A 57,671-nucleotide genomic window follows, 5' to 3' on the forward strand; every position below is an offset into this window, starting at 1 on the left:
CGCACTGGCGATATCTTTTCCATCGTCGAGTTCCGGATACCCTTGCTTTGCCGCGTACGCCGCTGCGGCCGCACCGCCGGCGAAGGCGATGTGCGGACCGAAGATCGGCCCGAAGCCGATCGCACCGGTGATCTCTTCGCCGCCACCGGCGAACGCTGCCGCCTCACCGGCGATGACCATGAAGCCGGTGAAGACGAACGCCGGCAGGGCACCGATCGCCGCACCGAAGGCCCCGCCGGCCAGGGCGGCCATCCAGAACACCGGATCGCCCAACGCGGTCTCGAGTACCATCTATTCGCTCCCTCCGTCGCGAGCCCAGTCGAGCGACCGGTCGACCGCAGTCTGCCAGCGGGCGTACTGCTCGTCGGCCTGATCGCTGTCCATTTTCGGATCGAACTCGCGGTCGATCTGCCAGTTGTCGCGCAGGCTGTCGACGTCGCTCCAGTAGCCGACGGCCAGCCCGGCTGCGTACGCCGAACCGAGTGCCGTGGTCTCGTCGACGACCGGGCGGACGATCTCCGAGCCGATGATGTCGGACTGAAGCTGACAGAGGTAGTTGTTCTTGACCGCGCCGCCGTCGACCTTCAGGCTCGTCATGTCGATCCCCGAATCGGCCTCCATCGCTTCGGCGACGTCGCGCGTCTGGTAGGCGATCGACTCGAGGGTCGCTCGGACGATGTGCTCTTTGCGCGTGCCACGAGTCATCCCGACGATGGTCCCGCGTGCGCGCTGGTCCCAGTGGGGGGCACCGAGGCCCGTGAACGCGGGGACGACGTAGACGCCGTCGGTCGAGTCGACGCTCCGGGCGAGTTCGGCCGTCTCCGCCGGATCGTCGATCAGCGTCAGATCCTCGAGCCACTCGATCGCGGCGCCGGTGATGAAGATCGATCCTTCGAGGGCGTACTGGACGTCTTCGCCCGACTTCTGGAAGCCGATTGTCGTCAGCAGCCCGTGGTCGCTCTCGACAGCCTCGTTGCCGGTGTTCATCAGGAAGAACGAGCCCGTCCCGTAGGTGTTCTTCGCGTCGCCGGCGTCGAAACAGGTCTGACCGAACAGGGCCGCCTGCTGATCACCGAGCGCGCCCGCGACGGGGACCTCAGCCTCGAGGAAGCCCTCCGGGTCGGTCGTGCCGTAAGTCTCGTCGTCGCTCGAGGGGCGAACCTCCGGGAGCATCGCTTCGGGTACGTTGAACTCGTCGAGGAGTTCGTCGTCCCACTCGAGGTCGTGGATGTTGTACAACATCGTGCGCGAGGCGTTCGTGACCTCGGTGATGTGGTTGCCCGTGAGGTTGTAGATCAGCCACGTGTCGATCGTGCCGAACAGGACCTCGCCTTTCGCCGCGCGGTCCTGGATATCCTCGGGCCGCGAGCGCTCGAGTTTGATCGGATCGGCGTTGTCGAGCAGCCACTCCGCTTTCGTCGCGGAGAAGTAGGCGTCGGCCTCGAGACCGGTCTTCTCACGGATGGTGCCGACCAGCCCGTCCTCCTCGAGTTCCTCGACGCGGTCGGTCGTTCGACGATCCTGCCAGACGATGGCGTTGTGGACCGGGCGGCCGGAGTCGGCGTCCCACAGCAGCGTCGTTTCGCGCTGGTTGGTCACGCCGATGGCCTCGAGTTGGTCGGGGCTGATGCCCGCCTGCCCGAGCGCCTGCGTGATGACGCTTTTCGTATTCTCCCAGATCTCCATCGGGTCGTGTTCGACCCATCCGGGTTCCGGGTAAATCTGTTCGTGTTTTTCGTATGCGTTCGCGACGACCTGCCCACCGTGATCGAACACGATGAAGCGCGTCCCAGTCGTCCCTTGATCTACCGCACCGACGTAGGTATTATCTGTCACTGGTAGTCACCCCTTGTGCTGTCCACGCGAGTTTACTGGTGGTCGCGTGATACTGGTAAACAATATCCACTATCATCATAAATGTTACTGCAAACATAATATTGTATTCATAATAATAGCATCATACCCCGGGTTTCGTTATTCGTACGAGACACTATGACCCAGCAATAAGCCGATAATCGCGATTTTCGGTCATCGCCATTCCGTACGCCATGATAACATTCACCAATCTCTGACAGTTGTTACGGGCGTTAGCCGACCGTCGATAAAATAAAGAGTAGGGGGGCCTAGTGTACGAACGAAGGGATGGCAGACCACACCGAGGTTCTCGTTCTCGGAGGCGGATCGACGGGCTGTGGTATCGCCAGGGATCTGGCGATGCGCGGGCTCGACGTCACCCTCGTCGAACGAGGAAACCTCACAGACGGGACGACTGGCCGCATGCACGGTCTCTTACACAGCGGCGGCCGATACGCCGTGTCGGATCAGGCCAGTGCGACCGAGTGTATCGAAGAGAACGAGATCCTCCGGGATATCGCGGGCCACTGCGTCGAGCTGACCGGCGGCCTGTTCGTCCAGCGTCCGGAGGACTCGGACGATTACTTCCGGGAGAAACTCGAGGGCTGTCGCGACTGCGGAATCCCCGCGCGCGTCCTCTCGGGTCGGGAAGCCCGCGAGGTCGAACCCTATCTCGCGAAAGACGTCAAACGTGCGATCGAGGTCCCCGACGGCGCGGTCGATCCGTTCCGACTCTGCGTCGCGAACGCGCTCGATGCGGAGAACCACGGCGCGCGCGTCGAGACCCACGCCGAAGTGGTGGACCTGCTGCGCGACGGCGACGACATCTACGGCGTCGAGGTGCGCCACGAATCGGGACCGGGTAAACGGACGCACAACGCCGCCGGAACGACCGAGGAGATCACCGCCGAGTACGTCGTCAACGCAACGGGCGCGTGGGCGGGCCAGATCGGCGCGATGGCCGACCTCGAGGTCGAGGTTCGCCCCTCCAAGGGCGTCATGACGATCATGAACGTCCGGCAGGTCGACACCGTGATCAACCGCTGCAAGCCGAAAGGTGACGCCGACATCATCGTCCCGCACGAGACGACGGCGATCCTGGGGACGACGGACGAGGAGGTGTCGGATCCGGACGACTACCCCGAGGAGCGGTGGGAGGTCGACCAGATGATCGACACCCTCTCGGAGCTCGTCCCGATCCTCGAGGAAGCGAGAACGATCCGCTCGTTCTGGGGCGTTCGACCGCTGTACGAGCCGCCAGGAACCGGCACGCAGGACCCGACGGACATCACGCGAGACTTCTTCCTGCTCGATCACGACGACCGCGACGGCGTCTCGGGAATGTCCAGCATCGTCGGCGGGAAGTTCACGACCTACCGCGCGATGGCCGAGGAAATTTCGGACCACGTCTGCGACAAGTTAGGCGTGAACGCCTCCTGTGCGACGGCCGACGAGCCGTTGCCCGGCAGCGAGAATATCGAAACGCTCGAGGCCGGAATGGACGACTTCGGCCTCAGATCGCCGGTCGCCCGTCGGAGCAAACAGCGACTTGGCAGTCGGGCGAGCAACGTTCTGAACACGAACGAAGCGAACCCCGTCATCTGCCAGTGTGAGGGCGTGACGCGCGCGGAAGTTCAGGATGCCATCTGCCAGTCGGGCTCGGACCTGAACGCGGTCCGTATCCGAACCCGGGCCTCGATGGGCAACTGTCAGGGGGGCTTTTGCTGTGCGAACATGGCCAACGAGCTCCACCCCGAGTACGACGAGGCGACGGTCCGCGCGTCGCTCGACGAACTCTTTCAGGAGCGCTGGAAGGGCGAACGACACGCCCTCTGGGGCGAACAGCTCTCGCAGGCGATGCTCAACTACGCCCTGCACGCGACGACGATGAACCGGGATCGGGATCCGGCGAACGCGGACGATCCGGACGCGCTCGAGTACGACGCGTTCGATACCGGTCGACCGACAGCGGAGCCGCGCACAGACGGCGGCCGCGGAGGGCCTCGAGAGCGAGACGGTTGCCGAGGTGACCGCTGAGATGGCCATCGAGGACGACGTCCTCGTCATCGGCGGCGGACTCGCCGGCGCGACGGCCGCACTCGCGGCCGCGGAACGGGACGCCCGGGTCCGACTCGTCACGTACAAACAGAGCACGCTGCGCCACGCGAGCGGCTTGATCGATATTTTGGGCTACACGCCCGACGGCGAGGGACCGCTCGTCGATCCCTACGAAGCACTCGAGGCCCTCCCCGAAGGTCACCCTTACGAGCGCGTCGGCAGCGAGGCCGTCCGCGAGGCGATCGCCTTTTTCGACGAGATTGCGGGCGACGCGTACGCGGGGTCGCACACGGACGCGAACGCGCTCGTCCCGACCCACGGCGGCACCGTCAAGCCGACCGCGCGGTACCCCGTTTCGACGGCCGACGGATTAGCGAGCGACGCTCGAGACACCTTGCTCGTCGGCTTCGAGACGCTGACGGATTTCGAAGCGCCGCTCGCAGCGGAGCACCTCGCAGCCGCCGGCGCGCCGTTTTCGGCCCGCGGCGTCACCGTCTCGTTTCCCGGCATCGTTCGGGACGACGCGAAGGTGACCCGGTACGCCCACCTGCTCGATCACGACGAGACAGTGACGGCGGGCGACGGCGAGACCGGCGCTCGCGAGGCGCTCGCGGCGACTGTCCGCGAGCACCTCGAGGACGAATCTCGCGTCGGCTTCCCCGCAATTTTGGGCGACGAGCACGCCGACGAAGTACGAGCCGACCTCGCGGACGCACTCGGCGTCGATGTCTTCGAGGTCCCGATGGGTCCCCCGAGTCTGCCGGGAATGCGACTCGAGGACCTGTTGTACGACGCGCTCGAGGACGCGGGCGTCCGAATGGCGTCCGGCGTGCCGGTAATCGGATACGAGACCGAGAGCGGGGCGGGCGAGGAGGATCGTATCGACCACGTTGTCGTCGACCGACACGGCGCCGAAATCCCCTACCGCGCGGAGCAGTACGTCCTCGCGACGGGTGGACTGGTCGGGAAAGGCGTCCGCTCCGAGCGCGAGCGGGTGTTCGAACCGATCTTCGAGTGTCACGTCCCTCACGCCGAAGACCGCTACGACTGGTTCGTCGACGACGTCTTCGGAGAGCAGCCGTACGCGCGTTTCGGTCTGCCAGCCGACCGCGAGTTACGGCCGCTCGATGCCGCCGACGAGCCGGAGTTTTCGAACCTGCGCGCGGCCGGCACCGTACTTGGCGGGTACGATTTCGCGGCCGAGAAATCCGGTGCCGGCGTCTCACTCGCGACGGGCTACGTCGCGGGGACGCGAGCCGGCGAGGAGGGTGGCAAATGACCGACTCGAGCGACCGTTCCGACAGCGACCGACAGACTGTGGTGATCTCGACTTCATGAGCGACGCAGAACAACCGACCGACGACCACGTACCGGGCGACGACGAGTTCGAACCGATCCAGGTCTTTCCGGAGGCCGAGGAGATGGACCTCCGACCGGGCGCGGACAACTGCTACAAGTGCTCGACCTGCGACACCAACTGTCCCGTCGCGGAGGTCGACGACGAGTTCCCCGGACCGAAGTTCCAGGGCCCCGAGCAGTGGCGACTCAAACGACAGGACGACCACGACATCGACGACTCGGTGATGAAGTGTTCGAACTGCATGCGCTGTGACAGCGCCTGTCCCTCCGAGGTGCCCCTCTCGCAGATGCACAACACCGCACGCGGGGAGTACGTCGAGGAGAACATGAACAAACTCTCCCGCGAGTATCTCCGAAACCGAATTCTCGCGAACTACCGCCGTCTCGCCCCGGTCGCGGCGATGTTCCCCCGCACCGCAAACTTCGTGATGGGACTCTCCGTGACGAAGTGGCTGGGCGAGAAGACGCTGGGAATCACGAGCGAGCGGGAGTTCCCCGAGTTCGCCACGGAAACCTTTCGTAAATGGTGGAGCAAACGCGGCGGTGCCAAGGTCGAAAACCCCGACAAGCGCATCGCCTACTTCCACGGCTGCTACTCGAACTACAACACCCCCGAAGTCGGCAAGGCGCTGGTTCGGGTCTACGAACACTTCGGCTACGAGGTCATGGTCCCCGATCAGTCCTGTTCGGGGACGCCGATGTTCGCCAACGGCATGCTCGAGGACGCCCGCCGGGCCGCCGAGACGAACGTCAGCGAACTCGGGGCCGCACTCGAGGACGGCGCGGACATCATCGCCTCCTGTAGTTCCTGTTCGATGTCGCTCCGACAGGAGTACCCCGAACTGTTCGACTTCGAGGGAACGGACGACGTCGCCGAGAACACCTGGGACGCCATCGAGTATCTGCGGGTCCACGAGGATCTCGAGGCCGAACTCGAAGGTTCCTCCGTCGAGGGAGAGGATTTCGCCTATCACGCACCGTGTCATTCACGTAACCAGGGCCTCGATGGGCAGACGATAGAAGTGGTAGACGCAATCGACGGCATCGACGCACACGACGTCGGCGACTCCTGTTCGGGAATCTCCGGCACCTACGGCTGGAAGGAAGAGAACTACGAGACCTCGATGAAGATCGGCGAGGAAATGTTCGACCACATGGAGGAAGCGGAAGCCGAGACCGGGCTCACGGAGTGTCCGACCTGCTCGATGCAGATGGGCCACGGCACCGGCTACGAGATCAGACACACGCTCGAGGTGCTCGAGGCAGCCCTCCTCGGAACGGCGCTCGAATCGGCTCAGGGATCACGGGAGACATAGGGATGGATCTGGAGGAACGCATCGCCCGACGACGATCAGCGAGACAGGGACGGTCGGTCGTCGTCGACCGAAACCATCTCAGCCCGGTCGTCCACCGGCCGGATCCGGTGGGTCGCGGCCCCGTCCTGGAGCAGTTACTCGACGTGCTCGAGCCGGTGTTCGACGGCGAGTTGCCGTCGCCGATCTCGGTGGTCGGCCCGGCGGGATCGGGAACCTCGGCCATCGTCATCGCGCTGTTCGACGCGCTGAACGAGCGACTCAGCGAGTCGACGCGAGCGATCGGCACGACGACGCGTGCGGGGAGCACCGACCCGGTGACGTGGTTCGTCTACGTCGACGCGCGACGCGTCGAGAGCGCCTTCGCCTTCTATCGGGCGGTTCTGTCGATCGTTTCGACGGAACCCGTCCCGGAGAGCGGCGTCGGCACCGACGAGTTGCGCGAACGACTGAGCAAACGAGTCGCTCGACCGGACCGCCACGCAGTCGTCGCGATCGACCACCACGACGAACCCGAGACGCTCTCCTACGGTCGCGTTTGCGAACTGCTCGAACCGGTAGCCGACAGCGTGTCGACCGTCGCCGTCGGACAACGCGTCCCCGACGACTGGTCGGACGACAATCCCACCGTTCCCGTACCGACGTACCGCCACCACGAACTCGTCGACGTAATCACCGACCGCGCCTCGACGGGGCTCGCCGCCGGCGTGCTCGACCACGAACCCATTCGCGAGGTCGCGATGTGGGCCGACGGCAACGCCCACGACGCGCTCGCGGCGCTGTTCGGGGCCGCCGTCCTCGCGACCGAGGATGGCAGCGAACGCATCGAGACCGCACACCTCGAGACGGCTCGAGCCGACGTCCCCGACGACGGCGTCCACCTGGATCGCGTGCTCGCACTGTCGGAAACACGACAGCGAGTCCTGCTCGATCTCGTCGCCGTCGACTCGGCTGATCGCCCCATCCGCGAGGTCGCGGCGGAGATCGCCGACCGCTCCTCGCTGACCGCGGGGACGGTCAAACGGTTTCTCTACGAACTCGCGGACCGAGGCGTCATCGAACGGGTTCCCCTCCCTGCAAACGGGAGCGGGCGGCGACCCAGTTCCGTCGTCCCGCGATTTCCGACGATCGCGTTCCGGGCGCTAGGGCCGGCCAGAGACGACGGAGACGTCGACGGGAACGACGACGAGAGTGTGGCCAGCGAGTTCGGTGACGAAACGCGCTGACTCGAGTCGGAACTCGAGATCGTCGGTATACCGGTCGACGAGCAGGACGCAACCCCGCGCCGACGGCGACGATGGCGACCGACGGTGTCCGCGTCGAGCACGGATGATAACGCTCCGCCGGTGAGCAGTCCACCCGAGGCGATGTCGGCCACCCTATCGAAAAACGCTTGAGAGAGGCGTCGTGAGGCTCCCGCATCGATCGAGAGGATTCTAGACGGGAACGGAAATCGCTCGTACTTTCGCAGGCTTCTACATCATCTCGCAGGCCCCTCCATCAGCCAGTGGCTCCGGCCGAACGATGCCACGGCTCTCGGCGAGCGGGTCGGGGAGAAAATCACTCGAACGTTTCCGAACGAACCGTCGTTAGCGCGACGAGAGACGATTACTCGTCTTCAGTCTCGGCGCCGTTCTCGTCCCCCGCAGCTTCGTCTTCATCACCGTCTCCGGCGTCACCGTTTTCATCGTCGGCGTCACCGTTCTCGTCATCGGCATCGCCGTTCTCGTCCTCGTCACCTTCGTCCGGGTCCTCGAGTTCGACCTGCTCGAGGTCGACGGTGACGGAGTCACCCTGGACGACTGCGGTCTCGGGGACCTCGATCTGTCCTTCGAACCCGCCTTCACCCGGTTCGCCGACGGTCACGTCGTACTCGCCGTCGAGCGCCTCGACGCTGCTGTTCGTGTAGCCGTCGTCGACGCCCAGTTCGTCGTTCGTGGCGTAGGGGACGGTCAGCTCGAAGCTGCCGTCGTCCGCGACGTCGGCCGTCTGTTCGTAAGTGAACGTGCGGCCGGATTCGGTCTCGAGTTCGACTTCGGCCGTCACCGTCGCGTCGTCCGCGAGCACGTTCTCCTCGTCGTCGACCTGTCCGGTGATCGTCGCCCCTTCGACGCGTTCGTAGGTTTTGACCGTCGAGACGACCTCGGCGTCCCACATCGGGGCCCCGCCGATACCCTGGTAGACCTCGTCGTTTGCGCGGGCCTCCTCGAGTTCGGCGGCGTACGTCTCGGCGACCTCACTCCAACCCGTGTCGATGCCGAGTCGCGAGAATTCGAGGGAGTAGTGCGGCCTGATACTCTGGCCGATCTGCATCGCCCCGACGAACGCGTAGTCGTCGTTCTCGTGGACCAACCGGTAGTGTTCCATCCCGTCCGCGTCGTCGTGATACAGCGAGGCAATCGTCGTGTTGTCGTAGTTCTCGTTCGGCGCCGGGAGCCCCTGCTCGTCGCCGCCGACCTGGTAGTCGTTCGTGCCGTAGTAGTGGTCGTAATCGGGACCAGTCCACTGGGTGATCGGGCTGAACTTCCCGCCGGCCATCTCGTGATCGATCATCACGTACCGCATCTCCTCGTGGGTCGCGTCTTCGGCCATGGACTCGAGTTCCGCGTCCGTCTGATCACTGGGCGATTCGCCTGCGGCGATCGCATCGAGAATCAGTTCGGCGCGTTCCTCCGAGTCAGCGGTCAGGTACGCCGACGAGGAGACGGCGTTCTGCTGGAACGGGTTCGAGTGCGGGATGCGTTCGGCTTGCGTCGTTATCAGGTGGCCGTAGTCCCACCAGGACATCACGCCGTAGGCGCCTTCGGGGTACTCGTACCCGTTGTCGGGATCGTACGTGCCGTAGTAGTCAAGTTCGTCGGCGTTGTCCGCACCGCCCCAGTTACCCGGTTCGGGTGTGTTCTCCCCGAGCCAGTGGTTCGCTTCCTGCCAGGTCATCGCGCCACCGGACGGACCGGTGTTTTGTCCGCGCTCCCACGTCGTCGTGTTGTCGGCCGCCATCGGCGGCAGCAGCGGCGCGAACAGGAGGACGACGACCAGCAAGAGGACGATAACCTGGTACGTCTCGATCCCGCGAAGTGAGTCGAGTCCCGGCCGAATATCGAGGTCGAAGAGACGAATCACGTCCGCGACGAAAACGGCGTTGACGACCGCCACTGCGATGGCGAGGTAGTACATGAAGCGGACCTGCGTCGCGGCCATGCTGATCATGAACAGCGCCCAGACGACGATCAGCGTGTACTCGGCACGGAGTTCGCGGCCGAGGAACGGCCGCGCCACGAGGAGCGCGAGGCCCGCGAGCATCGTGTAGAAGGCCGCACCGAACTCGTCGAAGGTGCGACCGGTGAAGTCGTCCGGCGGCTGGGCTTCCGAGATGGTGAGCGCCCCCGTGCTCGGATTGAGCGGAAGCAGTCGGCCGGTCACGTTACCGACCAGGGTACTGTACAGTTCGGGTATCGCGAGCCACATGACGAGCAGCGAGGCGCCGATAATGCCGACGATCGCGACGGGGTAGTACCGGCGATCGAGACCGCGCGCGTTCCAGGTTCGCGCGAGCCAGGCCATAAAGAGGCAGCCGCCGGCCACGAGGAGCGCGGTCAGCGGTTGGACGTAGCCGAAACTCGAGACGCTGAACCCGGGGTCTTCGATCAAAACCGTCGAAACGACCGCGGTCACGCCGAGACTGATTGCACCGACGAAGGCGACGTGATCCGGGGAGATGCCGCGGAGGTAGTCGAGAGAGAGTTGGACGACGAAGAAGACGCCGAAGATGCCGATCAGGACGACGGCCGACGGCCACACCCAGATGTAGAACGAGAGTGCGAGTCCGGCCAGGACGCTGTAGATCGCGGGCTCGCGAAGCGCGTCGCGGTCCCGATCGACGACCAGTTCGTAGATCGGCTGCTCTCGTTCGGCCACGCGAACGGCGACCATCATCGCGAGGACGGCGATCGCCATGAACAGCACCTCACCGACGTGGTGGTCGAGTTGACCCACGAGCGATCGCGAGAAGAACGAACCGGACGACAATGCGAGAACGACTATCGAGACGATTCCGCCGATCGTCCCGCCGAGCCGACGTCCAATGTAGAATACGGGGATCGCGACCAGCGCGGCCATCGCCGGAATCGAGAGCAATGCGACGGTGTACAGGGTTTCCGGCGACGGATCACCGAGTCCGACGATCATCGCGACGGTGACGATGAGTTGATCGAAGAGCGTGCCGAACTGACCGACCTGATTCCCGTCCGGGAACCCCGTCCAGACCTCGTACGGCATCGTGCGCGGGTAGTTCTCTCTCGTCCACTGTATCGTTCGCCAGTGGTACCAGGAGTCGACGCCCGCCAGCGCCGGCGTTCCGTCGTCGGTGACGAACCGATCGTACGATTGGGTTCGCACCCAGAACATAAACAGCATCACCGCCCCGATGATCGGGAGGTGATACCAGTCGGCCCACGACTCGAGGACGGACGAGGGCGTCTCGTCCCCTTCCTCGACGTGTTCGGTATCCGTACTCATTAGGTTCCACCAGTGCCAAGCCAAGAATAAGCCTTGTCATCTGTTCGCCATCGTTTTCGTGTACCGATCGACGACAGTCACCGAGCGATAGTCGTTTTATCCACAACACTGACGGCGGAAGCGATGGTATGTTCGGTCGATGGACGTCTCGGTCGTACTCTGCACGTACTCCCTCGATTCGTACGACGATTTCCGCGAAGCCGCGACGAGTGTCCTCGAGCAGACGTACGACGAGGTCGAACTCGTCGTCGTCGTCGACGGCGTCGAGGCCGTCTACGAGCGCGTGCTCGAGGACTTCGGCGGGCGCGACGACGTCGTCGTCCACTGTAACGACGAGAACCGGGGGCTGCTGGCGAGTCGCAACCGCGGCGTCGAACTCGCAAGCGGCGACGTGGTGGCGTTTCTCGACGACGACGCCGTCGCCGACGAGGCGTGGCTCGAGTCGCTCGTCGAGGCGTACGACGAGGAGAACGCGATCGCGGCGGGCGGAAAGATGACGCCGCGATGGATCGCCGGAGAGCCCGAATTCCTTCCCGAAGAGTTCTACTGGCTCGTCGGGGTGACCCACCGCGGCTTCGCCGACGGGGAAGGAGAGGTGCGGAACACGTTCGGCTCAAACATCTCCTTCCGTCGCGATGTGTTCCGAAACCTCGACGGTTTCGATACGGCCATCGGCGGTCGGAAAGGCGACAAAAACTTGCAGGGGGGAGAGACCGAACTGTGTGCGCGGATGCAACGCGAGTACGGTCGCGGCGTCTGGTACGTCCCCGACGCCGCGGTCGAGCACAAGGTCTTCGAGTACCGAACGGACCCGACGTGGCTGCTCGAGCGCGCGTTCTGGCAGGGCTACTCGAAGCGGGCGATGGAGACGCTCGTGCCGAACTCGAGCGACGAGGAGAGTGAGTTTCTCGGGAAACTCCTCTTCGAGTCGGTTCCCCACCGAACCCGCGGCCTCGTGACCGCCCCGCACGCGGGACGGGCGACGCAGTTGCTCGCACTGTTCGTCTTCACCGCCGTCGTCGGATTCGGTTACCTGTACGGACTCGCCCGGTACCGATGAGCGGCGCGAACGTCCCGCCGTCGGTGCTCTGGCTTACCCCCGACAAACCGGCTGACATCAGCGTCGGCCGCCAGCGGATCGCCGATCACCTCTCGAGCGAGGGCGTCGACGTCACCGTCCGCGGAACGACGCCGAAGACGGTGTTGCGATCGCTACGGGAGCGCGAGCGGTACGACGTCGTCGTCGGGACGACGCGCGCGGGCGCCATCGCCGGCGCGTTCCTGAAACTCGCGACCGGAACGCCGCTGGTCGTCGACCACGTCGATCCGATCAGGCAGTTCGAGGAGACCAATCCGCGCTGGCTCGCCGAAATCGTCCGCCGCCTCGAGAACGCGGCGTTCCGCGTCGCGGACCACGTCCTGTACGTCTACGCCGAGGAACGAGCGCGCGTCGATCGCCTCGCGTCCGCGACGAAGACGGATCTCGGCGTCGAGTTCGATCGGTTCGCGACTCCCTCGCCGGAGGCGCTCTCGAGGGCCGAGTCGTCGCTCGACGCGGACGGCGCGGAGCGCGTCGCGATCTACGTGGGCGGACTCGAGCCGATCTACCGCATCCGGGAACTGCTCGCCGCAGCGACGGCACTCGAGGACGACGGGTGGACGCTCGTCGTCCTCGGCGCGGGGTCGCTCTCGGACCTCGTCGAGCGAACGGCGGCGTCCCGCGGGAACGTGATCTTTCCCGGGACGGTCCCGCACGAGGACGTGCCGGGGTATCTCCGCGCCGCCGACGTCGGCGTCTGTCTGGTCGACGATCCGCACACGCTGAAGGTCCTCGAGTACGGGGCGGCGGGACTGCCGACCGTGCAGGTTCGCGGCCGCGCCGAGGACCGGTTCGACGGACTCGTCGAGTTCTGCGAGCCGACGCCGGAGGGTATCGCTCGCGCCGTCGAGCGCGCGGCGGGGACGGACCCGGACCCGCTCCGGTCGTTCGCTCGGGGCTTCGACTGGGCGGAGATCGCCGAAACGTATAAGAAAACCATCACAATCGTGAAATGATGCGACATTGCAGTTGTCCCCATGGACGATATCCTGTTCGTGACCGTCGACTCCCTCCGCGCGGATCACGTCGGCTGGCACGACTACGCTCGGGACACGACGCCGAATCTGGACGACCTCGCAGATCGCGGACATACCTGTACTAACGCGTTCGCCCACGCCTGCAGCACTCGTCCCTCGTTCCCGTCGATCCTCACGTCGTCGTACGCGCTCATGTACGGCGGCTACGAGCGGATCTCCGAGGACCGAACGCTGCTATCGGAAGCGTTCGACGACGCCGGCTACCGGACGGCCGGGTTTCACTCGAACCTGTACCTGAGCGCCGATTTCGGGTACGACCGCGGGTTCGACGAGTTCTACGACTCGAAGACGGACCCGTCGGCGACCGCGCGGCTTCGACAGTTCGTCAAGGACCAACTGGACTCGGAGGGCCTGCTCTATCAGACGCTCGCGCAGGCGTTCGAGACCGCCGAGCAAACCGCCGGCGTGAACGTCGGCTCGGCGTACGTCAGCGCCGACGAGATTACGGACCGCGCGCTGGAGTGGGTCGAGTCGGTCGAAAACGACGGTCCGCGATTCTTGTGGGTCCACTACATGGACGTCCACCACCCCTACGTCCCCCCCGAGCGCCATCAGCGCGCCTTTCGAGACGAACCGATCGGCGACCGGCGGGCGATCAAACTGCGCCGGAAGATGATCGAGTCGCCCGACGAGGTCACCCGGGACGAACTCGAGGACATCGTCGACCTCTACGACGCGGAGATCCGGTTCACCGACGAGCAGATCGGTCGCCTGGTCGAGACCGTCCGGGACTCGTGGGATGGCGCCACGGTGACGGTCACGGCCGACCACGGCGAGGAGTTCCTCGACCACGGCCAGTTCAGCCACTACGCGACGTTTTACGACGAGGTGCTCCACGTCCCGCTGCTGTACGACGACGGCTCCGGCGACGGCGGGGAGCACGACGACCTCGTCGGCCTCCTCGACGTCGCGCCGACGCTCGTCGACGGCGCGGGGCTCGAGCAGCCGTCGACCTTCCGCGGGGAGAGTCTGCACGCGCTGTTCGACGGCGACGGGTGGTCCCGTGAGCACGTCGTCGGCGACTGGGAGAACACGAATTCGGGAGAGCGACGCTTCTCCTACCGCGACCGCGAGTGGAAGTACATCCGCACCGGTGGCGGTGAGGAACTGTACGACCTGACGGCCGATCCCGACGAACGGGAAACCCTCGTCGACGCCGAACCCGAGGCCCTCGAGCACGCGCGGGCCGTGATCGACGAGCACGAACGGGCGGTCGAGGAGACCGCGACGGACCTCGGCGAGGTCGAGATGCAAGCGGAGGTCAAAGAACGACTGCGCGACCTCGGCTATCAGGAGTGAGATGACCGACCGAACGCCGCTCGTGAGCGTCGTCGTTCCGACGTACGACCGGCCCGAGCGGCTGGTCCGGTCCCTCGAGAGCGTGGCCGAACAGACCTACGAGGCCCTCGAGATCGTCGTCGTCGACGACGGATCGGAGATCCCAGCGGAAGCGGCCGTCGAGCCGCTGCGCGAGGAGTTCCCGTACGAGATAGTCGTTATCAGACACGACGAAAACCGCGGGGCGAACGCGGCGAGAAATACGGGCATCCGCGAAGCGTCGGGCGACTTCCTCGCGTTTCTCGACGACGACGACGAGTGGGCGCCGTCGAAGGTGTCCCGGCAGGTGGGGGCGTTTCGGCGATCGCCCGCCGACGTCGGACTGGTCTACACCGCGCTCCGACTCGTCGACGACGACGGAGCGGTGGTTCGGACGACCGACGCGTCCGCCGCCGGGGACGTGACGCGAACGCTCCTCCGCCGGAACGCGATCGGCTCGTTCTCCTGCGTGATGGTCCGGGCCGCGGCGGCCGAAGACGCCGGTCCCCTCGACGAGGCGTTCCCGACCTGGCAGGATCTCGACTGGTACATTCGGATCGCCGAGCGCTGGCGCGTTCGGCCCATTTCCGAACCGCTCGTTACGAACCACGCGGGGGGTCACGACCGGATCACCGACGACCTCGAGTCGCTGGTCGAGGAGACCTACCCGCGGTTCGTCCGGAAACACCGGCCTCGAGCGGCGGCGTACGGCCGCCTGTTCGAGCGCGAGATGCTCGGCTGGGCCGCGTTCCGGGTCGGCGCGTGGTACGCGCTCCCCGCGGGGGAGTACGAGACGGCGCGTCGGTTTCTCCGACGAGCCGTAGCGCTGTATCCCATGGAGCCGCAGTTCCTCCTTTACGCCGCGATCGCTGCCGGCGGTGCACCGGCGCAATCGGCGTTCGAGCGCGCGAAACGATCGATCCGCCGCGGTCGGTCGTGATCTCGCCTGGGGCCGCCGTTCCCGTCCGTCTCGTCGGTCGTTTCGGATGCGGCCGTAACCCGATAGGGGCACGATACCGGATTAGGAATAATAACTTGACAATGCATCGGGGTCGGTTAAGCCGCGCGGAGTCGTAGATCGATGGTATGCGACAGGTAGGCGCAGTTCTCTCCGTATCGTTGTCCGCGCTCGAGCAGGTGTCGTCGTTCGGTCGCATCGCGTTCGTACCCGCACTCACGGCGGTTTCGACGCGCACTGACCAGTACAGCGGCGCTGAAATGCGGCAACGATGACCGACGAGCCCGGCGGTCCTCCGAACGGCGTGGCCAGCGACGGTGGACGGGTCGAAAGCGAAGTGGCGACGGTCGAGACGAACGATTCCCCGTACCCGACGGACGATCCGATACTGGCCCGCATCGGCGGAACCCCGCTCATCGAGTATCCCGAACCGACGGACGGCGGGGGCATCTCGCTCAAACTCGAGTCCGACAACCCCACCGGGTCGATGAAAGACCGCCTCGCGCTCGGGATCGTTCGCGAACTGGAAGCCGACGGCCGATTGACGGACGGCGACGTCGTAGTCGAGGCGTCGTCGGGCAATACCGCCGGCGCGATCTCGCTGGTGACGAATCGACTCGGCTACGACGGCGTGTTGACCGTCCCGGCCGGAACGAGTTCGCAGAAGATCGGCTACGTTCGATCGTTCGGAAGCGAAATCGTCGAGTGCCCGAACGTCGACGCGGACGACGAGCGGCACTATCGGAAGACGGCGGAGCGGATCGCTGCGGAGCGGGACGGGATCTGGATCGACCAGTATTCGAACCAGTTGAACCCGACCGTTCACTACGAGTGGACCGGCCCCGAACTGTGGGACCAGGCGCCGAATGGACTGACCCACGTCGTCTGTCCGATGGGGACCGGCGGGACGGCCTCCGGCATCGCCAAGTTCGTGAAAGAGCGGAAGCCGGACGTGCGCGTCGTCGGCGTCGACGCGGAGAATTCGAACATCTCAACCGCATTTTACGGAACCGATTCCGAGGCGTACGACACCGAGGTCGAGGGACTCGGGAAGGATCACGAACTCCCGACGATGTGGTTCGAGTACGTCGACGAGGTGCGAAGCGTCGGCGACGAACGGGCGTTCGTTCAGGCTCGGCGCGCCGCCGCCGAGTGCGGGGTCCTCGTCGGCGGTTCGTCCGGTGCCGCCATCGCCGTCGCACGAGACGTCGCGAGCGAGCGGCCGGACGCGAACGTCGTCGCGATCGGCTGTGACAGCGGCGATCAGTACTTCGACACCCTCTTCGACGATTCGTGGATGCGAGAGCGCGGCTATCGAACGGACTACCGCTGATCGATTCGGGCGATTCTCTCAGAGTCGAACGCTCCAGTACGCTTTTCTCGCTCTCCGGACAACGACGAACCCATGGTCGGCATCTGCGGGGTTCTGGGCGATCCACAGCACGATATCGACGCGATCGCATCCACTATCGAATGGGGTGTCGACGAGGAAGCAGCGGATTACCGGAACGACGATGCTCGAGTACATCTCTCGGTCCACCGGGAAACCGACGCACAGCAGCCCGCGACGGCTCGAGGAACGGGGGGATCGGAGCAGTTGCTCTGGATCTGGGGCGACGTCATCGGATTCGAGGACTCGACGGGGTACGCGCCGAGAGGAGACCGCGAGAGGGCCGACGCGACCTACTGTGCGGAGTTGTTGGCCGAACACGGACCGTCGTTCGTCGACGGCTTGAACAGCGAGTTCGCCGGCCTGATACTCGACCGCGACCGATCGGAGGCGACGCTGTTCACGGACCGACTCAGCGCTCGCCCGATCTACTTCACGGAGTCACTCGACGGCCGCGTCCTGTTTTCGACGAACCTGAACACCGTTCTGGCGCATCCTGATTTTCGCACCGCCGTCGACGACGAACTCATGTCGGAGTACCTCAAACTCGAGCGCGCGTTCGGCGTTTGTACGCCGTTCGAGGGCGTGTCGCAGCTCCATCCCGGATCGAAACTCACCGTCGACCTCGAGAGCGGCGAAACCTCCCTCGAAACATACTGGGTCCCCAGATACCGACCGGCGGACAAGTCGTACGACGCGTTCGTCGAGGAGTTCGAGTCGATCATCCGGAACAGCGTCGACGAGCGCCGGGAGCCGTCGGCCGAGGAGGGACTGTTCATCAGCGGCGGGAGCGACTCGAGGCTCCTCCTATCGCTGTTCGAGGACCGCGACGTGACGGGGTACCACCTGAACGACTCGATGAACAGGGAGGCGGAGATCGCGCGGAAGGTGTGTGAAACCGTCGGCGTCGAGTTCAGATTTCTCCGGCGCGAACCGGACTATCTGACGGATGTCCTGGAGCGCGTGGCGGACTCCCACGTGTTCTCGTCGTTCTTCGATCAGGCTCACTTCGCGGGGTTCGAAGACGAACTCACGGCCGACGTCGACGCCGTGTTCGCCGGCCACACGGCCGACACCGTACTCGAGGGGTTTTACATGCCGACGCTGGAGGTTCCCGTCCCCCGCCTCGGGTGGACGATCCCGCTGCCGATCCTCGATCCGGTCGAGGACGTCGACTCCTACGCCGAGCACATCGTCCGCAACTACCAGTACCACCGCGGGCCGTCGACGAACCAGCAACCGGCGTACGTGACGCTCGAAAAGAGCCCGATCGAGGTGTTGCGCGACCGCATGACGGAATCGGACGGAACCATCGTTCACCACGGCGTGACGTATCCGTCCCTCGAGGCGCTCACGCACGCCGGCGGCTTCTACCCGGTGACGAACAACAAGGCGTATCTCATGTACTACGTCACGAACCAGATGCTGCCGACGCACTATCCGTTTCTGGACAATCGCGTGATCGAGTTCTCGCTGTCCGTTCCCCACCGCCATCACGTCCGCCGGAGCGTCGTCAACCGCGCACTCACGGCTCGAAACCGGAAGCTGGCGGAGATTCCGAAATCGAGCGTCGGCCTCCCGTTGACCTATCCGAGGACGGTGTACAGCGCCGCGCGGCTGTGGCGGAGTTTCAGCGGCAAGTTCGGATCCGACTCCGATTCCGGGAGCGGAAGCCGTTCGTGGAGCGACGGCGATCGCGTGCTACGAGAGACCGACATCGCCGAAACGCACCTGCTGACGCCGGAGAACCCCGACCGCTGTCCGGCGATCGTCGACTGGGAGACGGTCGAAGACCTGCACCGGCGCCACCTCGCGGGCGAGAACAACTACTTCGACCTGTACGGCGTCCTCTCGCTCTGTAACTCGTATCCGGCTCGGAACGGGCTGTTTTCGCCCTGAAAGCCGTCGGCGTCGGTCCGCGCGACGGCGCGCCGTGCGATCGACCCGACGAACCGCTCGACTCTCGCTGTGTGCGAGAGCAGTGACCAGTATAATGTGTCTCTCCGTCGTACCGGAGGAAAAGATGTGCGCCATGCACGAACGAGCGGAAACGCTGCTGTCCTCGCTCTACGCGGGACCGGTTCGGCGCCTCTCCGAACGGGCCGGTCTCCACCCGTTCGTCTTCGGGATCCACCGTCGAATCCAGACGGGCACGAAGATGATCGATCATCGTCGCACTCCGAACCCGTACCCCGTCGACGTCGCCGGCCGAACGGTTCGATTCGACGTGTCGACCCTCGCGGAGTACAACCGCGTCTCGAGTTTCCTCGAGGAGGAGGCGCTCATCGACGAGATCGTCGCGGAAGTGCGAGCCGACGACGTCTACTGGGACGTCGGTGCGAATATCGGGACGCACGCGTTGCTGCCGGCGGCGGCGAACCCGGAGGCCAGCGTCGTCGCCGTCGAACCCCACCACCGGAATATCGCGAAACTCATCCGGAACAAGACCCTGAACGACCTCGAGAACGTCACGATCCTCCCGGTCGCGTTGAGCGACCGGAACGGGACGGCCGCGCTGCACGGCGAGGAGGACCGGCCCGGATACGGGTCGTTCTCGCTGGTGGACACGTCGGCGGAGACGGTCGCAGACGTGCCCGTCCGGCCGGGAGACGACGTGATCGAAGACGGCGTCCCGACGCCGTCGGTCGTGAAGATCGACGTCGAGGGCGGCGAGCTCGCGGTTCTCGACGGCCTGGAGGGAACGTTGTCCTCGAGCGCGGTACGGACCGTGTTCTGCGAGGTCCATCAACAGGAAGGCGTCAGCGAGGATGCCGTCGAACGCCGATTTCGGGAGTTCGGATACGACGTAAGTCGCATCGCGGAGCGCGGACCGATGGTGTTTCTGCGAGCGGACCGTGACTAGGATTCGACGGCGGTTTTTCGCGAGTCCCCGTCTGACGATAGCCGTTCGCGCCGGGACCAGCATATGAAGTTAGGCCAGATTTCGTTCATCAACTTCGCGTCCCAGATCGCGTCGTCGATATTCGGCTTTCTCGCGACGATCTACCTCGCACGGACGCTCGGCGCGGGCGTGTTGGGCACGTACTTCCTCGTCGTGGCGATCGTGATCTGGCTGAAAGTGATCCTGTTCGGCGGCGTCCAGTCGGCGCTGACGAAACGTCTGAGCGAAGGCGGGGAGAGCGGGGCGTACGTCACCGCCGGAATCGGGCTGTTCCTCGGGGTTTATGCGGTGTTGCTCGTCGGGCTGTACCTCGCGCGGGACCTCGTCACCGCCTACATCGGCCAGCCCGTGGCGCTCCCGATCGCCGTCGTCCTCCTCGGATCGCTGTTGCTCATGTTCGTCTCGGGCGCGCTCCAGGGACAGCACCGCGTCCACATCTCCGGCGCGCTCACCCCGGTGGACACGTTCTCGCGGAGCGCACTCCAGATCGGCGTCGTCGTCCTCGGCTTCGGGCTGTACGGGCTCCTCGCCGGCTACGCGCTCGCGGCCGCCATCGCGGGGGTCGTGGGGGCGTTCTTCGTCACCTGGACGGTAGACCTCCCCAGTCGCCGCCACCTGTCGAGTCTGTTCGACTACGCCCGGTACTCGTGGCTCGGGCGGCTGAGTTCGCGCACGTTCTCGTCGATGGACACGCTCGTCCTCGGCGTGTTCGTCGCGCCCGAACTCATCGGCGTCTACGAGATCTCCTGGAACCTCGCGTCGCTGCTCGCGGTCTTCAGCCTCGCGATACAGCAGACGCTGTTTCCCGAGATCAGTAGCGTCGCCGAGGACGACGAACACGACCGGATCGCGAGCCTGCTGGACGACGCGTTCGCGTACGCCGGCCTGTTTCTCATCCCCGGACTGGTCGGCAGCGCGCTCATCGGGGATTTCGTCCTCCGGATCTACGGTCCCGAGTTCGGCGTCGGCCACGCCGTGCTCGTGATACTCGTCGGCTCGCGGCTCGCCTACGCGTACGGCGAGCAGTTCCTCAATGCCCTCAACGGACTCGACAGACCCGATCTCTCGTTCCGAATCAACGCGATCTTTTTCGTCACGAACATCACCCTCAACGTCGCGCTCGTCTCCGTCTACGGCTGGATGGGCGCCGCCGTCGCGACCGCGGTCTCCGCGCTGGTAACGCTGGTGATCGGCTATCGCGTTCTCGATCGGTTCATTGCGGTCTCGTTCCCGTACCGGGAGGTCGGGACGCAGGTGCTCGCCGCGGTACCGATGGCCGCCGTCGTCGGCGCCGGACGCCTCTTTCTCGAGCCGAGCGAGCTGGCGGCCGTCGCGCTGGTCGCCGTCGGCGCGGCGACGTACTTCGCGGCGCTGTTCCTCCTGTCGGGTCGCTTCCGGACGACGGTGGTGCGCAACCTGCCGACGGGGTACGGCGGCTCGTAGCGCTCGGAGATCGACCGGCGCCACCGCGATCGGTCATCTCGAGGGACGCGTCTCGAGGCTCTCGTACTCCCAGATCAGATCGAAGTATCGCTTCATTCCCGCGACGAACGAGCCGTTCTGCGTGATCGCGGCCTGGCGGCGGTGGTCGGGAACGTCGGTCTCCTCGACGAGGAAGATGGCCTTCCCGGAGTCGTACTCCATGCTCGGATCGACGAACGTCCCGCGCCACGGGAGGAGTTCCTCGCTGAATCGGTACTCGATCTCGGGGAAGTCGACCGCGAGACGGTCGACGACGTCCGCCTGCACGGCGGCTTTCTCCCGCGGAAGCTTACGCGGTTCGAGAAAGAGCACTGAAACGGAGACGTCGTCCTCGAGCGCGCCGGTCACGGCCGGTTCGACGTCGTCGAAGTACGCGAAGCTGTTCGTGATGACGAAGATCTCCTCCGACGCGTTCCGGTAGAGCTGCCGGGTTTCCGTCTCGCTCGGAGTTCCCACGTCGACCACGTGAAACAGGTCGGCCGTCGGCGTCACGTCCTCGTCCGCCCGCTCGTACAGCGGGCCGAACTCCGCTATGAACTCCTCGCGAAGATCCTCGATCTCGGTACAGTAATCCTCGTATCGCTGTCGTCGGTTCTCTTTCGCTCGCTCGAGAATCTCCTCGGGCGATTTCGGCTGGTACTGCTTCGGTCGACCGGGGATCACCTCGATGAAGCCGTAATCGGCTATCGAGTCGAGGACGCCGTACACCCGCGCCTGCGGGATGTCCGTCGCCTCGGCGATATCCGGTGCCGTCGTCCGACCGGCGCTCAGTAAGTGGGCGAGCGCCGTAGCCTCGTACTCCTTCAGGTTCAGTCGCTGGAGCAGTTCCGTCGAACCGGTTCGCGGACCCATTGTCGTTCGATTGGCTGCGGACGACCGTAAATCCGAGTGGTCGCACGGCTCGAGTCGTTCCGAAACGGTCCGCTGCTCGACTACGCGCGCCGGCGCAGTAGCTCCCGTACCGACTCCTCGACCGTGTGACGCGCCTCCCACTCGAGTTCGTCGTTCGCCCTCGAGGTGTCGACCGAGAACTCCTCGACCAGCGTCTCGGCGCTCCGGGGGTTCTCGACGAGTTCGACGTCGACCGTCTCGCCGAGTTCCTCGCGCGCGAGCCCCCGGACCGTTTCCGCGACCGACAGCACTGACGGATCCTCGTCGCCGGCGATCTCGTAGGTCTCGGTGCCCGTCTCGCCGGCCGCAAGCTGCTCGAGCAGTCGCTCCGCGCTCCGGACGTAGGCGCGGGCGACGTCCTTGACGTGGACGAAGTTGCGCGATTGCGTTCCCGGTTCGTACACCGTCAGCGTCTCGCCCGCCGTCGCTCGATCGACGAAGAAGTTGATCACGGTGGGCTTCGAGACGACGGTCCCGTCGACGACGTGATCGCCGTAAAGGTTCGACTTCAGGAACGCGTGGGCGGGGAACGAGCCGTCGGCGAACGTCTCGACGGCCCGCTCGCCGAGGAGCTTCGTCCGCCCGTACCAGTTGAACGGCTCGCGCGGCAGGTTCGCGGTGATCGGGAACGTCTCGGGATCGCCGAGAACGGCCATACTGAACGGGAACACGAGCCCCGCCCCGGTCTTCCGGCAGAACCAGGCGACGTTGTTCGTCCCCGTGACGTTGACCTCGTAGGCCAGGTCCGGGTTCTCGTCGCAGTCGTCGACCCCGCTGACCGCCGCGAGGTGGAGGACGACGTCCGCACCCTCGAACCGTTCCTCGAGTCGCCCTCTGTTTCGGACGTCGATGCGGTCGATCGCCACCTCGCCGACGGACTCGAGCTGTCCGCGGTACTGGTTGTCGAGCGTGAGCAGGTTCCAGTCGGGGTGCGCCGACCGAAGCTGGTCCACGACGCGACTGCCGATGAACCCGGCCGCCCCGGTGATCGCGACCGTCGGCTCGTCCCGATCGTACGTCGACGGCTCGTCTCGAGCGGTCGTCGATTCCGTCTCTGCCGTCGTCTCCGTCGCGTTCGTCGACCCCGTCATGCTTCGATCGTCACCGGTCGAGTCTGCCGTCCCCGTAGGCGATCCGCGAGTTGGCGGACGCCCCGCCGAACCGTCCACTCGGGTTCGAATCCCGTCTCGTTCAGTCGATCGAAGTTGACGTGATACGACGGCCCGGGGTGTTCGTCCTCGAGGTAGGTGATGTCTAGATCGCGGTCGAGTTCGTCGCGGACGGTTTCGGCGATTTCGGCGATTCGATAGTTCTCGTCGTTCGATCCCACGTTGTAGACCAGCTGCGGCCACGACTCGGGCTCGAGGGCGGCGTGTGCGTAGGCCCGCGCGGCGTCTTCGACGTGGATGAACGGCCGCCAGTTGCTCCCGTCGCCGTACACCGTCAGCGGGCGGTCGGTCAGGCCACGGAAGACGAAGTGGTTCACGACCAGGTTGAACCGGACGCCGGGCGACCAGCCGTAGTTCGTGCTCATCCGCAACGCGGTGCCGTCGATGCCGTAGTCGTCGATCGCGTCCGTCAGCAGTCGCTCGGACGCCACTTTCGACTCCGCGTAGGGGTTGAGCGGGTCCTGCTCGGTCGTCTCGTCGATGTTCGTGCTCGCCGCCCGCCCGTAGTTGTTACACGACGACGCGAACACGACCGAGTCGACGCCGAGTTTCCCGGCGGCGGTGAGCACGTTCTCCGTCCCGCCGCGATTGACCGCGAACGTCTCGTCGCGTCGGTCGTGGGTCGAGGCCGCGCCCGTGATGGCCGCCAGGTGGACGACGCTGTCGACGCCGCGCATCGCGCTTTCGACGTCGCCGTACTCGCGAACGTCGCCGCGGCGGAACTCCAGTCCGTCGCCGATACTCCTGCGGAGGTTCGCCGGCGATCCCGATTCGAGCGAGTCGAGGACGACGACCTCGTCGACCCGCTCGTCGTCACACAGCAGCGGGACGAGCGCGCTCCCGATGTAGCCGCACCCGCCCGTGACGAGAACGCGCATCCTACTCGGCCTCTGTGTCGATCGGCTGTGCTTCGTCGGACGAGTCGTCGGTGACCGTCTCGGCCGCCTCGTCGCCGGTCAATACGTCGGGCAAGAACCGGTCTTCGTGGGCTCCGACCGTGTCCCGGTAGTCGACCAACGACTCGAGAACGTCTCTGACGCCCTCCTCGAACGTCGTCGACTGGCCGTCGATCAGGGCGTCGTACCGATCGTTCTCGATCTCCATCTTGTGGGTTTCGTCCTCGTCTCGCGGGTTGTCGAAGTGTTCGACCTCGACGCCGAGATCGAACTCGCCGGCGACGTCGGCGACCGTCTCCGCGATCTCGACGATACTGATCGCTCGAGTCACCTGATTGTAGACGACGTGATCGTCCGGTCGCTCGTCGGGATCGGAGAGCGCCAATCGCGCGAGCCCTTCGACCGCGTCCTCGAGGGCGACGAACGGTTTGCGCTGTTCGCCCTTCCCGTAGACGGTCATCGGGTAGCCGGCGACGGCCTGCGCGCAGAACCGGTGGGCGACGACGCCGAAGTAGTAATCGAAGTCGAACCGGGTGGCCAGCCGCGGATCCGCGGCCGTCTCCTCGGTTTTGGCCCCGTACGTGATCGCCGTCCGGACGTCGGAGATCGGCACGTCGAACTGCGCGTGCGCGAGGCGCATGTTGGCCGCGTCGTGGCTCTTGGTGAGGTGGTACCAGCTGCCGGCCATCGCGGGGAACGGCACCTCGTCTCGCTCGCCGCGGTTCTCCATCGTCGCCCCGCCTTCGGGGATCTCGAACTCGGGCGCACCGTAAACGCCGGTCGTCGTCGTCTCGATGAAGTGCGTGTCGGTCAGGTCGTGTTCCTCGAGCCCCCACAGCAGGTTTCGCGTCGCCTGCATGTTGTTGTGCTGCGTGTAGTTCGCCCGCTCCCCGTTGATCTGGGAGTACGGCGCCGACGGCTGTGCGGCGGTGTGGACGATCGCCGTCGGTTCGTGGATCGTCAACAGCCGGTCGACGGTCTCCTTGTCGGCCAGATCAGCCTCGACGAACGAGAGGTTGCTGAGTCCGTGTACCTCCGCCGCCGCCTCGAGTCGGTCGTCCATCTCGGCTACGGGGACGGCGCTCGTCGACCCGACGGACTCGACCCACTCGCGTCTCGCGAAGTTATCGACGAGTAGGACCCGATCGTCCGTCCGGTTCGCGATCCGCAGCGCCGTCGGCCAGCCGATGTATCCGTCGCCGCCTGTTACGAGTACGGTCATAGTGACTCGAGTTGTGAGTAAGTGGGAAAAGGACCCCGTTCGTTCAGGGAATGTACACCACATTTACTCTCGCTCTCGCGAATTTCCGACGAGTACGATTCGCTTATCTGTTCGTGGAAACAGGCTCGAGAGCGCTGCTACTGGCAACTCGCTATCACGGAGGCCGTAGCGCGCCCCTGAGTATCGGTCGCACCGTCCGAAAGCGGGATTGCGTTACTCGCAACGCCGCTACGACGGCTTACTTCGTTCTGCTCTTCGAAACGGTCGGTGACAATCGAACGTTTCTCCGGGGGGTTAATGGCCTCGTCCGAGTTACTCAAATTTCGAGTACCATGGGCACCGAGAACCAGCCGAGTGAGGACGGAGACCAACGCCAGGCCGATCACTTGTCGAATATCGACGACGGCTGCGGCTGCACCGAGATCTGGGAGCACCTTGGCGAGATTCGGGAGTCGGAGTAGTTCCTCCGTCTTCGGCACCGGAACTGGTCTCGAGCCGTCGACGGTCGTCGGAGAGATCGGTCTCGATCTCTCGCCGTCGAACGCGACTGCGACGCTACGCGCGGTCACTTCGTCAAGACGTCGTGTGCGCTTGCTGTCGGAGCCACCAGTTCGACCCACACCGGCCGCTCTCGACCCACACCAGCCGCTCGTGGCGCGAGTAGCGTTCGATTGGACTTGCGGCACAATCGTGACGACAGAGGCCTGGTCGTGACGATGCGGTCTAGTCGTCACGAGTCTGGCCAGTCACGAACGGCGCGTCACTTTCGAGCGAGTGACAACGGGTCCCAGTCCGCGGATTCGACCAACCCGATAATCAGCGATTATTCGTTACGTCCGGGTTCGACGAACGACGCTCGTGACTACAGGCTGGAACGCATCGGAACAAAAAAGCTTATCGTCCGATCACAGCAATCGAGGCGCGATGAAGGTCTCCGTCGTCGTCTGCACCTACGCAATAGACCGTTACGACGTGTTCTCCGAGTGCGTCGACAGCGTTCTCGCTCAGACGTACGACCCGCTCGAGGTCGTCATCGTGGTCGACGGGAACGACGACGTCTTCGAGCGCGTCCGTACCGATTACGGCGACCGCGACAACGTCAACGTACACTGTAACGACGCGAATCACGGTATCTCCTACAGCCGGACTCGCGGCGCCGAGCTCGCCTCCGGCGAGGTCGTGGCGTTCATCGACGACGACGCGGTCGCCGAGGACGACTGGGTGGCGGAACTGGCTCGAGTTTACGAGGAACGGGACGCGATCGCCGTCGGCGGCCACGTCGCACCGGATTGGGTGACCGAGAAGCCCGACTTCTTCCCGGCGGAGTTCTACTGGCTCGTCGGCTGCGACGAACGCGGGATGGGTGAGCACATGGCGGAGTTGCGGAACACGTACGGCTCGAACATCTCGTTTCGCCGAGACGTGTTTCTGAGCGTCGGCGGCTACGACGAGAACACGGGTCGACACGGCGACCGACACATCCAGGCCCACGAAGCACCGGTCTGCATCCGGATGGCGAACAAGTACGGGAGGGGCGTGGTGTACAATACGGAGGCCGTAGTCCACCACAAACTGTTCGATTACCGCGGCGACTTCCGGTGGCTGGTGTTCCGATCGTTCTGGCAGGGCTACTCGAAACGGATCATGGACCTCTTGTTGCCCGAAGCTTCGGGAGATAAGAACGAATACCTGAAGCAGTTGCTACTCGAGTTCGTTCCCGGGCGGGTTTCGGATCTGGTTCGGAGACCCTCGAGTGCGAAGGCGAAACAGCTCGCGACGATATTCATCTTTACCGCAGCGGTCGGCTTCGGCTACTTGTACGGGTTGGCCGACGTCGATCGGTCGAGGTTAACCGTCGATCAGGAGACCGCTGCAGAAATCTGACGCGTTCCGTTTAGGTCGAGTTCGGTTACTGCTCGAGTTGCGGAATTCCGTCCTCGAGTTCCGGGTCGCGGTCGCCGGTGACGTACTCTCGATAGTAGCCGAGGCCGCGGACGCCGGTGAGAGCCCTCGAAAGCGCGCCGAAGGCGAGACGATCGCCGCGCGGCAGGTCGCGACCGGGTGACTTGACGCCACTGGGGCGGGGTGGGACGCCGGGCGTGCCGTAGCGATCAGGGTGGTAGCGTTGGAGCTGGCAGAGGCCGCGGCCGACGCGGAGATCCTTCTTGACGAGCGCTTCCAGCGAGTTCCGCGTCGGATGGTACATGGTGACGTCCTCGGCGAAGTACATGTCGTAGCCCGCCTCGTGGACCCGGTTCCCGAACTCCTTGTCGCCGCCGGAAATCAGTCGGTGGTCGAAGAGGCCGACGTCCTCGAAGACCTCGCGGCGGACGAAGAGACAGCAAGTCGGAGCGAAGTGCTGGCGTTCGATGTACTGTTCGATAGGGAATCCGGTGTGGTGGTCGTAGCGGGCCGCAAGGGTGGGGTCGTCGGGGAGGGTGAGTTCAACGTTGCAGCCCATGTAGTCGGCTTCTCGTTTTTGGAAGGGTTGGAGGGCGGACTCGAGCCAGTCCTCGGGGACCGTCATGTCGGCGTCGACGAAGGCGAGGATTTCGGTGGAGGTGTTTCGGATACCGGTATTGCGGGCGGCGTAGGAAGACTGGATTTCGGTCTCGTGGGCAATCTCGAGTCGGTCATGGTCGTAGGAGCGGACGACGTCGGGGGTACGGTCGGTGGAGTCGTTGTCGATGACAGTGATTCGGTAGTCGTGAGTGGTCGATTGGGTGAGGAGAGACTCGAGGGTGATTTTGATACCGTCAGGGTCGTTGTAGACAGGGGTGACGATAGAAACGTCCTCGTCAATGCTATTCGACTGGAGACTCACTATGTCGAGGTGAGACCGACCGTACTAAAAAGACAGCGATCACTTCGGTGATTCTCAGCTACTTCGTTGCCTTAATCATCGGGTTGGATGTTCCCTCCCCCCCATACGTTGCCTCAACCGTGAATCCACATTCGGCCAGACTGTCAACTATATCATCGTAACTTCCTCCGAACGTTTCAATAGCGTCTGGATGAATTTCGCAGTAGATAAGGCGACAGTCGTCCGCTGACAGCGTCCGGAGACCGCCCTTGATCACGTTCCACTCGGCACCTTCGACGTCAATCTTCAGAACGTTTGGTTTGGGAAAGTCCCGTTCCAAACACATCTCGTCAAGGGTCTGAACATCAATTTGAATTCCGTCATCGTGCGTTCCGTCCGTTAGTTGATGTTCACCGCGTCCAGCTTCGGATCCATCCTCAGACAGCACGAGTGTATCACTCTCGTCAGACAGTGCGGTCTCCAATATCGTCGCGTCAACCCCGTTTCGATCGATGTTATCGGTTAGTGCCCGAACGTTTTCGGGATGAGGCTCGAACGCGACGACTTTCCCTTCTGTAGTTACTGCGCCCGCCAGACAAGAATAGACACCCACATTTGCTCCGATATCGTAGAAGACATCGTCGGATTGTAACTCCGTACAGAGATCACGAATCATTTCCTCTTCGTTCATCAGCGACCGTACCCGTTGGAATTCGGCAAACGTCTCTGTTGAAAAAACAGTCTCACCATCTGGCATCGAGACAGTAGCGGTCGAGTCAGACAGAATATAATTTACTCGAAGATGAATGGACCGGATCCCAAACTGCCAGTAGATGTATCTGGGAACGGATCGCAATAGAGACACGAGACCTTCTGCTTTCCAGATATCTATCGCCCTATTTAGAACATTCATCACCCGTAGTCGCCTTCGACATCATTTAATACTCTCGAATCGATCTGAAGATTGAAACGGCTCTCCTCGGTATCCATGAACTCTACTGATCCCAAACACTGTGCACTGTTTTTTCCTTCCCTCACTGTAGGCGGAGCGGAGCGAATGATGCTTAACGTCGCTACTGGCCTCTCGGAACGCGGTCATGAGGTCGATCTAGTACTGGTTAAGGCGACTGGAGACTTCATAGAGCAGGTACCCGAATCGGTCAACATCGTTGACCTCTCCGCGAGTCGCGTTCTCACCAGCTTTCCAGGCCTAGTTCGGTACCTTCGGCGTTCCAACCCCGATGTTCTCCTGTCAACGATCACACCCACGAACGTGATCGCGGTCTGGGCCACGTTGGTTCCTGGCATTGACGTCAGACACGTAGTGAGGGTTGCTCGTCCAGAGTCTGAAGCTGCGGTGGTACAAGATAATACGAAAAAAGAGCAGCTGACGGCCGCGCTGGCACGTCGTAGCTATCCGTATGCCGACGAGATTATTGCTATCTCCAAGGGAGTCGCTGCCGACCTTCAGGCAAACACGTCTATCGAACGGATCCACGTCGTCTACAATCCAGTCGTCACGGATCGACTGAAACGCCAAGCGACCGAGCCTGTGGATCATCCCTGGTTTGAAACGGACGTTCCAGTCGTACTCGGTGTAGGTCGCCTTGTAGATCAGAAGGACTTCGCGACTCTCGTTCGAGCGTTCGCACAGCTTCGGGATCACCGCGATGCGAAACTCGTCATCTACGGGGACGGAAAGAAGCGGAGCGAACTCGAGACGCTCGCCGCGGAACTCGGCGTTGAGGAGCACGTTGACCTGCCAGGGTTTACTGACAATCCATACAAATACATGACAAACGCTGACATCTTCGTCAACTCGGCGAAACATGAAGGATTCGGGAACGTAATCATCGAAGCGATGGCTTGTGGAACTCCCGTCGTTGCGACTGACTGTCCTGGGGCGCCCGCAGAACTCCTCGGAAACGGTGAGTTCGGTAATCTGGCTCCGGTTGCCGATTCAAGGGCATTGGTGGAGGAAACCGAGAAGATGCTTGAGAATCCCACTTCATCAGACATCCTTCGGGATCGTGCAGCTGACTTTTCGATTAATACCGCGCTAAAGCGGTACTGTTCCGTTCTCTTTAGCTGACCTGAAATGTGACAGGTTAATGCACGTAGTGTCTCGGCACGAGGTCAGAGAGATCGGGATGAGAAAGATGATCATTGAGCTCTGTAGTTTCGCTAGACGCGAGGGTTACGACTACGTTATTGCCGTAGAAAGCGAGATTGAGGCGCCGCCTAGCGATCCTACAGAGCAATTCAGCACTCAGTCGAGGACGAGCCACTCTGCGAAGCAATCGCAGAGCTCTTTGACGACAACGTAACTGTCGTGACCGGGGATCGGTAACCGTTCGTACTCAAGGAGATAACCTCCCAACTTGACTTTCTCATCGGTTCGCGCTATCATTCTATCGTACACTCATACAAACGTGCTGTACCGACAATGTTATTTGATGGGGTGAAAATACCGGGCACTATTAAAGGAATTCAGTCAATCTGACTCTGTCTTTAATGTTCGAAGTTACACGAACCAAGCATCTATTTCTGGGATTGTTAATAATCATTGCGAATATTATGAACCGCGCGGAAAGTCTGTGCGTAATCGGTTAGAGACACTCCAGAATAGTGTTCTTCCATTTGTTATTGTCTATGATGTCTATGCAAATTTGCCAATGGCTACGATGCCTGGAACTCAGTAGTGACCTAGAAAACTTGTTACTGATACCCAAGATTTTTTAGCATGCGTTGCCTCTCGGCTTCCTCAACACCCTTAACAACACCACTATTAGTTTGAACATTTGGAAATTTAGTCGCTTTCAATTTCTGACGACCCTGCTCAGAAAGCTGATCCATTTCCTTGGTCGTTCCATCTCGTCGTTTGTATGCTACGGCGTCCCCTTCTGTTAGCCGAATCGAGATATTCGACTTCGAAATCACGCGGCGTGGTGTGGTCTCCGTGAGTGGATACGCTCCTTCGGGTATCGATCCGGAGGAACGATCCGTAACCTCGTCAATCGTCGGCAAAACATCGGCGTGCTGGACTAAATGATCGAATTCTTCGCCAGCGTATTCGTTCCCAGGAAACTTGACTAAGAGAGGTGTCCGAATCAGTTCGTCGACTGGATCGATGTCCATTGGGTGGAACATATACCCGTGCTCGCCGAACAGTTCGCCGTGGTCGCCGACGACGATGATGAGTGCGTCGTCGTACAGTTCGCGATCTCGCATCCATTCGAAGAGCCGATCGAGTTCGCGATCCATGTACCGGATGTTCGATTCGTAAAGCGCCTCGAGAAACGCGATATCGTCGTCTGGAAGGGGATCTTTCGAGTGCTCGTACGAATTCAAGTACTCGATTTCCTCGCGGCTTCGGTCGATTTCGGGACCGTCGACGGCCTGATCCGGATGGAACGGCTTGTGTGGATCCATATAGTGGCCCCACACGAATCTGTCGTCTGCCTCGAGTCGTCGCTCGACGAAGTCGGTTACTACGTCAGCCGTCGTTTTTGGGTTCGGAAACGGGTCGACGACCCCGTCCTCTGCTTGTCCAATTCCTTGCAGCTTCCGCAACAGGCGGTACGTTTTGACGACGACCGTCGACTCGCGAAGCGTTTGATATCGTTTCAATCGGTCAATCAGTGACGGTGAATCCGGCGGAGCTAAATCGTGAAAGAGATCGAATCCTCGATGATACCCTCGTTCCTCTGTAAGATGGGCATTATTCGAAAATCCGGCACTCATCTGTTCTGCGAACCGTTCTGCGATCGTCTCTGTCTCAGAGTCTAGCTCCCCGTTACCAGTAACAGGTCTAGCTGTCATGACGGGAGGGAACGCGAGCGGCGTAGCATTGCCGTGGGACAACGCATTCGTGAACTGAGCGAAGTCACGTTCGAACGTCGAGAAAGTCTCGGGAAAACAGGCTGAGGTAAATCGATCGGCCCGTAGTGTATCAATCGTGAGCAATACGACTGATCCAGCTGTGGACATGAAGCAGCATTTCGTGGAGGACTGGAAAAACCTACCGTATCATCTGTGAGCTGGACATCATTACGGCGATAACAGCACGGCTGCAGCAACTATTGAGAGACAAAAACTCACGTGGAAAGACCGACAACTACGTAACCACCGAACATCCTCAAATCGTACGCAAAGACTCATGCGCATTGGACAGACTTCGACCGTCTACTTCGTCTCCAAAGTCATCGGGTCCGCTCTCGGATTCGTCGCGACGATCTATTTCGCTCGACTGCTCGGAGAGGAGGTCCTCGGCTTTTATTCGCTCTCGTTGGCACTCGTTGCGTGGCTTTCGGTTATCGGAAAGGTGGGACTCAGCGGGGCGATCACGAAGCGAGTGAGCGAGGGTGAAGACCAAGAAGCCTACATCACAGCGGGGGCCCTCATGATCGGATCATTATTTGTCGTCATTGCGTCCCTCCTGATCACATTTCAAGAATACGTCAACGAATACGTCGGCGCCCCAGTAGCCGTGTTCATCCTATTGATCGTGTTTGCTGACCTGCTCAGGACGGTTTCGTTCTCGTCGCTTCAGGGATCACACCTCGTCCACGTGTATGGTATCCTCGCCACCGTCAAAATTGGACTACGAAGCCTCGTGCAGATCGCGCTCGTCTTTGTCGGCTGGCGTCTCACCGGAATGTTAGTCGGATATGCCGTCGGGGGAATTGTAATGGGTCTGTTCGGGCTCTGGATTCTCGGTTTCCGTCCCTCGGTACCGAAGCGACGACACTTTTCCACACTATTCGATTTCGCTAAGTTCTCGTGGCTCGGCGGAATGCGCTCGAAGACGTTCGACTCCGTCGACATCATCGTTCTCGGAGTGTTCGTTCAAGCGGGTCTCGTCGGAATCTACTCGGTCGCATGGGCAATCACGAAGTTTCTCGATCTGTTCGGAGATGCAATCAGTACGACCGTCTTTCCGGAGATGAGCGATATCTCGAGTCGAGAGGGTGTAGAAGCGGTTTCCGGACTAATCGAAGAGACAATTATGTACGCGGGACTGTTCTTAATTCCGGGCGTCATCGGTAGCGCAGTCATTTCTGATCGACTGCTTCGAATTTACGGAGAGGGGTTCGCTGCTGGCGCGACGATACTTGTCATACTCCTCTTTGCAATGCTGATTTACGCGTACAACCAGCAGCTATTGAGCACCCTGAATGCGATCAACCGCCCAGACCTGGCGTTTCGGGCGAACGCCGTGTTCATTCTTACTAATCTCGTGTTGAATATTTTCCTTGTCACGTCCGTCGGATGGATTGGTGCGGCAGTCGCGACTGCCCTCTCAGCCGCAATCGGACTGATCGTGTCCTTCCACTACACGCGATCGATCGTTGCATTCTCGATTCCGATAAGGATGATCGGATATCAAGTGACTGCGGCAGGAATCATGGGAGGTGTAGTCTATTTCGGGCGGATTTTCGGTGAAAATCACTGGGTTGCAGCGTACAACGCGGCCTTTGTCGTGCTACTTGTTGCTCTCGGTGCAGGCGTCTACTTCGGGACACTTCTCGCAATCTCGAGCACATTCCGAACAACAGTAACCAACAATCTCCCGTTTGACATCCCCTTCGTCACCAACTGACTACTCGCTCACAAAGTATATGTCGCCCCATAAGAACCATTGCAGACATGCAAGCAGTCGTCTTAGCAGCCGGAAAGGGCACCCGCCTCGAGCCCCTCACCGACGACAAACCCAAGGCGCTCGTCGAGGTCGACGACAAGCCACTGGTCGAGGACGTCTTCGATAACCTCCTCGAGATCGGCGTCACCGAACTGGTCGTCGTCGTGGGCCACATGAAAGAACAGATTATCGAACGCTACGGCGACGAGTACGAGGGCGTCCCGATCACCTACGCCCACCAGCGCGAACAGCTCGGGCTCGCCCACGCGATTCTCCAGGCGGAGCCACACATCGACGACGACTTCGTGCTGATGCTCGGGGACAACGTCTTCCGAGGTAATCTCGGCGACGTGATCAACCGCCAGCAGGAGGACCGAGCGGACGCCGCGTTCCTCGTCGAAGAGGTGCCCTACGAGGAGGCCTCACGCTACGGCGTGCTCGACACGAACGAGTACGGCGAGATCGTCGAGGTCGTCGAGAAGCCCGACGAGCCGCCGTCGAATCTGGTCATGACCGGCTTCTATACCTTCACCCCCGCCATTTTCCACGCCTGTCACCTCGTCCAACCGTCCGACCGCGGCGAGTTCGAACTCCCGGACGCAATCGACCTGCTGATCCAGTCCGGACGGACCATCGACGCGATTCGGATGGACGGCTGGCGGATCGACGTGGGCTACCCAGAGGACAAAGACGAAGCCGAAAAGCGGATACAGGAAACCGAAGCAACCGTCACATCCGAATAGCGTGTTCGTTCTACTTCTCCGTTCTAACAGAGATTTCTCCGCTGGAGTCGAGCGGCTCCAAATGACTCACGAACTCCCAGTATAGCCACCGAAAGCTCGAGCCCCTTCACCAGGGCTCGTTCTTCAGCCCCAGTTTGTAGGCGATCATATTCGTCGTCACGTGCAGGATCGGCGTCAGAATCACGACGACGGCGATGACCTCCCACGTGAACACGTCGAAGAACCACTCGCTCGCCAACAGCGCCGTCAGGGGCAGCGAGACAACGACGAAGTCGAGCTGGTCGAGTCCGGGGAACATCGCGCCGCGCTGGCGACCGGTGCGACGTTTCAGGAACGAGGCGAGGATGTCGCCGAGCATCGCACCGGCCGCGAGACCGAGCGCCGCGAGCGGCGTGAACTCGGGAACCTCGATACCGGTCGCGGAACTCACGTCGCCGGCGAAGAGACTCAGAAAGCCCGCGAGCGCGAGTCCGGCGACGATCCCGGCGGCGGTGCCGCGCCAGGTCTTACCGTCGCCCAGCATACGTTTGTCGCCCCACGTTCGGCCGCCGTCGATTGGCCGGCCGCCGCCGGCCAGCACGGCGGCGTTGTTGGGAACGTATGCGGGTAACATGGCCCAAAACGCGATCACGATCGTCTCGAGTATTGCCATATCCGCGGGAACGAACCCCCGTGTCTTAACCGCCGGTGGTTCGGGACGAGGACCCGGAGCCGACTGATCGGCTCCGAGAATAGCGAAAACAGCACCGAAGCGCCATCGAACGGATTGGACGCGAGGGCTCCACCGTTCGAGGAGCCGACCCGTCCAATCTGTAAACAGTATCTGTATCTACTATACACGAAAAACTTTTAGCACTCCTGATCGATCCTCCTCGTAGAGACCCTGTTATCATGTCACGAGAAGTCTTCGAGGAGGCGGAGTACGAACGCCGGGTCGATCGGGCGAAAGAGCGGTTGCACGAGGCGGACCTCGACGCGATCGTCGTCTCCGATCCGGCCAACATGAACTACCTCACGGGGTACGACGGCTGGTCGTTCTACGTCCACCAGGCCGTCGTGGTTACGGCCGAACGGGACGAACCGGTCTGGGTCGGCCGCGAGATGGACGCGGGCGGCGCGCGCGCAACGACTCACCTCTCCGCGGAGAGCATTCTGTCCTATAGCGACGACCACGTCCACTCGCCGTACGATCTCCATCCGATGGACTACGTCGCGGGCGTTCTCGAAGACCTCGAGGTCGCGGACGGACGCATCGGCCTCGAGATGGACGCCGCCTACTTCACGGCGAAGTCCTACACTCGCCTCCAGCAGAACCTTCCCGACGCCGAGTTCGAGGATGCGACCTTACTGGTCAGCTGGGTTCGTATCAAGAAGTCCGAACAGGAACTCGAGTACATGCGCGAGGCCGCCCGCATCTCGGAGAACGCGATGCAGGCCGGCATCGACGCGATCGGGGAAGGCGTACCGGAGTACGAGGCCGCGGCCGCGATCTACGAGCAACTGATCCGCGGCACCGACGAATACGGCGGCGACTACCCCTCGATCGTCCCGCTGATGCCATCCGGCGACCACACGGACACGCCGCACCTGACCTGGACCGACCGCCCGTTCGAGGACGGCGATCCGGTCATCATCGAACTCTCGGGCTGTCGCCACCGCTATCACTCACCGCTGGCGCGGACGACGTTCGTCGGCGACCCGCCCGACGTACTCGAGGAGACCGCCGATATCGTCGTCGAGGGCATCGAAGCCGCGCTCGACGCCGTCGAACCGGGCGTCACCTGCGAGTCCGTCGAGAAGGCCTGGCGTGACACCATCGCGCAGTACGGCCTCGAGAAGGAGGACCGAATCGGCTACTCGATGGGACTCGGTTACCCGCCGGACTGGGGCGAGCACACCGCGAGCATCCGACCCGGCGACGAGACCGTCCTCGAGGAGAGCATGACGTTCCACATGATCCCCGGCATCTGGACCGAGGCGGTCGGCATGGAGATCAGCGAGACGTTCCGCGTCACGAGCAGCGGCGCGGAGACGCTGGCCGACTTCCCCCGGAAGCTGTTTACGGCGTAACCCACGATTCACGTCCACACTCAATTCACAATGTCTACGACACCGACCCAGAAAGAAGCCGAACCCGAAGCAGAGTACGACTCGGCGCTCGTCACCGCTCGACGCCAACTCGAGCGCGCGGCGACCCACATCGACGTCGACGAGGGCGTCATCGAGCGACTGAAACACCCGACGAAGGTCCAGCAGGTCTCGGTCCCGCTCGAGCGCGACGACGGCGAGGTCGAGGTCTTCACGGGCTACCGCGCCCAGCACGACGACGTGCGCGGACCGTACAAGGGCGGCCTGCGCTATCACCCCGAGGTCACCGCCGAGGAGTGTACCGGGCTCTCGATGTGGATGACCTGGAAGTGCGCCGTGATGGACCTCCCCTTCGGCGGCGGCAAAGGCGGCATCGCCATCGATCCCAAATCGCTTTCCGCGGACGAGACCGAACGGCTCACGCGCCGCTTCGCCGAGGAACTGCGCGACGTCGTCGGCCCGACGAAGGACGTTCCCGCACCCGACATGGGCACTGACGCCCAGACGATGGCCTGGTTTATGGACGCCTACTCGATGCAACAGGGCGAGACCATCCCCGGCGTCGTCACCGGCAAGCCGCCGGTCATTGGCGGTTCCTACGGTCGCGAGGAAGCGCCAGGTCGCTCGACCGCGATCGCCGCCCGCGAAGCGATTCAGTACGAGGGCCACGAGGTCTCCGAGATGACCGTCGCGGTCCAGGGCTTCGGCAGCGTCGGCGCGAACGCCGCACGCCTGCTCGAGGACTGGGGCGCGACCGTCGTCGCCGTCTCTGACGTCAACGGCGCGCTCTACGATCCCGACGGACTCGAGACCCACGAGATTCCGACCCACGACGAGGAGGCCGAAGCCGTCCTCGAGCAGGACGCCCCGCAAACGATCACCAACGAGGACGTCCTCGAACTCGACGTCGACGTGCTGATTCCGGCCGCGGTCGGGAACGTGATCACCGCCGACAACGCGGACGCCATCGAGGCCGATATCGTCGTCGAGGGTGCGAACGGGCCGACGACGTTCGCCGCCGATACGATCCTCGAGGAGCGCGACGTGACGGTCATCCCCGACATCCTCGCCAACGCCGGCGGCGTGACGGTGAGCTACTTCGAGTGGCTCCAGGACATCAACCGCCGCCAGTGGACCTTAGAGGAGGTCAACGAGGAACTCGAGGACAAGATGCTCTCGGCCTGGGCGGACGTTCGCGCGGAGGTCGAGGCGAAGGACCTGACCTGGCGCGACGCCGCCTACGTCGTCGCGCTCTCACGGATCGCCGAGGCGAAGGCGACGCGCGGGCTCTGGCCGTAGCGGACGGTAGTCGTACGCTCGGTTTTCACAAGTTGAATCCGCAGGTTCTCAACGGCGTCTTCCGATCGCTCAGTCGTCGTAGCGCCCGATCTCGACGAGGTTTCCGTCGGGGTCCCGGAAGTACACCGACGTGATCGGGCCGACGGCGCCAGTGCGATCGACCGGTCCCGCGATAATCTCGACGTCACGTTCTCGGAGCCGGCGCTCGACGTCCTCGATTGGCGTCTCAGTGACCAGACAAAAGTCGCCCCCGCCGGAGGTCGGCTCCCGCGCGACGGGTTCGACGTCGGTGTCGACCGGGTGGAGATTGATCTTTTGCTCGCCGAAGCGCAGCGCCTTGCGATCGTCGCCAAAGGTCACGATCTCGGCCCCTAGATCCTCGTAGAACTCGCACGTCGCCTCAACGTCCTCTACGGTGAGGACGAAATGATCGATGCCGGTGAGGTTCATCGCTGCTGCCCTCGCGTCGCTGGTCGTCGTTCCATGGACTGGTCTTTGTCGCCCCTCGAAAAATAACCCGCTGCCGGCCGGCGACCGCGCCGGAACGATACGGGTCAGCCGTCGCAGCCATCGTTACGCCGACAGCGCCGCGGCCACCTTCTCGATAGGGTGGGGCGGATCGTCACAGCCGTCGTACTCCGAAAGCTGCGACCGACAGGACGCACCCGGTGCGACGACCGTCTCGCCGTCGCTCGCTTCCACTTGATCGAACAGCACTTCGCCGATCTTCCGGCTCAGCGAGTAGTGTTCGGCCTCGTAGCCGAACGAACCGGCCATGCCACAGCAGCCCGAGTCCAGCGCGTCGACCTCGTAGCCGACGGCCTCGAGCACCGTCGCCGCGTGGCCGTCCTTCTTCGTGGCCTTCTGGTGGCAGTGGCCGTGGTAGGTCAGTTGCTCGCCAAGTTCGCCGTCCCCGGTCGGCAGCCCCTCTGTGAGATCGAACCGATCGAGATACTCGAGCACGCCGTAGGTGTTCGCCGCGACCAGTTCCACGTCGGGCCCCGAGAGCAGGTCCAGATAGTCCGACTGGAACATGACGGCGTCGGAGGGCTCGACGAGCACGACCTCCCAGCCGTCCTCGAGTCGGGGAGCCAGCGCGTCGACGTTGGTTTGAGCGCGCTCCCGAGAAAGATCGAGAAACCCCTTCGAGTGCGCCGGCCGTCCCGTCGACGTCACGCCCTCGGGAATCCGGACGTGAACGCCCGCCGTCTCGAGCACCTGCACGGCCGCCTTCCCCGCTCGCGGGTGGTTGTAGTTCGTGTAGGTGTCGGGGAAGAGCAACACCTTCCGGTCGGCTTCCGATTCCGAGACCTTCGGTCCGCGCTTTGCGAACCAGTCCTCGAAGCTCTCGCTCGCGAACGCGGGGAGATCGCGCTCGCGGGCGATACCGACCGTCTTCTCGGCGATGGTACCGGAACCCGGTAGCGAGGCCATCCAGTTCGAGAGCGGCGCGAGCGCGGAGCCGACGGCGTTCAGTCGGTCGACGTTCGCAAAGAGCTTGTCGCGAAGGCTCGAGCCGTTCGCCTGGTGGTTCGCGTGCTCTACTTCGGCTTTGAGCTTCGCCATGTCGACCTCGCTCGGACAGTCCCGCGCACAGCCCTTGCAGCCGATACAGAGGTCCATGATCTCGGCGAGGAACTCCGCGTCCGTCGATTCGGCGTCGAGCTCGCCGTTCATCGCGCTTCGGAGCATGTTCGCCCGGCCGCGGGTGCTCAGGCTCTCCTCCTCGGCCGCGCGGAACGTCGGACACATTACGCCGCCGGTGGTCTCCTGATCGCCGCGACAGCCGCCGCAGCCGTGACAGAGTTCGGCCATCCCCTGGAAGCCGTTCTCGTTCTCCCAGTTCAGGTCCGGCTCGAATCCCGCGTCAAATTCGTAGTCGGGATCGAACCGCAGATTCTCGGTCATGCTGTGATCGCCGCAGACGTTCCCCGGGTTCAGCAGCCAGTCCGGATCGAAGACCGTCTTCAGCTCACGGAACAGTTCCCAGACGTCGTCGCCGTACAGTTTGTGATTCCACTGGGTTCGGGCGCGGCCGTCGCCGTGCTCGCCCGAGACGCTGCCGCCGTACCGGACGACGAGATCCGTCACGTCGTCCGAGATCGATTCGAACTCCTCGAGGCCCGCCTCGGTCTTCGTGTCCACCAGCGGGCGCATATGCATACAGCCCGGCCCCGCGTGGGCGTAGAAGCTGGCGAACGTGTCGTACTCTTCGAGCACGTCCTGAAAGTCCGCCACGTAGTCCGCGAGGTTCTCCGTGGGGACGGCCGTGTCCTCGATAAACGAGATGTGTTTGGCGTCCGAGGTTCGAGACAACAGAATGGGCGCCGCGCTCTTGCGGAGCTTCCAGAGTTCGGCGATGCCTTCCGGATCGTGAGCCTCGAGGGCGTCGAACGCCCGGACGGGGTCGCCGGCGGTGACGTCCCCCTCGTCGTCCGCGTCGTCCGCGTCGGCCGTCGGATCCGGCACGTCCGCGTCCGGCAACCGATCGGCCAGCAACTCCGCGACCTGCTCGCGACCGTGGTCGTCGTCCTCCGCGTAGAACTCGACGAGCAGTGCGGTCTCGGTGCCCGCGGGGAGTCGCTCGACCAGGTCGGCGAACTCTTCCGTTCTCGAAGCGAGGTCGATCAGCACGTCGTCGATGGCCTCGATAGCCGCCGGATCGTGGTTCCGGACGATGGTGTCGACGTCGGCCATCGCCTCGAGCAGGTCCTGGTAGGTCAACAGCGCGACGGACGTGGTCTCGGGGACCGGCTCGAGCGAGACGGTCGCTCCCGTGATCACGCCGAGGGTACCCTCGCTGCCGGCGAAGACCCGCGCGAGGTTGACCGTCGCCTCGGGGTCGGGTTCGCTCTCGTCCTCGATCGTCACCGACTCGGCCGTGTTCTCGTCGAACGCCTCCGGTTTCCCGTGGGCTTCCGCGACCAGTCGGTCGAGGTTGTACCCCGAGACGTTCCGTTTCAGTTGCGGGAAGACTTCGCTGATCGCCTCGCTTTCCTCGTCGATAACGCGACGCAGGGCGTCATATATGCGCTCGAGGAGTTCCCCGTCCGGATTCGCCGTCTCGCGAAGCTCCCGGACCGTCACCTCGCCGAAGCGTTCGACGGAGCCGTCGGCGAGGACAATCTCGCAGGCTTCGACGTAGGCGTCGGTCTTCCCGTACTGTAGCGAGTGAGCACCCGTCGAGTTGTTCCCGATAGCACCGCCGATCGTACTGCGATTGCCGGCGGCGGGGTCCGGTGCGAACTTCAGGTCGTGCGGTGAGAGTTCGTCGTTGAGATCGGCGAGCACGGCCCCCGCTTCGACGGTCGCTCGGCGCTCGTCCGGGTCGACGGAGCGCAGGCCGCCCATGTGCGTCGTGAAATCGAGGACGACGGCCTCGTTGACCGCCTGCCCGGCGAGGCTCGTTCCGCCACCCCGTGGAAGGACGGGAATCCCGTTGTCCGCACAGTACTCGACGACGTTCGCGACGTCCGCAGTCGAGCGCGGGAGCACGACCCCGATCGGGGTCATTTCGTACGCGCTCGCGTCGGTCGCGTACAGTTGTCGGGAGTAGTCGTCGAACCGGATCTCGCCGTCGATTCGCTCTTGCAGGGCGGAGACGAGTTCGGGTCGACCGACGTCGCCGCCGACGTAGTCGTAGTCGGCTCGGGCGTCCGCCGCTGGATCATCCTTGCGCGGATCGTCCGGCGGCCCCAGCTGGGTCTCCTCGGGCGTCGACGTCTGGTCGCTGTGGTCGGTCGTCGAGGGCGAGTCGTCGGTCGCGGATGGCGGGTTGTCGGTAGCCATCGATCTCGTTAGCTCGACTCCGGCCGGTAGACGGCGTTTTCGAGGTCACTGCCCGTCCCCTCGTCGAGCACGCCGACGTTGCGTGCGACGATGTCGGCCAACCGGTCCCAGTGTTTCGGCGTGTGGCCGCCCGTGTGGGGCGTGATCAGGCAGTTTTCGAGGTCCCAGAGCTCGTGATCGTTCGGCAACGGTTCGGGCTCGGTGACGTCGAGTGCCGCACCGCGGATGCCGTTGAACTGCAGCGCCGCGACGAGCGCGTCGGTGTCGATGATGCCGCCCCGGGCCGCGTTAACGATAACTGCATTCGGCGGGAGCGTCGCCAGCGCGTCCTCGTCGACGAGGTTGCGCGTCAGATCGTTCAGCGGACAGGCGAGGACGACGTACTCGCTGCGCGAGAAGGCCTCGTGGATGTCCGCCGCCTCGAAGCTCAGGACCTCGTCGGTCGGCCCGCCCTTCTCGGGCGTGTAGCGGATGCCGATCGTCTCGACGTCGAAGCCCTCGAGTCGCTGGACGATTGCCTGGCCGATCGAGCCGAGGCCGACGACTGTGACCGTGCTGTCGGTAAACTCGTGGGACTGGAAGTGACGCCACTCGCCGTTTTGCTTGCGCCGCCAGCCCTCGTGGAGATTTCTGGCGAAGACGAGCATGTTGGCGATCGACTGCTCGGCGATGCCGGGCGCGTGGATGCCGCCCGCGTTCGTCACGGCGACGCCGTGGTCGGCCAGGGCGTCCATCGGCACGTGATCCGTGCCCGCGAACGTACACGCGAACAGTTCGAGTCGGTCGGCGGCCTCGAGGAGAGCTTCCTCGATCGTAATGCCGGTGACGACCCGCGCTTTGGGGACGAGTTCGCGCTCCGCTTCGGGCGTTCGCGCGAGCGCGACGGTGTGATCGGGAAGCCGTTCGCGAAGCGTCTCGGCGTACGACTCCATCGACAGTCCTTCCGTTCCCTCTCGCAGAACGACGACGTCTGGATTCGTGCTCATAGTGGTGAATGTGTGCGCTACCGCGGCCTGTCGCCGCTGCAACGCAGCTATACCCTACGGTTGTCATCGTCTCTCTTATCCTTTTTGTGTAGTCGGCGTTAACACTCATTGTGTATAATTAAGTCACTGGGGCGCGTCAGTGACTGGCATGAACGAGCCGATACGCGACCGCCTCGTTTCCCTTCGTCGCAGTTTGCACCGCCACCCCGAACCGGCCTGGCGCGAGTTCTACACGACGGCACGGATCGTCGAAGAGATCCGATCGATCGGCGTCGACGAACTGGCCGTCGGTCCGGACGCCTACGATCCCGCGGATCGAATGGCCGTCCCCGAAGACCACCGACTCGCGTCGTGGGGCAAACGGGCGCGCGAACGCGGTATCGATCCCGACCTGCTCGATCGGATGGCCGGCGGCAACACCGGCGCCGTCGCCGTCCTCGATCGCGGCGAGGGTCCCGCGATCGGGTTGCGGGTCGACATCGACGCGCTGTTCATCGAGGAGTCGGACGAGAGGGGACACGATCCGGCCGACGAGGGCTTTCGCTCGGAGATCGACGGCGCGATGCACGCCTGCGGCCACGACGTCCACATGACCTGGGGGCTGGCCGTCCTCGAGGCCATCACAGAGAGCGATTTCGCAGGCAAACTAGTCGTCTTCTTCCAGCCCGCGGAGGAGACCAGCGGCGGCGGCCGTCCGATGGCGAGAAGCGAGTTCGCGGACGATCTGGACTACCTGCTCGCAGTCCACGTCGGCCTCGACCATCCCACCGGCGAGGTCGTCGCCGGGATCGAGAAGCCGCTCGCGATGGCCCACATCGACGCGACCATCCACGGCACCTCCGCTCACGCCGGCAAATCCCCTAACGAAGGCGACAACGCGATGCACGCTATGGGGGCCGCGATCGTCAACGCCTACGGCATCCCCCGCCACGCCGACGGGATGACCCGGGTGAACATCGGCTACGCTGAGGCCGGCTCCGCGAGCAACGTCATCGCCGAGGAGGCCCACATGGAGGCCGAAGCCCGCGGCGAGACCACCGAACTGATGGAGTACATGAGCGACGAACTCGAGCGAACGGTCAACTCGGCCGCGACGATGCACGGCTGTCGGGCCGACATTGAGGTGGTCAGCAAATCGCCGCGAGCCGACAGCGACCCCGAACTGCAAGCGCTCGTCAGCGAAGTCGCGAGCGGCGTTCGCGGAATCGATCACGTCATTCCCGCCGCCGATTTTGGTGCCAGCGAGGACGCCACGTTCCTGATGGAGCGCGTCCAGCAGGACGGCGGGCTGGCGACGTACCTGATCGTCGGCACCGACCATCCCACCAGCCACCACACGCCGACGTTCGACGTAGACGAGGACAGCCTCGAGCACGGCGTCGACGTGCTCGTGGAGACGATCCGGGAACTCGAGCGTCAGCATCCGGTCCCACACGTCGAAGCCTCGGCGGCTGTCGAGGCTCCGGCGGACATCGAGGACCCGGCGAACGCGGAGGGCGGTGAATGAGCCGGGATCGCGAGACTGAGCCCGCGCTCGTCAGCCTCGAGGACGTTGAAGACGCGCGTGATCGGATCGACGACGTCGTCCACCGGACGCCGCTCGACACCTCGAGCACGTTCGCCGAGCTGAGCGGCGCGGCGTCGGTCGGGCTCAAACTCGAAAACGTCCAGCGGACGGGCTCGTTCAAAATCCGCGGCGCGTACAACATGATGGCCCAGCTATCCGACGAGGAACGCGACGTGGGCGTCATCTCCTCGAGCGCGGGCAACCACGCCCAGGGCGTCGCGTTGGCCGGCCAGCTGCTCGATATCGAGACCACCATCGTGGTGCCCGAAGTCACGCCCGCCGCGAAGATCGAGGCCACCCGCGGCTACGGCGCCGAGGTCGTCGTCGAGGGCGACATCTACGAGCGGTCCTACGAGTACGCCCTCGAGCGAGCCGAAGAGACCGGCGAGACGTTCGTCCACCCCTTCGACGATCCGGCGATCATCGCCGGCCAGGGAACGATCGGCCTCGAGTTGCTCGAGCAGTACTCGGCGCTTGACACCGTCCTCGTCGCCATCGGCGGCGGCGGTCTCATCTCGGGGATCGGGACGGTGCTCAAGGCCCACGATCCGGATACTCGAGTCATCGGAGTGCAGCCCGAAGGTGCGTACCACGCGAAACCGTCGCTCGAGGCCGGCGAGATCCGCGAACTCGAGGACGTCGACACCGTCGCGGAGGGGATCGCGGATACGCGACTGCTCGAAACCACGTTCCTGAACGCTCGCGAGGTCGTCGACGACGTCGTGAGCGTCAGCGATCGCGAGATCGCGACCGCCGTGACGTTGCTCGCCGAGCGCGCGAAGACGGTGGTGGAGAGCGCGGGAGCGGCACCCCTGGCGGCCGCGTTATCGGATTCGGCCGATCTGGACCTCGAGGGTGACCACGTCGGCGTCGTCATTTCGGGCGGGAACGTCAATCTCTCCGAACACGCCGAACTGACTCGGACCGGGCTCCACGAACTCGAGCGCTACACTGAGGCACGATTGGCCGTCGAAGGGTGGCCAACGACCGTCGGTGACGTGGTCGAAACCGTCGAATCGGAGGGCGCCGAACTCGACGTCCTCGAGCGTGCACGGCGGGGTCCCGCCGACGAGCCGAACCGGGTTCCCGTGAGGATCGGACTCGAGGGGAGCGGCCGGGAGCATCTCGAGAGAGTGCTCGAGGCGCTGTCCGACGTAGACGGCGTCTCGGTCCTCGAACGCTCGCTCGCGTAAGGATCGATTGGCGGCTGGCTACTGGCAGTCGGCTGCGGCGCCAACGCGATTCGAGGAGAACGTAACGAAAGCGGGGAACCGGGCTCAGAACGGGCGTTGGTCGACCAGTCCAAGCTGTCGCATGAAGCCGAGCGCGTCGTCGTTGACCCATCGCTCGACGAGTTTGCCGTCTTCGACGCGGTCGAACATCGCGCCGGTGACGTCGATTCGGTTGCCCGTCGGTTCGACTCCGAGCAGTTCTCGCTCGTGCGTGCCGGTGGTCCGGAACCGAGTCGCGACGACGTCGTCGTCCTCGATCATCTGTTCGACGGCCATCTCGAAATCCGAGACGGCGCCGCGGAAGTTCTCGACGAGCCAGCGGTAGTCTTCGGGTCCGCGGACAGGCTCTTCGACCATCGGATTTCGGTAGACGAATTCGTCGGCGACGAGCGCATCGATCGCGTCGAAATCACCGCCGTTCCAGACGTCTTCGATGTCCTGTCGGACGGCCTCCATCGGTGTTCGTGAGGTCACTGACATTCACCGGCGTGGTACACGCTCACAGAGTTCATAACCCTTTGCGCCTGCCTCTGATAGGTCAGAGAACGGCACTAGTATAACCCGGGGCGAAACTGCGGCCCGTTGTCCGATCGATTACGCTCGAACCGTCGCGCCCGCGGCGTTGATCGCCTCGAGGAAGATCCCGATCCCCAACTCGATCTCGCGCTCGCTCGAGTCCAGCGGCGGGAGCAGCCGAATCGTCTTCTTCCCGCAGCCGAGGGTGAGCATACCGCGTTTCAGCGACTCCTTGACCACGGCGGCCCGTCGCTCGGGCGTATCGAAGGTGACCGCGAGCATCAGGCCCTTGCCGCGGACGTCCTGGACGTAGTCCGGCGAGTCGTCGCGCAGGAGTTCCTTCGCCTGCTCCCCGCGCTGTGTTGCGTTGTCGAGCAGGTCGTGTTCCTGGATGGCCTCGAGCGTGAACGTGCCCATCATCGATCCCAGGAGATCCCCGCCGCCGAACGTCGACCCGAGTCGGTTCTTCTCGCTGGGGAAGATATCCTCGCGCGAAATCGTCGCGCCGACGCGCAGCGCCTTCGCGGCGGAGATGACGTCGGGCTCGATGGGGTAGTGATCCGAGGCCCACATCTCCCCCGTGCGGCCGATACCGGACTGGATCTCGTCGACGACCAGCGGGATGTCGTACTCGTCGGTGACGTCCGCGACCTCCCGCATGAACGCCTCGCTGGGGAAACGGTAGCCGCCGACGCCCTGGATGGGCTCGAGGGTGAGGAAGGCGATCTCGTCGGGGTTGATGTGACCGCCCTCGGGCGACAGCGAGTTGCGAAGCTGCGAGCCGGCGCCGGTGAAGAAGCCGCAGTCGCAGGTGCTCGCGTCACAGCCGCGATCGGCACAGAACGGGATCGTCTCGATTCCGTCGATCTGTGGGTAGTGGCGGGTGTAGACCTCCTTCGATTTCGTGATCGAGAGGGTGCCGAAGGTGCGGCCGTGGAAGCTCCCCGAAAACGCAACGCCGTACTTCGACGGCGCGCGGTAGTCGTTGGTGATCTTCATCGCGTTCTCCATGGCCTCCGCGCCGGAGTTCGAGAGGAAGACCGTGTCCATATCGTACTGACTCGAGACCTCGACGAGTTTGTTCATGAGGTGACTCGAGCCCGGCACGTCGGACTCCTCGGGGGTCGGGCCGGCGCCGAAGTACATGTCCTGGCCGGCAATTTTCATCGGCTCGACGAGGTCGAACTCGCGAAGCTTGTCGGTGAGCTTCGGGTTGTTGTAGCCGAGGGGTGCTGCACCGATGTGGCAGGTAAAGTCGAGCAGTACGTTGCCGTCGACGTCGGTCACGAACGGGCCGTCGGCCTCGCGGGTTACGTCCCAGACGAACTCGTGGGAGTACTCGCTCGGTGCCGCGTTCGCGCCGTGGAACTCGACCCACTGCTGGGCGTTGGGGCCGGGGAAGGCGTCCACGTTCGGTTCCGCTGTATCCCTATCCATACACAGATAATGTGTACGTCATACATTAAATGTTGTTATAGATGAGCACGATAGTCGCCGGAGGAGACGCCCCCACAGGGCGGAAAAAGGCGTTCTTAACCGCACAATACGACTATTCGGAGTACGAGACGCGAAAAGGTGAGACCGGTCAGCGAGTTCAGTCGTCGTCGCCCGGTTCGGCGGCCGCCGACGGCTCGTCGTCGGACTGGCCTCGAGCCGAGCCGAAGATGACCGTCTTCTCTTGGAGCAAGACTCGGCCTCGCGAGCCGCTGAAGTCCTTGACCAGACAGAGCAGGGCGAGGAAACAGACGATCGCGAACGGCGCGCCCGTGATGACGACCGCGTCCTGCAGCGCGCCGGCACCGCCCTCACCGCCGAGGATCATGAGGATCGCGGCGGTCAGGCCGAGGACGATCCCCCAGAAGACGCGGTTGATGGTCGACGGAGACGCCTTACCACCGGTGGTCATCATCGAGACGGCGAGCGTCGAGGAGTCCGCGGAGGTGACGAAGAACGTCGTCACGATGACCATGAAGCCGAGTATCAGGAGCGAACCGATCGGCACCGCAAATTCGACGATCAGCAGATCCAGCGTGAGCGAGAGCGAACTGAACAGGATGAACCCGGAGACCTCCGGCCCGGCTTCGCCCGCGATTACGGCCCCGAAGTCCGCGACGCCGTTGTGTTGCGCCCACACGGCAGTGCCGCCGACGAACGTGAACCACGGGATGGTCGCCGCCGAGGTCGCGACGATACCGGTAAACGCGACCTCGCGGACGGTTCGCCCCTTCGAAATCCGGGCGATGAACAGCCCCGCGAACGGAGACCACGAGAGCGCCCACGCCCAGTAGAAGACGGTCCAGGCCTCGACCCAGCCGGTGGCTCCCTCCTGGCCCGCACCGGTGTAGAGGCTCATCGAGACGAAGTCGCTGAGCATTCCACCCATCGCTTGCGAGCCGAGCAACAGGAGGAACATCGTCGGCCCCGCGATGAACGTCGCGATCATGATCACGACGAACAGCCCCATGTTGAAGTTCGATAGGCGCCGGATTCCCTTGTCGACCCCGAGCACCATCGAGACCGTAAACAGGATCGTCATGGTCGTCACCACGATCAGGATGCCGGCGTCGCCCATGTTGATCCCCCACTGGTAATCGAGTCCGCTGATGAACTGGCTACCGATGAATCCCAGGGAGGTTGCAACCCCACCGATCGTCGCGAAGACGGCGAGGATGTCGATCACCTTGGCGGCCGGGCCGTCGAGGTTCTCCTTTCCGAGGATCGGCGTGAGCGCCGACGACACCCGTAGCGGGACGTTATCGTAGTTGTACGCGAAGTAGCCGATCGCGATGCCCATGATGGTAAACACCGCGAGCTGGGGCAACGCCCAGTGGAACAGCGTTTGCTGAATCGCGTACGTCATCGCCGCGCCGGATTCGGCTTCGACGCCGAACAGCGGGTTCGGATCGGCGTAGTAGAACAGCCCCTCCGTCGGTCCCCAGAACACGACGCCCGCGGCGAACCCGGCCGAGTACAGCATCGTGAAAAACGAGAAGAAGCTGTACTCGGGATCCTCGTCTCCCATCTTGATCTTCCCCCACGGGCCGACGATCAGGAACAACAGGAAGAGGACGATCAGGAAGACGATAACCAGCAGCGCCCAGTTCATGTAGCTAACCATCTCCCCTTGGACGGTCGTGATCCCGTCTGCGACGAAGTCCCGATCGATGAAGAACGCGACGATCACCCCGAGGGTCAACAGCGCACCGAACGCGAAGACAACCGGATCGAGTTCGTCGAAGAACCGATCGATCGCCCCCTTCTCGGCGTCGCTCATGCCCTATCACCCCTGGTATTCGGGCAACCGGTTAGCGCTTGCACACACCGTCCCCGTGTTGCATCTACCATGCTTCGCGATAGCATACCGGACCAATTGTCAGTCTCTCGCATAAATATTTCCTTTTCGTATCTAACATACACAGATTACGTTTATTGGATGCGTCTGCTACGGAGAGTTTCAACGGTATGCTATATCGATCGATTGTTTTATTATTCGCTCCCTACTCCACGATTACCGTACATTTCTCGAAGGTACGCCAAATCATAAACCAATAGCGACGGGACACACACGTTCGCGTGAAAGTGTTGATATACGGCTCGAATCACATACTGTAGTCACTGCGGACGACAGGTGTGTGCCGAGCGGACGCGAGAGCAAGCCGAAACGGAGTGAGCCAAAACGGGAGCGCGCCGAACGGACGGCGCGGTGGTCGAGCTAGCGCACCGACGGGACGAGCAGGAAGGGCGAAGCCGGAACAGAAACGGTTCCTCGACGTCGTCAGCTCGAGTCGACGTCGCGCCGTCACACGACGGTTAACCCGTCAGTTCCTCGAGTTTCCGATCGCGTTCCGCGGCGCTCTCGCTGACCTGACTCGTGTACTCGTCGACACGATCCTGGATCTCCTCGCGGGCCGACTCGGGGGAGAACTCGTCGGACATGGTCAGCAGGCGGACGAAGGCGCGGAGTTCCTCGTCGGTAAGCTGGGCGAACTCTTCGTTCTCGAGTTTCTCGACGACTTCGTCGACGTCGATCTGGCCGACCGGTTCGACGTTGAATTCGACGTTGACCATCCGGTAGTTCGAGCCGGCGAGGCGCTGTTCGGCCTGCCCGACGCCCTCCGAGAGCATGTTCTTGAACGGCGTGTGGTAACCGATCGTCCCGAGATGCAGAAAGGCGAGCATATCGGTGATCCCCTGCGTGTAGGCGTCGCGTTCGTCGTCGTCGGGATCGAAGACGGTCTTGCGGTCTCGCTCTTCCATGTACTCGAACAGAATGCTGAAGTCGAGAACCGCGTTTCGGACGCGGCGGCGAATCCGGTTGCGCTTTTGCTTTTTCGAGTGGTCGGTGTAGTCCGTCTTTCGCCCGAGGAGGAAGTCGCGATCGGAGGGCGTAAGAATACCGCGCGGTCGATCGGCATCCGCTGCCGTCTCCAGAGACGCCGGCACGTCATCCTGACTCATACTGGGTACACGGGTATCCCGCGAATTAACGTTTCTGATTCGCCATACATGTGTTTTAAATCACATGTTGGCGACGCAGCGCTCGTACCGAGGACGACGGACTCCAGAGGAACGCGATCAGGGTCGTCGACGGGCGCACTCGAGGACGGCGTCGGTCAACACCGAGACGCCGATGCCGAGGCTCTCTTCGTCGATGTCGAAGGTGGGCGTCTGGTGGTTGGTCGGGTGGTCCGTGCCGACGAGGACGTACGAGGCCAGTCCGCCGGACTCCTGGACGCGTTCCATCAGGTAGGTCGCGTCCTCGCTCGCACCGAGTTCGGCGGTCTCTTTGACGTCGTGGACGCCGGTGGTTCGTCGCGCGACCTCGCCGACCAAATCCCGCAGCGCGGGGTCGCTGTCGACGCTCGGTGACTCGCTGATCATCCGCGGAGTCACGTCGCAGTCGTGCATCTCCGCGGCGGCGTAGCAGACGCGCTCGAGTTCCGTCCGCGTGTACTCCATCAGCGCCGTCGTCTCCCCGCGGACCTCGCCCTCGATGGTGATCTCCTCGGCGATGACGTTGCTCGCGGTGCCGCCCTCGATGCAGCCGACGTTCACGCGGGTCATCCCCTCGTCGTGGCGCGGGATCGCGTAGGCGTTTTGAATCGCGGTCGCGACCGCCTGCATCGCGTTAGCGCCTTCGTTCGGGGCCTTCCCCGCGTGTGCGCTCGCACCCTCGAACGTCACCGTGATGTGGGCCATCGCCAGCGGCTTCTCGACGCCGGCGACGACGGAGCCCGTCGGGTGATCGAGCCCCAAGTGTACGGCCAGCAGGTAGTCGACATCGTCGAGATAGCCCCCTTCGGCCATCGCCTTGCCGCCGCCCGAAATCTCCTCGGCGGGCTGGAAAAACACCGTAAACGTCCCCGTAAACTCGCTTGCCGCGACCGCCTCGAGCGTCCCAAGCGCCATTGCGACGTGAGCGTCGTGGCCGCAGGCGTGCATGTAGCCGTCGTGCTCGGAGCGAAAGCTCTCGTCGGCCGGGCGATGACCTGGTTCGTCGGACTCGCTGATCGCGGTGGCGTCCATGTCGACGCGCAGGCCGATCGACGGCCCCTCGCCGCGCTCGAGGACGGCGACGACGCCGGTGTGGCCGTCCGCGGTCCGCTCCAGCACGTCCTCGCGGACCCCGGCCTCGCGGGCCCGCTCGAGCCAGGGATCGATCTCCGCTTCGTCGGGGACGGCCATTCGGGCGTCGCTCGCGAGACAGTCCCGGCCGATGGCAATCTCGTCGACGCCGATCCGCTCGAGTTCCTCGACGATCCGCCCGGTCGTCCGGAACTCCCGCCACCCCGGTTCCGGGTAGCGGTGGAGTTCCCGTCGGAGGTCGGTCAACCTGTTTCGCACGTCGTAGGCCATTCTTGCCGGTTGTAGGCGGAGGAGCTACTTAACCGTGGTCGATACCGGGAGGAGCGACGCGCTCCCGGTCGAGCATTCGACTCAGCGGCTACGAGGTAATGGCGGAGTCGCAGTCCGCTCGGGTGCGGAACAAAGTGAACCGCGTACGGGGCCAAAGTGAACCAGGTGAGTGGAGTACGGGATAAAACGAATCGGTGAGTCGAAAAGGGGCAGAATCACCATCGTCACCGCCGGCGATTCAATCGTCGAACTATCTTGGTTCGGCTAGACGCTACCCGAGGTACGCGATCGCGTCCAACTCGACGCGAACGTTTTCGGGCAGCCGCGAGACCTCCACGCAGACGCGTGCCGGCGGTTCCGCGCCGAATTTCTCGCCGTAGGCCTCGTTGACCGCGTCGTAGTCCTCGAGATCTGTCAGATAGACGGTGACCTTGACGACGTCCTCGAGACCGTCGCCGCCGGCCTCGTCGACCACGCTCCCGATATTCTCGAGCACGCGGTCGGTCTGCTCCTGAATGTCACCTTCAATGACCTCGTCGGTCTCGGGATCGACGGGACCGTAGCCGGAGACGTACAGCGTGTCGCCGGCCCGAACGCCCTGCGAGTAGGGGTTGTCGTTGCTCGGTGCGCCGTCGGTTTCGATGGGGTCGGTGTCGGACATGGTCAGTCGAATCGGTTTCAGAAGGGAATCGTGGGTTCGGTCGTCGGGTCAGTTCGGTCGTTACGCGTCGTCGACTGCGTGCTCGATGCCGTCGACGACGATGTCCAGCGCTGCCTCCGCGAGGTCGTGGGTGAGCACGAGCGGCGGGAGGAAACGCAGGATGTTACCGTGGCGGCCGGCCGTCCAGACGAGGACGCCGTGTTCGAAGCAGTACTGCTGGATGTCGTCGACGAGATCGCCGTCGGGCTTCCCGTCGCTGTCGACGAACTCGGCGCCGATGAACAGTCCCTTCCCGCGGATCTGGCCGAGCCGATCGGTCTGGGTCGCGGCTTCTTGCAGGCGTCCCTGGATGTACTCGCCGAGATCGCGGGCGTGGGCGAGGAGGTCGTGTTCCTGAATGTACTCGATGGCACGGGTGCCGGCGCGCATGCCGACGACGTGACCGCGATACGTGCCGGCGTGGTCGCCCGACCCCCACGTGTCGAGTTCCTCCTTGTACATCGTCGCCGAGAGCGGGAAGCCGACGCCGCCAAGCGCCTTTGCGGAGGTCATCACGTCGGGCGTGACGCCCTCCCAGTCGCTGGCCCACCACTCGCCGGACCGACCCAGGCCGCTCTGGATCTCGTCGAAAATGAGGACGATATCGTTCTCGTCCGCGATGTCGCGAAGCCCCTGGAGGAACCCCTTCGGCGGCGTGACGATGCCGCCCTCGCCCTGGATCGGTTCGACGATGATGCCGGCCGGATTCGCGAGGCCGCCGTAGGGATCCTCGACGATGGCCTGCACCTCCTCGAGCGCGTGATCGACCGCTTCTTGGGGCGACTTGTCCTGGCGGAACGGGTAGGGATACGGCGCGTGGACGACGTCCGAAAGCAGCGGCGTGTAGTGGCCCTTGAACTTCTTGTTCCCGGTGACGCTCATCGCGCCGGTCGTCGCGCCGTGGTAGGCGCCGCGGAACGCGATCAGGCCGTCGCCGCCCGTGTTGTACTTCGCCAGCTTGATCGACGCTTCGACTGCGTCGCTGCCCGTCGGACCGCCGAAGACGACCCGGTTGTTCCCCTGCATGCCGGCCGGCGCGATCTCGTCGAGCTTCTCGATCAGCTCGAGTCGCGCTTCCGTCGGGAAGTCGACCGTGTGGACGAACTTGTCGGCCTGCTCGTGAACCGCCTCGAGCACGTAGGGGTTCGAGTGACCGACGTTGAGCACGCCGATCCCGGCGAACATGTCGATGTAGGTGTTGCCGTCGGCGTCGCGGACCGTCGCGCCTTTCCCTTCCTCGAAGGCGATCGGAATATCGTTCGGGTACGCGACCGCGCTGCTGTCGATGTCCTCCTGTTTCTCGAGCAGCGCTCGCGTGTTCGGTCCGGGAACGGAGTCGACGTTCGGTGCGTCATCGAAGTGGATGTCGTCGATCGGCGGTCCTGCCGTCATACGTGACCTCAGGTGAAACAGATATTAATATCTTGTCCACAGTATCCATACAGAGCATATACAGATTTTGAACACACTGGCAGCGAGGTCGATCGGGAGCGATCCGCCGCGACCGATTCGAACGGACCGTTCTACACACAAACTCCCTTAGGACTGGCAGTCCAACTGGAAAACATGATCCCGCCGATCGCGAACCGCTTCGTCGCCGGAGAGTCCCCCGCGCAGGCGCTCGATCACGTCCGACAACTCAACGGCCGCAACGTTCGGGCGATCGTCAACCTGCTGGGCGAACACCACGACGACCGATCGCCCGTGCGATCCGACGCCGCGGAGTACCGGGCGCTGGCCGGCGACATCGCGAACTCGAACCTCGAGGCCACGATCTCGATCAAGCCGTCCCAACTCGGACTCGACCTCGGGGAGGACGTCTTCCGCGAGGAACTCGAGGACGTCGTCGCCGCGGCGGCCGACCACGGCGTCTTTGTCTGGATCGACATGGAAGACCACACGACCACCGACGTGACGTTAAACGCCTTCGAGGACCTCGCTCGCGAGTACGGGAGCGACGACGAGTACCGGGTCGGGGTCTGCGTGCAGGCGAACCTGAAACGAACGCGCGCGGACGTCGAACGGCTCGCGGACGTCCCCGGAAAGGTTCGGTTCGTCAAGGGGGCGTACAACGAACCCGACGACATATCCTACTCGAGTTCGACGCGAGTCAACCACGAGTACGAGGCGCTGCTCGAGTACGCGTTCGAACACTACGACCGCGGAATCGCGGTCGGCAGTCATGATCCGGCCATGATCGAGCGCGCGATCGGCCTCCACGAAGAACACGGCACCGAGTTCGAGATTCAGATGCTCATGGGCGTCCGCACCGACGCTCAGTACGAACTCGCCGCAGAGTATCCGGTCTACCAGTACGTTCCCTACGGCGACCGGTGGAAGTCGTACATGTACCGCCGCCTCACCGAACGGAAAGAAAACGTCTGGTTCGCCCTCCGCGCCATTCTCGGACGGTAAAGGGAAGGGCTCATAATCCCCTAGTGTGAGTTGGTGTACATGGCTTCGTGGAAGCGAGATTTCGCGAGCGGGCTCATCGTCCTCGGCCCGATTCTCGTCACCCTCTACGTTATTTACTGGCTCTACGGGCTCGTCGCCGGGCTCACTCCCGGGCTCATCCTCGAGGCGGAAGCCCTCGAGCCGCTGATCCCGGGCGACGGGGGGCAGGCCCAGCAGACTCGCGAACAGCTCGCGCAGTTTCTCCGCGTCATCGTCGCACTGACCGTCTTCGTCATCCTCACCTTCTCCGTCGGCTACCTCATGCGGACGACCGTCGGCGGCCTTGTCGAACGCGTCGTCGACAACGTCGCGAACCGCGTCCCCGTGATGCGAGTCGTCTACAACGCCTCGAAGATGGCCGCCGAAACGGCCTTCGGCGAGCAGGACTCTCTCCAGAAACCCGTCAAACTCGAGACCTGGAACGGGCTGCGGATGACGGCGTTCAAGACCGGGAAAGTCACCGACGACGGACGAGAGGTGCTGTTCCTCCCGACCTCGCCGAACATCACCACCGGGTTCGTCGTCGAGGTCGAATCCGACCGGATCACCGAACTCGACGAGGACGTCGAGGACGCCCTCACCCGCGTGCTGAGCGCCGGGTTCGGCGACGCGAACCGGAATCGCGGGATGGAAGCCGGCGTCTCGATCAACGTCGTCGATGAGGCGAAAGCCGGCTCGCTCGAGAACTCAAAGAAGGGGGCCGGTGACGGTGCGACGGCCGAGAACGACGACGACTGACGCCGACACTAACCTCACGACTGTCGATCCGGTACACGTATTAGTTAGAACACCGTCATTTCCCAATAGCAATGTTTCCGGTAGCCTCCACCGAATCGATATTCAGCGGCGAGATGAACCCGCTCACGCGCGCCTATCGAGACGTCGTCATCTACGACGAGGCCAGCGCTGACGCCGAGTCACTTTACGAGGGACCGATCGTCGTTCACGGGAACGGCTGGCTCGAACTCGAGGGCGGCCGTCTCCTCTCGCCGAGTGCGGTCCACCACATCGACATTTACGACGACATCGACGAGAGCGGAGAGCAAAACGCCGACGAGCGGAACACTGACGAGGACGCCGGCGACGACTATCGGACCGGCCGATTCAGTCCTCGCTGACGGGCAGTGGTTCCCAGTAGTTGATATGACAGTTTAGGTATTGTAAGCAGGCTGTAGTAATGAAACACCTGATTCGATAACTGCAGATGCATATTACATAAACACTTTTCGCTGCCGAACAGACAATAGATTTTTAATACTTTGTGTCAGACAGATACCTGTGTTTGAGAATGGATTTGTCCGGGCAAGTGTGTCCTTTGCAGTCGCGTTTAGCGTTCCAGTTCTCTTGAGTGTACTCACTAGTGGAAGTCTGAATAGAGGCATTCAGATTGGAGTGGTAATGGGCATCATCTTCGCAGTCGCGAGCCAATACTTCGAACCCGAACCAACATCTGTTGGGCAGTAGGTATCCGTCCTGCACATGCCGCGAGTTTCACGGATAATCCGGAATACCGAAACCGCACTCTCCTCGAATCGAGTTTCGGAGCGCAGCGAACCGTAGTCGGACGCCCCCTCGAGCGCCCCGCGACCGCCGCTACACGCCCTGGCTCATCAGGTGACTGCGCAGCACGTCGCCTTCCTTGTTCCCCGCGGCGGTGTTGACGACGACGACCGTCTCGCTCCCGTCGAACTCGCCGCGCTCGGCGAGTTCCCAGACGCCGCTGGCCGCCGCGGCCGGACTCGGGGCCATTTCGAGTCCCTCGTGTTGGGCCACCTGCACCGCGGCCTCGAGGATGTCCCGATCCTCGGTGGCGACCGCGCCGCCGTCGGTCTCGCGAAGCGCCTTGAGCACCCGTGCACTCGCCGGCGGATCGGCGATCTCGATCTCGCCGCAGATCGTGTCCGGCGTTTCGACCGGCTCGTGCTCGTCACGATCGTTTTCGAGTGCGTCGACGATGGGGGCACAGCCGTCGGCCTGTGCGGCGTACAGTCCGGGGAGATCGTCGACCAAGCCGAGTTTCCGGAGTTCCGTCGCGGCCTTGTACGCGCCGACGAGACCGACGCCGACGCCGGTCGGGTAGACGACGACGTCGGGCACGTCCCACTCGAGTCCCTCCACGATTTCGTACAGCGTCGTCTTGGCGCCCTCGTGGCGATACGGCGTGTCGAACGACTGCACCGAGTACCAGTCCTCGTGCTCGGCCTGCCCCTCCTCGAACGCGCCGACGGCGTCGTCGTACCGGCCGCCGACGACGTTCATGTCGCCGCCGTGGACGTTGATCATCGCCTTGTTCGAGAAACTCGAGCGCGAGGGGACGTAGGAGTGCGAGGCGAGGCCCGCTCGACCCGCGTACGCGGCGGCCGCCTGTCCGCCGTTCCCCGTCGTGGCGAGCGCGACGTCGCTCGCGCCGTGCTGGCTGGCGGCCGTCAGGGCGACCGACTGGCCGCGATCCCTCGTCGACCCCGTCGGATTCCGGCCCTCGTCCTTGATCAGGAGCCGGTCGACGCCCAGTTCGTCGGCCAAGTTGGGACA

General features: G+C 63.5%; 46 protein-coding genes (2 of these 46 cut by a window edge). 24 read left to right on the forward strand and 22 right to left on the reverse strand.

All coding sequences use genetic code 11. The annotated features are described in order from the left end of the window. Together ACSFC5_RS04290 and glpK are read right to left on the reverse strand one after the other, a co-directional pair. Positions 1-291, reverse strand: partial view of a DUF7973 family transport facilitator gene (locus ACSFC5_RS04290; RefSeq protein ID WP_440764012.1) — the 5' portion only. Its footprint begins 672 nt before the window's first position; only the first 291 of its 963 coding nucleotides appear in the window; the start codon lies at positions 289-291; the stop codon falls past the left edge of the window. Then, positions 292-1,836, reverse strand: a complete 1,545-nt coding sequence (gene glpK / locus ACSFC5_RS04295; protein WP_440764013.1) for a glycerol kinase GlpK — start codon at positions 1,834-1,836, stop codon at positions 292-294. 306 nt (positions 1,837-2,142) lie between these two features. Here glpK and glpA point away from each other — a divergent pair, with 306 nt between their 5' ends. The 4 genes from glpA to ACSFC5_RS04315 are packed head-to-tail and all read left to right on the forward strand — an operon-like array spanning position 2,143 to position 7,810. Continuing rightward, positions 2,143-3,891 carry an anaerobic glycerol-3-phosphate dehydrogenase subunit GlpA gene (gene glpA, locus ACSFC5_RS04300; protein WP_440764014.1) on the forward strand — a complete coding sequence of 583 codons (1,749 nt, stop codon included), beginning with the start codon at positions 2,143-2,145 and terminating at the stop codon, positions 3,889-3,891. Between the two features lies 1 nt (position 3,892). Beyond that, positions 3,893-5,191, forward strand: coding sequence for a glycerol-3-phosphate dehydrogenase subunit GlpB (gene glpB / locus ACSFC5_RS04305; protein WP_440764015.1), 1,299 nt, complete (start codon positions 3,893-3,895; stop codon positions 5,189-5,191). 55 nt (positions 5,192-5,246) lie between these two features. Further along, entirely contained in the window at positions 5,247-6,587 is a 1,341-nt protein-coding gene (locus tag ACSFC5_RS04310) for an anaerobic glycerol-3-phosphate dehydrogenase subunit C (RefSeq protein WP_440764016.1), read from the forward strand. A 2-nt stretch (positions 6,588-6,589) separates the two neighbouring features. After that, positions 6,590-7,810 (forward strand): Cdc6/Cdc18 family protein, encoded by a 1,221-nt coding sequence (locus ACSFC5_RS04315; RefSeq protein WP_440764017.1) that lies wholly within the window; start codon positions 6,590-6,592, stop codon positions 7,808-7,810. A gap of 382 nt (positions 7,811-8,192) precedes the next feature. Here the strand turns inward: ACSFC5_RS04315 and ACSFC5_RS04320 are convergent, their stop codons facing one another. Next, entirely contained in the window at positions 8,193-11,102 is a 2,910-nt protein-coding gene (locus tag ACSFC5_RS04320; RefSeq protein WP_440764018.1) for an oligosaccharyl transferase, archaeosortase A system-associated, read from the reverse strand. Between the two features lie 139 nt (positions 11,103-11,241). On the opposite strand from ACSFC5_RS04320, the gene aglG (ACSFC5_RS04325) reads away from it, so the two are divergent. The 8 genes from aglG (ACSFC5_RS04325) to ACSFC5_RS04360 all read left to right on the forward strand — a co-directional run bounded on the left by aglG (ACSFC5_RS04325) (position 11,242) and on the right by ACSFC5_RS04360 (position 21,248). Beyond that, a complete protein-coding gene (gene aglG / locus ACSFC5_RS04325) occupies positions 11,242-12,162 on the forward strand; it encodes a glucosyl-dolichyl phosphate glucuronosyltransferase (RefSeq protein WP_440764019.1) in 921 nt (306 codons plus the stop codon). Next, a complete protein-coding gene (locus ACSFC5_RS04330) occupies positions 12,159-13,157 on the forward strand; it encodes a glycosyltransferase (RefSeq protein ID WP_440764020.1) in 999 nt (332 codons plus the stop codon). Before aglG (ACSFC5_RS04325) ends, ACSFC5_RS04330 begins: the two co-directional genes overlap by 4 nt. Positions 13,158-13,178: 21 nt before the next feature. Beyond that, entirely contained in the window at positions 13,179-14,537 is a 1,359-nt protein-coding gene (locus ACSFC5_RS04335) for a sulfatase family protein (protein WP_440764021.1), read from the forward strand. A gap of 1 nt (position 14,538) precedes the next feature. Next, positions 14,539-15,495: a glycosyltransferase family 2 protein gene (locus ACSFC5_RS04340; RefSeq protein ID WP_440764022.1), complete on the forward strand. Its 957-nt coding sequence runs from the start codon at positions 14,539-14,541 to the stop codon at positions 15,493-15,495. 289 nt (positions 15,496-15,784) lie between these two features. Then, entirely contained in the window at positions 15,785-16,846 is a 1,062-nt protein-coding gene (locus ACSFC5_RS04345; protein ID WP_440764023.1) for a PLP-dependent cysteine synthase family protein, read from the forward strand. Between the two features lie 72 nt (positions 16,847-16,918). Continuing rightward, positions 16,919-18,802, forward strand: coding sequence for an asparagine synthase-related protein (locus tag ACSFC5_RS04350; protein ID WP_440764024.1), 1,884 nt, complete (start codon positions 16,919-16,921; stop codon positions 18,800-18,802). A 124-nt stretch (positions 18,803-18,926) separates the two neighbouring features. Further along, positions 18,927-19,766, forward strand: coding sequence for an FkbM family methyltransferase (locus ACSFC5_RS04355; protein ID WP_440764025.1), 840 nt, complete (start codon positions 18,927-18,929; stop codon positions 19,764-19,766). Positions 19,767-19,829: 63 nt separating this feature from the next. Further along, positions 19,830-21,248: an oligosaccharide flippase family protein gene (locus tag ACSFC5_RS04360; protein WP_440764026.1), complete on the forward strand. Its 1,419-nt coding sequence runs from the start codon at positions 19,830-19,832 to the stop codon at positions 21,246-21,248. 33 nt (positions 21,249-21,281) lie between these two features. Here ACSFC5_RS04360 and ACSFC5_RS04365 read toward each other — a convergent pair whose 3' ends face one another. The 4 genes from ACSFC5_RS04365 to ACSFC5_RS04380 form a co-directional block, all read right to left on the reverse strand. After that, positions 21,282-22,139 (reverse strand): TrmB family transcriptional regulator, encoded by an 858-nt coding sequence (locus ACSFC5_RS04365; protein ID WP_440764027.1) that lies wholly within the window; start codon positions 22,137-22,139, stop codon positions 21,282-21,284. Between the two features lie 80 nt (positions 22,140-22,219). After that, a complete protein-coding gene (locus tag ACSFC5_RS04370; protein WP_440764028.1) occupies positions 22,220-23,269 on the reverse strand; it encodes an NAD-dependent epimerase/dehydratase family protein in 1,050 nt (349 codons plus the stop codon). After that, positions 23,266-24,225, reverse strand: a complete 960-nt coding sequence (locus ACSFC5_RS04375) for an NAD-dependent epimerase/dehydratase family protein (RefSeq protein WP_440764029.1) — start codon at positions 24,223-24,225, stop codon at positions 23,266-23,268. Before ACSFC5_RS04375 ends, ACSFC5_RS04370 begins: the two co-directional genes overlap by 4 nt. Position 24,226: 1 nt before the next feature. Then, positions 24,227-25,465, reverse strand: coding sequence for an NAD-dependent epimerase/dehydratase family protein (locus ACSFC5_RS04380; protein WP_440764030.1), 1,239 nt, complete (start codon positions 25,463-25,465; stop codon positions 24,227-24,229). Positions 25,466-25,797: 332 nt separating this feature from the next. Between ACSFC5_RS04380 and ACSFC5_RS23325 the strand changes: the two genes are divergently transcribed. Both ACSFC5_RS23325 and aglG (ACSFC5_RS04385) read left to right on the forward strand, forming a co-directional pair. Continuing rightward, positions 25,798-25,926, forward strand: coding sequence for a DUF8595 family protein (locus tag ACSFC5_RS23325; protein WP_502261956.1), 129 nt, complete (start codon positions 25,798-25,800; stop codon positions 25,924-25,926). A 463-nt stretch (positions 25,927-26,389) separates the two neighbouring features. Further along, positions 26,390-27,349 carry a glucosyl-dolichyl phosphate glucuronosyltransferase gene (gene aglG / locus ACSFC5_RS04385; protein WP_440764031.1) on the forward strand — a complete coding sequence of 320 codons (960 nt, stop codon included), beginning with the start codon at positions 26,390-26,392 and terminating at the stop codon, positions 27,347-27,349. A 25-nt stretch (positions 27,350-27,374) separates the two neighbouring features. Here aglG (ACSFC5_RS04385) and ACSFC5_RS04390 read toward each other — a convergent pair whose 3' ends face one another. Beyond that, positions 27,375-28,289 carry a glycosyltransferase family 2 protein gene (locus tag ACSFC5_RS04390; protein ID WP_440764032.1) on the reverse strand — a complete coding sequence of 305 codons (915 nt, stop codon included), beginning with the start codon at positions 28,287-28,289 and terminating at the stop codon, positions 27,375-27,377. 58 nt (positions 28,290-28,347) lie between these two features. Next, positions 28,348-28,959, reverse strand: coding sequence for an FkbM family methyltransferase (locus ACSFC5_RS04395; protein WP_440764033.1), 612 nt, complete (start codon positions 28,957-28,959; stop codon positions 28,348-28,350). Positions 28,960-29,256: 297 nt separating this feature from the next. On the opposite strand from ACSFC5_RS04395, the gene ACSFC5_RS04400 reads away from it, so the two are divergent. Further along, the gene (locus ACSFC5_RS04400) at positions 29,257-30,360 is read left to right on the forward strand and encodes a glycosyltransferase (protein WP_440764034.1); all 1,104 of its coding nucleotides are present in this window, start codon (positions 29,257-29,259) and stop codon (positions 30,358-30,360) included. Between the two features lie 626 nt (positions 30,361-30,986). On the opposite strand, the gene ACSFC5_RS04405 is transcribed toward ACSFC5_RS04400, so the two are convergent. Beyond that, on the reverse strand, positions 30,987-32,258 hold the full coding sequence (locus tag ACSFC5_RS04405) for a sulfatase (protein ID WP_440764035.1): 1,272 nt from the start codon (positions 32,256-32,258) through the stop codon (positions 30,987-30,989). Between the two features lie 169 nt (positions 32,259-32,427). Between ACSFC5_RS04405 and ACSFC5_RS04410 the strand changes: the two genes are divergently transcribed. After that, positions 32,428-33,870, forward strand: coding sequence for an oligosaccharide flippase family protein (locus ACSFC5_RS04410; RefSeq protein WP_440764036.1), 1,443 nt, complete (start codon positions 32,428-32,430; stop codon positions 33,868-33,870). A 47-nt stretch (positions 33,871-33,917) separates the two neighbouring features. Then, positions 33,918-34,652: a UTP--glucose-1-phosphate uridylyltransferase AglF gene (gene aglF, locus ACSFC5_RS04415; RefSeq protein WP_440764037.1), complete on the forward strand. Its 735-nt coding sequence runs from the start codon at positions 33,918-33,920 to the stop codon at positions 34,650-34,652. Between the two features lie 106 nt (positions 34,653-34,758). Here the strand turns inward: aglF and ACSFC5_RS04420 are convergent, their stop codons facing one another. Next, positions 34,759-35,304 carry a CDP-2,3-bis-(O-geranylgeranyl)-sn-glycerol synthase gene (locus ACSFC5_RS04420; protein WP_440764038.1) on the reverse strand — a complete coding sequence of 182 codons (546 nt, stop codon included), beginning with the start codon at positions 35,302-35,304 and terminating at the stop codon, positions 34,759-34,761. 239 nt (positions 35,305-35,543) lie between these two features. On the opposite strand from ACSFC5_RS04420, the gene ACSFC5_RS04425 reads away from it, so the two are divergent. Together ACSFC5_RS04425 and gdhB are read left to right on the forward strand one after the other, a co-directional pair. Further along, entirely contained in the window at positions 35,544-36,722 is a 1,179-nt protein-coding gene (locus tag ACSFC5_RS04425; RefSeq protein WP_440764039.1) for a M24 family metallopeptidase, read from the forward strand. Between the two features lie 30 nt (positions 36,723-36,752). Then, the gene (gene gdhB, locus ACSFC5_RS04430) at positions 36,753-38,039 is read left to right on the forward strand and encodes a glutamate dehydrogenase GdhB (protein WP_440764040.1); all 1,287 of its coding nucleotides are present in this window, start codon (positions 36,753-36,755) and stop codon (positions 38,037-38,039) included. Between the two features lie 69 nt (positions 38,040-38,108). On the opposite strand, the gene ACSFC5_RS04435 is transcribed toward gdhB, so the two are convergent. From ACSFC5_RS04435 to ACSFC5_RS04445, 3 genes are all read right to left on the reverse strand, one after another. Beyond that, positions 38,109-38,489 carry a VOC family protein gene (locus tag ACSFC5_RS04435; protein WP_440764041.1) on the reverse strand — a complete coding sequence of 127 codons (381 nt, stop codon included), beginning with the start codon at positions 38,487-38,489 and terminating at the stop codon, positions 38,109-38,111. 123 nt (positions 38,490-38,612) lie between these two features. Beyond that, positions 38,613-41,828, reverse strand: a complete 3,216-nt coding sequence (locus ACSFC5_RS04440; protein ID WP_440764042.1) for an FAD-binding and (Fe-S)-binding domain-containing protein — start codon at positions 41,826-41,828, stop codon at positions 38,613-38,615. Positions 41,829-41,836: 8 nt separating this feature from the next. Then, on the reverse strand, positions 41,837-42,814 hold the full coding sequence (locus ACSFC5_RS04445) for an NAD(P)-dependent oxidoreductase (protein ID WP_440764043.1): 978 nt from the start codon (positions 42,812-42,814) through the stop codon (positions 41,837-41,839). A 148-nt stretch (positions 42,815-42,962) separates the two neighbouring features. On the opposite strand from ACSFC5_RS04445, the gene ACSFC5_RS04450 reads away from it, so the two are divergent. Then, complete coding sequence (locus ACSFC5_RS04450) at positions 42,963-44,321, forward strand: amidohydrolase (protein ID WP_440764044.1); 1,359 nt, start codon at positions 42,963-42,965, stop codon at positions 44,319-44,321. Then, positions 44,318-45,574: a threonine ammonia-lyase gene (gene ilvA, locus ACSFC5_RS04455; RefSeq protein ID WP_440764045.1), complete on the forward strand. Its 1,257-nt coding sequence runs from the start codon at positions 44,318-44,320 to the stop codon at positions 45,572-45,574. Before ACSFC5_RS04450 ends, ilvA begins: the two co-directional genes overlap by 4 nt. Before the next feature lie 84 nt (positions 45,575-45,658). Here ilvA and ACSFC5_RS04460 read toward each other — a convergent pair whose 3' ends face one another. The 7 genes from ACSFC5_RS04460 to ACSFC5_RS04490 form a co-directional block, all read right to left on the reverse strand. Beyond that, entirely contained in the window at positions 45,659-46,093 is a 435-nt protein-coding gene (locus tag ACSFC5_RS04460; RefSeq protein ID WP_440764046.1) for an ester cyclase, read from the reverse strand. A 114-nt stretch (positions 46,094-46,207) separates the two neighbouring features. Continuing rightward, the gene (locus ACSFC5_RS04465) at positions 46,208-47,566 is read right to left on the reverse strand and encodes a class-III pyridoxal-phosphate-dependent aminotransferase (RefSeq protein ID WP_440764047.1); all 1,359 of its coding nucleotides are present in this window, start codon (positions 47,564-47,566) and stop codon (positions 46,208-46,210) included. 157 nt (positions 47,567-47,723) lie between these two features. Continuing rightward, the gene (locus ACSFC5_RS04470; protein ID WP_440764048.1) at positions 47,724-49,403 is read right to left on the reverse strand and encodes a BCCT family transporter; all 1,680 of its coding nucleotides are present in this window, start codon (positions 49,401-49,403) and stop codon (positions 47,724-47,726) included. Positions 49,404-49,939: 536 nt separating this feature from the next. Next, the gene (locus ACSFC5_RS04475) at positions 49,940-50,587 is read right to left on the reverse strand and encodes a DUF8102 family protein (RefSeq protein WP_440764049.1); all 648 of its coding nucleotides are present in this window, start codon (positions 50,585-50,587) and stop codon (positions 49,940-49,942) included. 117 nt (positions 50,588-50,704) lie between these two features. Then, positions 50,705-51,985 carry an amidohydrolase gene (locus ACSFC5_RS04480; RefSeq protein WP_440764050.1) on the reverse strand — a complete coding sequence of 427 codons (1,281 nt, stop codon included), beginning with the start codon at positions 51,983-51,985 and terminating at the stop codon, positions 50,705-50,707. A gap of 271 nt (positions 51,986-52,256) precedes the next feature. Next, the gene (locus ACSFC5_RS04485; protein ID WP_440764051.1) at positions 52,257-52,646 is read right to left on the reverse strand and encodes a Rid family detoxifying hydrolase; all 390 of its coding nucleotides are present in this window, start codon (positions 52,644-52,646) and stop codon (positions 52,257-52,259) included. Positions 52,647-52,706: 60 nt separating this feature from the next. Beyond that, positions 52,707-54,077, reverse strand: coding sequence for an aspartate aminotransferase family protein (locus tag ACSFC5_RS04490; RefSeq protein ID WP_440764052.1), 1,371 nt, complete (start codon positions 54,075-54,077; stop codon positions 52,707-52,709). 174 nt (positions 54,078-54,251) lie between these two features. Between ACSFC5_RS04490 and ACSFC5_RS04495 the strand changes: the two genes are divergently transcribed. From ACSFC5_RS04495 to ACSFC5_RS04505, 3 genes are all read left to right on the forward strand, one after another. Continuing rightward, complete coding sequence (locus ACSFC5_RS04495; RefSeq protein ID WP_440764053.1) at positions 54,252-55,100, forward strand: proline dehydrogenase family protein; 849 nt, start codon at positions 54,252-54,254, stop codon at positions 55,098-55,100. 39 nt (positions 55,101-55,139) lie between these two features. Next, positions 55,140-55,877, forward strand: a complete 738-nt coding sequence (locus ACSFC5_RS04500; RefSeq protein WP_440764054.1) for a DUF502 domain-containing protein — start codon at positions 55,140-55,142, stop codon at positions 55,875-55,877. Positions 55,878-55,948: 71 nt separating this feature from the next. Beyond that, positions 55,949-56,257 carry a hypothetical protein gene (locus tag ACSFC5_RS04505; protein ID WP_440764055.1) on the forward strand — a complete coding sequence of 103 codons (309 nt, stop codon included), beginning with the start codon at positions 55,949-55,951 and terminating at the stop codon, positions 56,255-56,257. A 475-nt stretch (positions 56,258-56,732) separates the two neighbouring features. On the opposite strand, the gene ACSFC5_RS04510 is transcribed toward ACSFC5_RS04505, so the two are convergent. Next, positions 56,733-57,671, reverse strand: partial view of a threonine synthase gene (locus ACSFC5_RS04510; RefSeq protein ID WP_440764056.1) — the 3' portion only. The gene runs 255 nt beyond the window's last position; only the last 939 of its 1,194 coding nucleotides appear in the window; its start codon lies off the right edge, out of view; the stop codon is at positions 56,733-56,735.

It is taken from the genome of Natronorubrum marinum (assembly GCF_052040125.1).
Classification (GTDB): domain Archaea; phylum Halobacteriota; class Halobacteria; order Halobacteriales; family Natrialbaceae; genus Natronorubrum.

Excerpts from the sequence above, each read along its gene's own strand:
- ACSFC5_RS04340 (WP_440764022.1), top strand. The coding sequence starts at position 14,539 with ATGACCGACCGAACGCCGCTCGTGAGCGTCGTCGTTCCGACGTACGAC.
- ACSFC5_RS04480 (WP_440764050.1), bottom strand. The coding sequence starts at position 51,985 with ATGGCCTACGACGTGCGAAACAGGTTGACCGACCTCCGACGGGAACTC.
- ACSFC5_RS04335 (WP_440764021.1), top strand. The coding sequence starts at position 13,179 with ATGGACGATATCCTGTTCGTGACCGTCGACTCCCTCCGCGCGGATCAC.
- ACSFC5_RS04460 (WP_440764046.1), bottom strand. The coding sequence starts at position 46,093 with ATGTCAGTGACCTCACGAACACCGATGGAGGCCGTCCGACAGGACATC.
- ACSFC5_RS04485 (WP_440764051.1), bottom strand. The coding sequence starts at position 52,646 with ATGTCCGACACCGACCCCATCGAAACCGACGGCGCACCGAGCAACGAC.
- ACSFC5_RS04470 (WP_440764048.1), bottom strand. The coding sequence starts at position 49,403 with ATGAGCGACGCCGAGAAGGGGGCGATCGATCGGTTCTTCGACGAACTC.
- ACSFC5_RS04475 (WP_440764049.1), bottom strand. The coding sequence starts at position 50,587 with ATGAGTCAGGATGACGTGCCGGCGTCTCTGGAGACGGCAGCGGATGCC.
- ACSFC5_RS04495 (WP_440764053.1), top strand. The coding sequence starts at position 54,252 with ATGATCCCGCCGATCGCGAACCGCTTCGTCGCCGGAGAGTCCCCCGCG.
- glpA (WP_440764014.1), top strand. The coding sequence starts at position 2,143 with ATGGCAGACCACACCGAGGTTCTCGTTCTCGGAGGCGGATCGACGGGC.
- aglG (WP_440764019.1), top strand. The coding sequence starts at position 11,242 with ATGGACGTCTCGGTCGTACTCTGCACGTACTCCCTCGATTCGTACGAC.
- ACSFC5_RS04450 (WP_440764044.1), top strand. The coding sequence starts at position 42,963 with ATGAACGAGCCGATACGCGACCGCCTCGTTTCCCTTCGTCGCAGTTTG.
- ACSFC5_RS04435 (WP_440764041.1), bottom strand. The coding sequence starts at position 38,489 with ATGAACCTCACCGGCATCGATCATTTCGTCCTCACCGTAGAGGACGTT.
- ACSFC5_RS04400 (WP_440764034.1), top strand. The coding sequence starts at position 29,257 with ATGAACTCTACTGATCCCAAACACTGTGCACTGTTTTTTCCTTCCCTC.
- ACSFC5_RS04375 (WP_440764029.1), bottom strand. The coding sequence starts at position 24,225 with ATGCGCGTTCTCGTCACGGGCGGGTGCGGCTACATCGGGAGCGCGCTC.
- ACSFC5_RS04370 (WP_440764028.1), bottom strand. The coding sequence starts at position 23,269 with ATGACGGGGTCGACGAACGCGACGGAGACGACGGCAGAGACGGAATCG.
- gdhB (WP_440764040.1), top strand. The coding sequence starts at position 36,753 with ATGTCTACGACACCGACCCAGAAAGAAGCCGAACCCGAAGCAGAGTAC.
- ACSFC5_RS04410 (WP_440764036.1), top strand. The coding sequence starts at position 32,428 with ATGCGCATTGGACAGACTTCGACCGTCTACTTCGTCTCCAAAGTCATC.
- aglF (WP_440764037.1), top strand. The coding sequence starts at position 33,918 with ATGCAAGCAGTCGTCTTAGCAGCCGGAAAGGGCACCCGCCTCGAGCCC.
- ACSFC5_RS04350 (WP_440764024.1), top strand. The coding sequence starts at position 16,919 with ATGGTCGGCATCTGCGGGGTTCTGGGCGATCCACAGCACGATATCGAC.
- ACSFC5_RS04320 (WP_440764018.1), bottom strand. The coding sequence starts at position 11,102 with ATGAGTACGGATACCGAACACGTCGAGGAAGGGGACGAGACGCCCTCG.
- ACSFC5_RS04315 (WP_440764017.1), top strand. The coding sequence starts at position 6,590 with ATGGATCTGGAGGAACGCATCGCCCGACGACGATCAGCGAGACAGGGA.
- ACSFC5_RS04310 (WP_440764016.1), top strand. The coding sequence starts at position 5,247 with ATGAGCGACGCAGAACAACCGACCGACGACCACGTACCGGGCGACGAC.
- ACSFC5_RS04445 (WP_440764043.1), bottom strand. The coding sequence starts at position 42,814 with ATGAGCACGAATCCAGACGTCGTCGTTCTGCGAGAGGGAACGGAAGGA.
- glpB (WP_440764015.1), top strand. The coding sequence starts at position 3,893 with ATGGCCATCGAGGACGACGTCCTCGTCATCGGCGGCGGACTCGCCGGC.
- ACSFC5_RS04440 (WP_440764042.1), bottom strand. The coding sequence starts at position 41,828 with ATGGCTACCGACAACCCGCCATCCGCGACCGACGACTCGCCCTCGACG.
- ACSFC5_RS04330 (WP_440764020.1), top strand. The coding sequence starts at position 12,159 with ATGAGCGGCGCGAACGTCCCGCCGTCGGTGCTCTGGCTTACCCCCGAC.
- ACSFC5_RS04425 (WP_440764039.1), top strand. The coding sequence starts at position 35,544 with ATGTCACGAGAAGTCTTCGAGGAGGCGGAGTACGAACGCCGGGTCGAT.
- ACSFC5_RS04355 (WP_440764025.1), top strand. The coding sequence starts at position 18,927 with ATGTGCGCCATGCACGAACGAGCGGAAACGCTGCTGTCCTCGCTCTAC.
- aglG (WP_440764031.1), top strand. The coding sequence starts at position 26,390 with ATGAAGGTCTCCGTCGTCGTCTGCACCTACGCAATAGACCGTTACGAC.
- ACSFC5_RS23325 (WP_502261956.1), top strand. The coding sequence starts at position 25,798 with ATGGGCACCGAGAACCAGCCGAGTGAGGACGGAGACCAACGCCAGGCC.
- ACSFC5_RS04505 (WP_440764055.1), top strand. The coding sequence starts at position 55,949 with ATGTTTCCGGTAGCCTCCACCGAATCGATATTCAGCGGCGAGATGAAC.
- ACSFC5_RS04465 (WP_440764047.1), bottom strand. The coding sequence starts at position 47,566 with ATGGATAGGGATACAGCGGAACCGAACGTGGACGCCTTCCCCGGCCCC.
- ACSFC5_RS04490 (WP_440764052.1), bottom strand. The coding sequence starts at position 54,077 with ATGACGGCAGGACCGCCGATCGACGACATCCACTTCGATGACGCACCG.
- ACSFC5_RS04500 (WP_440764054.1), top strand. The coding sequence starts at position 55,140 with ATGGCTTCGTGGAAGCGAGATTTCGCGAGCGGGCTCATCGTCCTCGGC.
- ilvA (WP_440764045.1), top strand. The coding sequence starts at position 44,318 with ATGAGCCGGGATCGCGAGACTGAGCCCGCGCTCGTCAGCCTCGAGGAC.
- ACSFC5_RS04380 (WP_440764030.1), bottom strand. The coding sequence starts at position 25,465 with ATGACCGTACTCGTAACAGGCGGCGACGGATACATCGGCTGGCCGACG.
- ACSFC5_RS04360 (WP_440764026.1), top strand. The coding sequence starts at position 19,830 with ATGAAGTTAGGCCAGATTTCGTTCATCAACTTCGCGTCCCAGATCGCG.
- ACSFC5_RS04365 (WP_440764027.1), bottom strand. The coding sequence starts at position 22,139 with ATGGGTCCGCGAACCGGTTCGACGGAACTGCTCCAGCGACTGAACCTG.
- ACSFC5_RS04345 (WP_440764023.1), top strand. The coding sequence starts at position 15,785 with ATGACCGACGAGCCCGGCGGTCCTCCGAACGGCGTGGCCAGCGACGGT.
- ACSFC5_RS04405 (WP_440764035.1), bottom strand. The coding sequence starts at position 32,258 with ATGTCCACAGCTGGATCAGTCGTATTGCTCACGATTGATACACTACGG.
- ACSFC5_RS04420 (WP_440764038.1), bottom strand. The coding sequence starts at position 35,304 with ATGGCAATACTCGAGACGATCGTGATCGCGTTTTGGGCCATGTTACCC.
- ACSFC5_RS04395 (WP_440764033.1), bottom strand. The coding sequence starts at position 28,959 with ATGAACGAAGAGGAAATGATTCGTGATCTCTGTACGGAGTTACAATCC.